The sequence below is a fragment of the Pseudomonas sp. 1176_21 genome, from assembly GCF_052850635.1.
This window is the reverse complement of the sequence record NZ_VXCV01000001.1, coordinates 329095-386765: the sequence shown is the minus strand read 5'-3', so window position 1 is coordinate 386765 and position 57671 is coordinate 329095. Positions and strand designations below refer to the sequence as shown.

At 65.8% G+C, this 57671-nt stretch carries 52 protein-coding genes (2 of these 52 only partly in view); 26 read left to right on the top strand and 26 right to left on the bottom strand.

From position 1 onward, the window contains the following. Together FW760_RS02060 and FW760_RS02055 are read right to left on the bottom strand one after the other, a co-directional pair. Positions 1-554, bottom strand: the start of a protein-coding gene (locus FW760_RS02060) for an amidohydrolase (RefSeq protein ID WP_116053751.1). Its footprint begins 1183 nt before the window's first position; 554 of the gene's 1737 nt are visible here — the first part of the coding sequence; its start codon is at positions 552-554; its stop codon lies beyond the left edge, outside the window. 93 nt (positions 555-647) lie between these two features. Then, positions 648-2231: an amidohydrolase gene (locus FW760_RS02055; protein WP_116053748.1), complete on the bottom strand. Its 1584-nt coding sequence runs from the start codon at positions 2229-2231 to the stop codon at positions 648-650. A 148-nt stretch (positions 2232-2379) separates the two neighbouring features. On the opposite strand from FW760_RS02055, the gene FW760_RS02050 reads away from it, so the two are divergent. Further along, a complete protein-coding gene (locus tag FW760_RS02050) occupies positions 2380-3282 on the top strand; it encodes a LysR substrate-binding domain-containing protein (RefSeq protein ID WP_058540305.1) in 903 nt (300 codons plus the stop codon). A gap of 39 nt (positions 3283-3321) precedes the next feature. On the opposite strand, the gene FW760_RS02045 is transcribed toward FW760_RS02050, so the two are convergent. From FW760_RS02045 to FW760_RS02015, 7 genes are all read right to left on the bottom strand, one after another. After that, a complete protein-coding gene (locus FW760_RS02045) occupies positions 3322-3651 on the bottom strand; it encodes a hypothetical protein (protein ID WP_054914373.1) in 330 nt (109 codons plus the stop codon). Positions 3652-3677: 26 nt separating this feature from the next. Further along, positions 3678-5036 carry a dihydroorotase gene (locus FW760_RS02040; RefSeq protein WP_116053745.1) on the bottom strand — a complete coding sequence of 453 codons (1359 nt, stop codon included), beginning with the start codon at positions 5034-5036 and terminating at the stop codon, positions 3678-3680. Continuing rightward, positions 5033-6289 carry a Zn-dependent hydrolase gene (locus tag FW760_RS02035; RefSeq protein ID WP_116053743.1) on the bottom strand — a complete coding sequence of 419 codons (1257 nt, stop codon included), beginning with the start codon at positions 6287-6289 and terminating at the stop codon, positions 5033-5035. The genes FW760_RS02040 and FW760_RS02035 overlap by 4 nt, the downstream gene beginning before the upstream one ends. Further along, positions 6286-7221 (bottom strand): dihydroorotate dehydrogenase, encoded by a 936-nt coding sequence (locus FW760_RS02030; protein WP_043864015.1) that lies wholly within the window; start codon positions 7219-7221, stop codon positions 6286-6288. Before FW760_RS02030 ends, FW760_RS02035 begins: the two co-directional genes overlap by 4 nt. Then, positions 7221-8051: a dihydroorotate dehydrogenase electron transfer subunit gene (locus FW760_RS02025; protein ID WP_043864016.1), complete on the bottom strand. Its 831-nt coding sequence runs from the start codon at positions 8049-8051 to the stop codon at positions 7221-7223. The genes FW760_RS02030 and FW760_RS02025 overlap by 1 nt, the downstream gene beginning before the upstream one ends. Positions 8052-8237: 186 nt before the next feature. Beyond that, positions 8238-9473 carry an MFS transporter gene (locus tag FW760_RS02020; RefSeq protein ID WP_116053740.1) on the bottom strand — a complete coding sequence of 412 codons (1236 nt, stop codon included), beginning with the start codon at positions 9471-9473 and terminating at the stop codon, positions 8238-8240. Positions 9474-9635: 162 nt separating this feature from the next. Next, entirely contained in the window at positions 9636-10490 is an 855-nt protein-coding gene (locus tag FW760_RS02015; RefSeq protein ID WP_052504312.1) for a hypothetical protein, read from the bottom strand. Positions 10491-10708: 218 nt separating this feature from the next. Between FW760_RS02015 and FW760_RS02010 the strand changes: the two genes are divergently transcribed. Beyond that, positions 10709-11584 (top strand): helix-turn-helix domain-containing protein, encoded by an 876-nt coding sequence (locus FW760_RS02010; RefSeq protein WP_052504313.1) that lies wholly within the window; start codon positions 10709-10711, stop codon positions 11582-11584. A gap of 45 nt (positions 11585-11629) precedes the next feature. Here the strand turns inward: FW760_RS02010 and FW760_RS02005 are convergent, their stop codons facing one another. Both FW760_RS02005 and FW760_RS02000 read right to left on the bottom strand, forming a co-directional pair. Further along, on the bottom strand, positions 11630-11848 hold the full coding sequence (locus tag FW760_RS02005) for a hypothetical protein (RefSeq protein ID WP_043864019.1): 219 nt from the start codon (positions 11846-11848) through the stop codon (positions 11630-11632). Between the two features lie 81 nt (positions 11849-11929). After that, positions 11930-12715 carry a PhzF family phenazine biosynthesis protein gene (locus FW760_RS02000; protein ID WP_116053738.1) on the bottom strand — a complete coding sequence of 262 codons (786 nt, stop codon included), beginning with the start codon at positions 12713-12715 and terminating at the stop codon, positions 11930-11932. 220 nt (positions 12716-12935) lie between these two features. Here FW760_RS02000 and FW760_RS01995 point away from each other — a divergent pair, with 220 nt between their 5' ends. The 7 genes from FW760_RS01995 (at position 12936) to FW760_RS01965 (ending at position 21341) form a co-directional block, all read left to right on the top strand. After that, on the top strand, positions 12936-14795 hold the full coding sequence (locus FW760_RS01995; protein WP_054914368.1) for an ABC transporter ATP-binding protein: 1860 nt from the start codon (positions 12936-12938) through the stop codon (positions 14793-14795). 146 nt (positions 14796-14941) lie between these two features. Further along, entirely contained in the window at positions 14942-15772 is an 831-nt protein-coding gene (locus FW760_RS01990; RefSeq protein WP_116053735.1) for an alpha/beta fold hydrolase, read from the top strand. 92 nt (positions 15773-15864) lie between these two features. Then, positions 15865-16395, top strand: coding sequence for a cupin (locus FW760_RS01985; protein ID WP_078481125.1), 531 nt, complete (start codon positions 15865-15867; stop codon positions 16393-16395). A 136-nt stretch (positions 16396-16531) separates the two neighbouring features. Beyond that, on the top strand, positions 16532-17083 hold the full coding sequence (locus tag FW760_RS01980; RefSeq protein WP_116053732.1) for a dihydrofolate reductase family protein: 552 nt from the start codon (positions 16532-16534) through the stop codon (positions 17081-17083). 94 nt (positions 17084-17177) lie between these two features. Further along, a complete protein-coding gene (locus FW760_RS01975; protein WP_043864025.1) occupies positions 17178-17675 on the top strand; it encodes an RNA polymerase sigma factor in 498 nt (165 codons plus the stop codon). 54 nt (positions 17676-17729) lie between these two features. After that, a complete protein-coding gene (locus FW760_RS01970; RefSeq protein WP_054914364.1) occupies positions 17730-18710 on the top strand; it encodes a FecR family protein in 981 nt (326 codons plus the stop codon). Positions 18711-18836: 126 nt separating this feature from the next. Further along, on the top strand, positions 18837-21341 hold the full coding sequence (locus FW760_RS01965) for a TonB-dependent siderophore receptor (RefSeq protein WP_148071545.1): 2505 nt from the start codon (positions 18837-18839) through the stop codon (positions 21339-21341). A gap of 18 nt (positions 21342-21359) precedes the next feature. On the opposite strand, the gene FW760_RS01960 is transcribed toward FW760_RS01965, so the two are convergent. Beyond that, the gene (locus FW760_RS01960; protein WP_043864027.1) at positions 21360-22085 is read right to left on the bottom strand and encodes an SDR family oxidoreductase; all 726 of its coding nucleotides are present in this window, start codon (positions 22083-22085) and stop codon (positions 21360-21362) included. Between the two features lie 101 nt (positions 22086-22186). Between FW760_RS01960 and FW760_RS01955 the strand changes: the two genes are divergently transcribed. The 8 genes from FW760_RS01955 (at position 22187) to FW760_RS01920 (ending at position 29416) form a co-directional block, all read left to right on the top strand. Next, positions 22187-23005, top strand: a complete 819-nt coding sequence (locus FW760_RS01955) for a LysR family transcriptional regulator (RefSeq protein WP_116053723.1) — start codon at positions 22187-22189, stop codon at positions 23003-23005. A 119-nt stretch (positions 23006-23124) separates the two neighbouring features. After that, positions 23125-23802 carry a thermostable hemolysin gene (locus FW760_RS01950; RefSeq protein ID WP_116053720.1) on the top strand — a complete coding sequence of 226 codons (678 nt, stop codon included), beginning with the start codon at positions 23125-23127 and terminating at the stop codon, positions 23800-23802. Continuing rightward, complete coding sequence (locus tag FW760_RS01945; protein WP_446443538.1) at positions 23792-25273, top strand: AMP-binding protein; 1482 nt, start codon at positions 23792-23794, stop codon at positions 25271-25273. Before FW760_RS01950 ends, FW760_RS01945 begins: the two co-directional genes overlap by 11 nt. Then, positions 25270-25941 (top strand): iron-containing redox enzyme family protein, encoded by a 672-nt coding sequence (locus FW760_RS01940; RefSeq protein ID WP_116053718.1) that lies wholly within the window; start codon positions 25270-25272, stop codon positions 25939-25941. Before FW760_RS01945 ends, FW760_RS01940 begins: the two co-directional genes overlap by 4 nt. Then, a complete protein-coding gene (locus FW760_RS01935; RefSeq protein WP_054914358.1) occupies positions 25928-26737 on the top strand; it encodes an SDR family oxidoreductase in 810 nt (269 codons plus the stop codon). The genes FW760_RS01940 and FW760_RS01935 overlap by 14 nt, the downstream gene beginning before the upstream one ends. Beyond that, positions 26734-27378 carry a tetratricopeptide repeat protein gene (locus tag FW760_RS01930; RefSeq protein WP_116053715.1) on the top strand — a complete coding sequence of 215 codons (645 nt, stop codon included), beginning with the start codon at positions 26734-26736 and terminating at the stop codon, positions 27376-27378. Before FW760_RS01935 ends, FW760_RS01930 begins: the two co-directional genes overlap by 4 nt. Before the next feature lie 11 nt (positions 27379-27389). Further along, a complete protein-coding gene (locus FW760_RS01925) occupies positions 27390-28052 on the top strand; it encodes a response regulator (protein ID WP_054914356.1) in 663 nt (220 codons plus the stop codon). Further along, positions 28049-29416, top strand: coding sequence for a sensor histidine kinase (locus FW760_RS01920; RefSeq protein ID WP_104572556.1), 1368 nt, complete (start codon positions 28049-28051; stop codon positions 29414-29416). Before FW760_RS01925 ends, FW760_RS01920 begins: the two co-directional genes overlap by 4 nt. Before the next feature lie 34 nt (positions 29417-29450). On the opposite strand, the gene mqo is transcribed toward FW760_RS01920, so the two are convergent. Beyond that, positions 29451-31097, bottom strand: a complete 1647-nt coding sequence (gene mqo, locus FW760_RS01915; RefSeq protein ID WP_058540324.1) for a malate dehydrogenase (quinone) — start codon at positions 31095-31097, stop codon at positions 29451-29453. A 295-nt stretch (positions 31098-31392) separates the two neighbouring features. Here mqo and FW760_RS01910 point away from each other — a divergent pair, with 295 nt between their 5' ends. The 4 genes from FW760_RS01910 (at position 31393) to FW760_RS01895 (ending at position 37517) form a co-directional block, all read left to right on the top strand. After that, entirely contained in the window at positions 31393-33648 is a 2256-nt protein-coding gene (locus FW760_RS01910; protein ID WP_254999888.1) for an ATP-binding protein, read from the top strand. 18 nt (positions 33649-33666) lie between these two features. Next, entirely contained in the window at positions 33667-34128 is a 462-nt protein-coding gene (locus FW760_RS01905; RefSeq protein ID WP_043864031.1) for a response regulator, read from the top strand. 9 nt (positions 34129-34137) lie between these two features. Continuing rightward, complete coding sequence (locus FW760_RS01900; protein WP_043864032.1) at positions 34138-36537, top strand: hybrid sensor histidine kinase/response regulator; 2400 nt, start codon at positions 34138-34140, stop codon at positions 36535-36537. Between the two features lie 89 nt (positions 36538-36626). Next, positions 36627-37517, top strand: coding sequence for a LysR family transcriptional regulator (locus tag FW760_RS01895; protein ID WP_054914352.1), 891 nt, complete (start codon positions 36627-36629; stop codon positions 37515-37517). Between the two features lie 39 nt (positions 37518-37556). On the opposite strand, the gene FW760_RS01890 is transcribed toward FW760_RS01895, so the two are convergent. The 4 genes from FW760_RS01890 to FW760_RS01875 form a co-directional block, all read right to left on the bottom strand. Continuing rightward, on the bottom strand, positions 37557-38531 hold the full coding sequence (locus FW760_RS01890) for a Bug family tripartite tricarboxylate transporter substrate binding protein (protein ID WP_446443537.1): 975 nt from the start codon (positions 38529-38531) through the stop codon (positions 37557-37559). A gap of 36 nt (positions 38532-38567) precedes the next feature. Then, on the bottom strand, positions 38568-40070 hold the full coding sequence (locus FW760_RS01885) for a tripartite tricarboxylate transporter permease (protein ID WP_043864035.1): 1503 nt from the start codon (positions 40068-40070) through the stop codon (positions 38568-38570). A gap of 10 nt (positions 40071-40080) precedes the next feature. After that, on the bottom strand, positions 40081-40581 hold the full coding sequence (locus tag FW760_RS01880) for a tripartite tricarboxylate transporter TctB family protein (protein ID WP_235384379.1): 501 nt from the start codon (positions 40579-40581) through the stop codon (positions 40081-40083). An 83-nt stretch (positions 40582-40664) separates the two neighbouring features. Continuing rightward, positions 40665-41747, bottom strand: a complete 1083-nt coding sequence (locus tag FW760_RS01875; protein ID WP_043864036.1) for an LLM class flavin-dependent oxidoreductase — start codon at positions 41745-41747, stop codon at positions 40665-40667. Positions 41748-42000: 253 nt separating this feature from the next. On the opposite strand from FW760_RS01875, the gene FW760_RS01870 reads away from it, so the two are divergent. Then, positions 42001-42609, top strand: coding sequence for a cysteine dioxygenase family protein (locus tag FW760_RS01870; RefSeq protein ID WP_088514431.1), 609 nt, complete (start codon positions 42001-42003; stop codon positions 42607-42609). Beyond that, positions 42606-44189: a rhodanese-related sulfurtransferase gene (locus FW760_RS01865; RefSeq protein WP_446443536.1), complete on the top strand. Its 1584-nt coding sequence runs from the start codon at positions 42606-42608 to the stop codon at positions 44187-44189. Before FW760_RS01870 ends, FW760_RS01865 begins: the two co-directional genes overlap by 4 nt. A gap of 191 nt (positions 44190-44380) precedes the next feature. Here the strand turns inward: FW760_RS01865 and FW760_RS01860 are convergent, their stop codons facing one another. Both FW760_RS01860 and FW760_RS01855 read right to left on the bottom strand, forming a co-directional pair. Continuing rightward, positions 44381-45343: an aliphatic sulfonate ABC transporter substrate-binding protein gene (locus tag FW760_RS01860; RefSeq protein WP_100632637.1), complete on the bottom strand. Its 963-nt coding sequence runs from the start codon at positions 45341-45343 to the stop codon at positions 44381-44383. 14 nt (positions 45344-45357) lie between these two features. Beyond that, positions 45358-46323 carry an ABC transporter substrate-binding protein gene (locus FW760_RS01855; protein WP_371917285.1) on the bottom strand — a complete coding sequence of 322 codons (966 nt, stop codon included), beginning with the start codon at positions 46321-46323 and terminating at the stop codon, positions 45358-45360. A 246-nt stretch (positions 46324-46569) separates the two neighbouring features. Between FW760_RS01855 and FW760_RS01850 the strand changes: the two genes are divergently transcribed. Together FW760_RS01850 and FW760_RS01845 are read left to right on the top strand one after the other, a co-directional pair. Continuing rightward, on the top strand, positions 46570-47754 hold the full coding sequence (locus FW760_RS01850; protein WP_054914345.1) for an acyl-CoA dehydrogenase family protein: 1185 nt from the start codon (positions 46570-46572) through the stop codon (positions 47752-47754). Positions 47755-47846: 92 nt separating this feature from the next. Next, positions 47847-48521, top strand: coding sequence for an SOS response-associated peptidase (locus tag FW760_RS01845; RefSeq protein WP_043864042.1), 675 nt, complete (start codon positions 47847-47849; stop codon positions 48519-48521). A 7-nt stretch (positions 48522-48528) separates the two neighbouring features. On the opposite strand, the gene FW760_RS01840 is transcribed toward FW760_RS01845, so the two are convergent. From FW760_RS01840 to FW760_RS01820, 5 genes are all read right to left on the bottom strand, one after another. Beyond that, a complete protein-coding gene (locus tag FW760_RS01840) occupies positions 48529-49245 on the bottom strand; it encodes an ABC transporter ATP-binding protein (RefSeq protein WP_043864043.1) in 717 nt (238 codons plus the stop codon). Between the two features lie 2 nt (positions 49246-49247). Next, positions 49248-50021 (bottom strand): ABC transporter ATP-binding protein, encoded by a 774-nt coding sequence (locus tag FW760_RS01835; RefSeq protein WP_054914344.1) that lies wholly within the window; start codon positions 50019-50021, stop codon positions 49248-49250. Then, positions 50018-51259 carry an ABC transporter permease subunit gene (locus tag FW760_RS01830; protein WP_043864045.1) on the bottom strand — a complete coding sequence of 414 codons (1242 nt, stop codon included), beginning with the start codon at positions 51257-51259 and terminating at the stop codon, positions 50018-50020. The genes FW760_RS01835 and FW760_RS01830 overlap by 4 nt, the downstream gene beginning before the upstream one ends. 12 nt (positions 51260-51271) lie before the next feature. Next, the gene (locus tag FW760_RS01825; protein ID WP_043864046.1) at positions 51272-52210 is read right to left on the bottom strand and encodes a branched-chain amino acid ABC transporter permease; all 939 of its coding nucleotides are present in this window, start codon (positions 52208-52210) and stop codon (positions 51272-51274) included. A 143-nt stretch (positions 52211-52353) separates the two neighbouring features. Continuing rightward, positions 52354-53502 carry a branched-chain amino acid ABC transporter substrate-binding protein gene (locus FW760_RS01820; RefSeq protein WP_052504315.1) on the bottom strand — a complete coding sequence of 383 codons (1149 nt, stop codon included), beginning with the start codon at positions 53500-53502 and terminating at the stop codon, positions 52354-52356. Positions 53503-53865: 363 nt separating this feature from the next. Between FW760_RS01820 and FW760_RS01815 the strand changes: the two genes are divergently transcribed. After that, entirely contained in the window at positions 53866-54591 is a 726-nt protein-coding gene (locus tag FW760_RS01815) for a FadR/GntR family transcriptional regulator (RefSeq protein WP_043864047.1), read from the top strand. Positions 54592-54618: 27 nt separating this feature from the next. Here FW760_RS01815 and FW760_RS01810 read toward each other — a convergent pair whose 3' ends face one another. Beyond that, positions 54619-56070 (bottom strand): NAD-dependent succinate-semialdehyde dehydrogenase, encoded by a 1452-nt coding sequence (locus FW760_RS01810; protein ID WP_116053706.1) that lies wholly within the window; start codon positions 56068-56070, stop codon positions 54619-54621. 65 nt (positions 56071-56135) lie between these two features. Next, positions 56136-57671: the 3' portion of a thiamine pyrophosphate-binding protein gene (locus tag FW760_RS01805; RefSeq protein ID WP_116055328.1), read on the bottom strand. It continues 150 nt past the right edge of the window; the window shows 1536 of its 1686 coding nt (coding positions 151-1686); the start codon falls outside the window, past its right edge; it ends in the stop codon at positions 56136-56138.

Sequence of the window (57671 nt, the reverse complement as noted above, 5' to 3'; positions counted from 1 at the left end):
ATGGTGTCGGCGTCGATCCCGGCGATCTCGAGCGCCCTGGAGTTGACCATCATGCAGCCCCAGGAGCGATCCAGGATCGCCACCGGGCGGTCCGGCAGCACGCTGTCCAGCCATTGGCGCGACGGCACCAGCCCGGCCTGCTTGAAGGTGTAGCGCACGAAGTACTGCCCATACACCCAGCCGTCGCCCGGGTGCTCGGCCGCATAGTCGAGAATGGCCTGGCGCACCTGCTCCGGGGTCGGATCGCTGACGCCGACTTCGAGGTAGCCGGAGTAACCGGGCGCAAGCTTGAGGTCCGGGTGGGTGTGCATGTCGTAGATACCCGGCATCACGAAACGGCCGTCCAGGTCCACCACCTGGGTGCGCGGGCCGACGAACGCCTTCGCCTCGTCGTTGCTGCCCACCGCGACGAAGCTGCCATTGCGAATGGCCACGGCTTCGGCCCAGGGGGCAGACTCATCGACCGTATAGATGCGGCCATTCAGAAACACCAGGTCGGCGGCGCCTTGGGGGCCGGGCACATGGCTGGAGCGGTAATCGGTCATCGCACTCATCGCAGGGAACACCTTTGCATGGCACCGCCGCGCGGCACCAGTCCAAGAAAACCAGGTTGGGTAAAAGGCGCCGCAGGCGCCGTCGCCGGTCGGCTATTCGTCGTCCCGGGCCGGAATCCACCACTCCTCGCCACGGGCGGTGCGGATGTATTCGGGCCAGCGGAAGTCATGCGGGACCTTGAAGTCCCGGGGCAGCAGCGGCGCCTGCCAGCGTGTGCCGCCAATGCCGCCGCCGGTACGCTCGGTGAATTCCTGGCGGGCGGCGGCCAGCAGCTCGGGCCGCGTGAGCAGGTCGATCAGGGTGGCACCGATGGTCTTGGCCGCCACCTGGATCATCGGGTCGATGGTCTGGCGGATGCCGCCCAGGGCATTGGGCACCCAGTCCGGGTAGGTGTAGCCAGGCGGTGCCGAGAGCATCGGGCGGGCCACCAGCAGGCGCACGGTCGGGCAATGCCAGGTGTATTCGGGGTAGTCGTCCGAGGTCAGGTGCTTTTGCCAGGCGGGCATCTGCTGGCGCAGCAGGCGCTCGCACTCCTGTGGGTCGATCAGGGTTTCGGTTTCGGGCAGAAACGGCCGGGCCATGGGTTCGAGCCCCAGGTTGCCCTGGATCTGCTGCGCGATGGCGATGGCCTCGTCGTCCCAGGTGGGGGCGCCGATGGCCTGCAGGTTGTCGTAGGTGGCCTGCGCCAGCACATGGTTGGGCAGCCCGCCACGGGACTTGCACACCCAGGTCTTGTTCCACTGGCAGCCGGTGGCCAGGGCGGCGGCGGCGGCGTTGTTGTCCATCACCTGGGAGATGGCCTCGGCCTGCTCGAGCGAGTCGCAGCGCGACAGGTACTGGATCTGCGCGATGTGCGGCGGCAGGTTGTCGGCTGTGGCCTGGCCGGCGGTGAGGATCGCCTCGTTGTAGCTCCACAGCCCGGTGAACGGCAACGTGGAGCGGCGCATGCTCTCGTTCAGGGTATAGAAGTGCACCAGCGCGTCGTTGGCCCCAGGCGCCCTGGCGGCCAGGTGGTTCTGCGGAATCGGGCTGTACTTGTCCGCTGCGATCCAGTCCTGGGGCGAATCGCAGGTGAAGGTATAGATGTAGGCGTAGGCGATGCCGCAGTGCGTATCCCAGGTAGTGGTGTTGTTCAGCGGCAGCATGTACGTGGGGTGGAAGCTGATGGCCGCGTCCAGGTCATCGTAATAGCCCTTGGCCGCGTGCACCGGCTTGGAGGCGCGCAGCTTTTCCGCCGGCTCGCCGAAGAATTTCAGCGTGCCCGCGATGCCATGTTCGAGCATGGCGGCCTTGGCGGCCAGCAGGCCACCCAGGGCACTGATGCCCAGCGCCGAATGAGGGTCGGTATGCCCCGGGGCGAAACGCGACAGCCCTTCGCGCGGCTGGCGCCGGGTGGTCGCCGCCTGGTTGTTGCCCGGCACCGCGTCGTACTCCGCGTAGGTCGCCAGCACAGGGCCGTCGCCGTTGCGAAACGTGGCGCAGAAGGCGGTAGGCATGCCGCCGCTGCCCTCCTCCACCTCGAACCCTTGCCTGCGCAGCAGCTCGACGTACCAGGCGCAGGACTTGTACTCGCGAAAGGCCGGCTCGGCATAGTGCCAGATCACCTGGTGCCAGTCGGACAGGGTCGTTTGCTGTTGGTCCACCCAGTTCTGGGCAAAGGCCTTGGGCTCGATCATGCAGGGCATTCCTTATTGGTATGTGACCCCGCTGAGCGGCTCGGACCCGCAGGGCCTGCCTAGTATTGTTGAACCAGAAAATACGACAATCGATTTATTTCGCCATTAATGTTTATATTTGCTCAACAATAAGTCAGTGGAGCGCCCCATGCGTCTACCCTCGATGCCCGCGTTACGTGCCCTGGAAGCGGTTGCCCGGTTGGGCAGCGTGACTGCCGCGGCGCTTGAGCTCAACCTCACCCGCAGCGCCATCAGCCATCAGATCACGGGCATGGAGGACACCCTCGGCTTTGCCCTGACCGAGCGCCAGGGCCGGGGTATCTCGCTGACGTTTCGCGGCGAACGCTACGCCCGGGAGATCCAGCGCCTGCTGGCCAACCTGGAGGATGCAGGCCGGCGGGTCGATGACCAGGAGGTGTATGGCAAGTTGACCATCAGTTGCAGCTCGGGGTTTTCCACCTACTGGCTGTGCCACCACATCGGCGGCTTCGTGAAGGAATACCCCCAGGTCCAGTTGCACATGGTCACACCGACCACGGCGGATGACGTGAGCAACCACAACGCCGACCTGTTCATCTCCTACGGTATCGGCGACTGGCCTGGCATGCAGGTGGAACAGATAGCGGCGCTGAACTACTTTCCGGTCTGCAGCCCGCGGCTGATCAACGCCCTGGGCGGGCTCAAGACCCCGCAGGACCTGGCCGCGTTCCCATTGCTGCACATGAGCGACTACAGCGACTGGCGGGTGTGGCAGGCGGCGGCGAACACCCCGGAGCTGAACGTGGCCACGGGCATCCTGTTTTCCGATGCACATTGCGCACAGGCGGCGTGCATCGCGGCCCAGGGCGTTGCCATGGGCGACAACCTGCTGTGTGGCGACTCCATGGCCAAGGGGCTGCTGGTGCGCCCCTTCGATATCGTCATCCACTCGCACCGCGGCTACTACCTGGTCACCGACCTGCAGAAGTGCGAGCGGCCCGCCGTGCGGGCCTTTACCAACTGGATCAAGAACCAGCTGCAGGCTTCGAGGCAGTCCTGGACGGCGCTCTAGGCCGTTGGCTCCGGCCTGCTGGCGCCGCCAGCCGCCGCCCTAGAAAATCCGCTCGCTCCTGGCGTAATGGGTCACCACCTCGATCAGTGCCTGGTGCGCAATCGCGTGATCGCACGTCGCCAGGGCCGCCTGCAGGCTGTTCATGTACTCGAGCAGCTGGCGCTGGTTGCGCAGGGCGAAGTCGTGCTCCAGCCCCTGATCCTCGTAGATGAGCACGTAGCTGCGGCAAAAGCCCGCGACCAGAAAGGCCGCGCCGGCCTGGAACGGCTGGTCACGGATGATGGCCTCACAGTCGGCGTTGGCCTGCTTGAACGAGTCGGTGCCCGGCAGCGCGGCGGCGAAGCGTTGCACCATTTCATGAAAATTCATCGTTGTTCATACCTCTTGTTGCGCCACTAGGCAGGCGTGGCGCGGTTGAAGGAAAGTCGTTGCCCACGGACTGCACTGTTCACCGTGGCGCCGTCCCACACCCGTTCGCCATTGACGAACGTGGCGACGATGCTCGATGAGAACTCGGTACCGGCAAACGGCGTCCAGCCGCATTTGGACAGCACCTGGTCATTGCTCACCCGGTGCGGGCGCTGCGGGTCGACGAGCACCAGGTCGGCGGCGTAGCCCTCGCGCAGGTAGCCCCGGCCACTGACCTGGAACAGCTGCGCCGGTGCGTGGCTGACCACCTCGACCAGGCGCTCCAGGCTCAGCTCCCCGCAGAAGACGCGCTCCAGGGCGGCCTGCAGCGCGTACTGCACCAACGGAATGCCTGACGGCGCCTTGGCGTAAGTGCTGCGCTTTTCTTCGAGCAGGTGCGGGGCATGGTCGGTCGCCAGCACGTCGAGCCGACCTTCGGCCAGCGCCTTGACGATGGCGTCGCGGTCGCTGGCCGACTTGATCGCCGGGTTGCACTTGATCAGAAAGCCCAGCCGCTCGTAGTCGTGATCGGTGAAGTGCAGAAAGTGCACGCAGGTTTCGGCGGTGATGCGCTTGCCGCTGAGGGGGCCGGGCTCGAACAGCTGCAGCTCTTCTGCCGTGGAGATGTGCAGCACATGCAGGCGCGTGCCGTGCTTGCGCGCCAGCTCGATGGCCAGCCGAGTGGACCTGATGCACGCCTGGCGCGAACGGATCAGCGGGTGCTCGCGAGCCGGAATGTCCTCGCCAAAGCGCGCCCTGGCCTTTTCCAGCTCGGCATTGATCATGGGCGTGTCTTCGCAATGGGTGATGATCGGCACCGGCGAAACCCGGAAGATCTCGTTCAATACCTCGGGGTCGTCCACCAGCATGTTGCCGGTCGAGGCCCCCATGAACACCTTCAGCCCTGGCGTGCTGGCCGGGTCGATGGCGCGAATGGCGGCCAGGTTGTCGTTGCTTGCCCCCATGTAGAAGGCGTAGTTGACCGCGCTCGATGCGGCGGCGATGGCGTACTTGGCTTCAAGGCTGGCCCGATCGAGCGCGGGCGGGTTGGTGTTGGGCATCTCCATGAAACTGGTGATGCCGCCCGCTGCACAGGCCCGCGACTCGCTGGCGATGTCTGCCTTGTGGGTCAGGCCGGGCTCCCTGAAGTGCACCTGATCGTCGATCATTCCCGGCATCAGCCACAGGCCGTGCGCCTCGATCACGCCCTCCCCGGCAAGCGGCTGCAGGGCCTGCCCGATACAGTCGATGCGGCCCTCGCGCAGCCGCACATCGGCCGCCCAGGTGCGGCCTTCGTTGACCAGGGTCGCGTTGCGGATCAGCCAGGCATTGCTGGGTACGCTCATGGTGTCAGCTCCAGTGTCGTGTGATAGAGCACCTCGGTGGCCACCAGAAAGTCGTCCAGGGCCATGGCCTCGTGGGGGTTGTGCGAGCCGTGCTGGTTGCGGATGAACAGCATGGCGCTGGGGATGCCGACGTTGGCGAAAACCGCAGCGTCATGGCCGGCCCCGCTGGGGGTGAGCACGCCCTGCCAGCCTTGTTGGCGGGCCTGGCGCACCAGCGCCTCGACCCAGGGGGCGTGCATGGCCGCCGGGGCCGTGTCGATACGCAGGTCGAACTCGAAGCGAACCTGGCGGGCCTGCTCGATGGCCTTTGCCTCGTGCAGCGCAACCGCGTGAAAGGCCTCGAGCGTGCCCATGTCGAGGCTGCGCATCTCGAGGCTGAAGCTGACCTCGCCGGGAATACGCGAGACGGCATGGTGCGCCGCGTTGGTCCCCAGTGTGCCGACGGTAACCACCAGGTCTCGCCCGGCGGCGAGGTACTCGCGCCAGCATTGGTCGATGCGGGCCACCAGCTCGCTCACGGCAAACACGGCGTCGTGGCGGTCCTCCCGAGCCACGGCGCCCGAATGGCCATCTTCGCCCAGGCAGCGAACCTGGTTATGGCGCAGGTTGCCGCGGATGCCGGGCACGATCCCCACGGCCTGCCCCATGCGCTCCAGCGACTGCGCCTGCTCGATATGCACTTCCAGATAGCCGGCAAACTGGGTGCGATCGACCAGCCACTGCCGACGGCCAATCGCTGCCAGGTCGGCGCCCACGGCCTGCATGGCCTGGCCCAGGGTGCGCTGGCTGAAGCGGTTGGTCAGCTGCAGGTCGTGCTCGCTCAACCCGCCGACCAGCGCACGCGAACCGATGTACGACTTGCCGTACCAGGCGCTCTCCTCGCCACGCAGCCCGATGACCCGCACCGGCTGCGCCGTGGCCACGCCCTCGCGGTCGAGCCGGCACAGGCACAGCAGGCCCGCCACAACGCCGGCCAGGCCGTCGTAGTTGCCGCCCTGGGGCACCGAGTCCAGGTGCGAGCCGTACCACAGTGCGGGCTGGCCATTGTCGCTCTTGCGCGTGAAGATCACGTTGCCCGCACGGTCGGTTGCCACCTCCAGCCCCTGGGTCAAGGCGAAGTCGCTCAGGCAGGCGATGGCGTCACTCTCGCCGGGGCCGTAGCTTTCGCGGGTGATCCCCTCCTGGGCATCGCGTGACAAGGCGGCGATGGTGTCGAACAGTCTGGCGGCCTGTTCAGACCATTGCGCGATCATGGCAAGGCTCCAAACGGCTCGGCGGGCAAATCGTCGAGGGCGCCGATCAGGGTGCTGATCGAGGCAACGCCCTTGCGCCGGCAGTAGGCCTCCAGTTCAGACACCATGGTGTTCATGGTTTTCGGGTGCAGGAAGGTGGCCGTGCCCACTTGCACCGCCGAGGCGCCGGCATAGATGAACTCCAGCGCATCGTCGGCCGTGGCAATGCCACCGCAGCCAATCACCGGAATTTCCAGCGCCTGGGCGCATTGATAGGTCAGGCGCACCATCAGCGGGCGGATGGCGGCGCCGGATATGCCGCCCATGAAGTTGCCCAGCCGCGCGCGGCCTCGCTCGATGTCCACCGACAACCCGAGCAGCGTGTTGCCCACCACGACGGCATCGGCCCCGGCCTCCTGCGCAGCCAGGGCAACCGGCACCACCTCGCCGGCATTGGGAGTCAGCTTCACCCACAGCGGCAACGAGGTGACCTGGCGCATCAGCTCCACCACGTCGCGGGTACTTTCAGCCTGCATGCCGAACGACTGGCCATGCGCTTCCAGGTTGGGGCACGAGATATTGGCCTCGATGCCGGCCACGCCTGGCACATCGCTCAGCCGCGCCGCCAGGTCGGCAAAGCCCTGGGCCGTGGGCGCCGAAATGCTCACGATCAACGGCGCGTCGTAGTCGCGGTAGAACGGCACCACCTTGTCGATGAACAGCTGCGCGCCTTTGCTGGGAATGCCGATGGCATTCATCATCCCGTCATTCAGCTCGCAGACCCGCGGCATCGGGTTGCCGCTGCGCTTTTCGGTGGTGATGGTCTTGGTCACCAGTGCACCCAGCTGGTTGAAGTCCAGCAGGTGGGCAAGCTCTTCGGCAAAGGTGCCCGATGCCGGCATCACCGGGTTCTTCAGGCGCAACCCGCCGACCTGTACGCTCAGATTGATCATCACACCACCTCCGCCAGGTCGAATACAGGGCCTTCGAGGCATACCCGCTTGCCCACCCTGAGCCCGTCCACCTCGAACACCTCGACGCAGCACTGGCACATGCCCAGGCCGCACACCATCTGTTGCTCCAGCGCTACCTGGCCCACCAGGCCGAGCTCGGCGCTCAGCTTCTTCAGCAACTGGGTCAGCCGCCTGGAGCCACACGTGAACAGCGCATCGGTGCCTTCACGGGCGATGATCTGGCGCAGCAGCGGTTCGAGCCGTTCGGGCGAGCTGCTGCCATCCTCATCCAGCACCACCCGCACGTCGGCCCCCAGCGAGGCGAAGCGCTCGCGCGAAAGCAGGCTCTTCTCGCTGCGGGCACTCAGCACTGCGGTCAGGCGGATGCCCAGCCGATGCGCCGCTTCGGCCAGCGGCGCCAGGGTGGCCAGCCCCACACCCCGGGCCACGATGATCATGTGCTGCCACCCCGGCTGCAGGTCGAAGCCCTTGCCCAGCGGGCCAAGAATCTCCACGGTCTGCGCCTGGCCAAGCGTCTCCAGGCCATAGGTGCCCTTGCCGGTCACCTTGTACAGAAACTCCACCTGGCCCGTGGCCGGGTCGGCCTTGTAGGTGCTCATGGGGCGACGGAAGTACGGCTTGTGCTCGCCTTCACTCGGGCACAGCAGGTTGAAGAACTGCCCCGGCAACGACTGGCTGGCGGCGCCGTCGGCCTGTAGCACCAGGCGCTTGTATTCATCGTTGACCCATTGGTTGGAAATCACGACCGCCAAGGTGTCGTCTGGGGGAGTCAGGGCACTCGCCTGGCAGCAGCCGGAAATCACGTTCATTGAGGTGGCCTCGCATTTGTCTAATTTTTTATACAGCACGGTCAAAAGTAGATGCCGCCTCAGTGATGAAGCGGCAGATGAAGCGATGTTTCAGCGATTGCGTAAGCTGACTGTACTGCAGCTCGGTGTTTCTGTCTAATTTTTGATACGAATAAGCCAGGGCAAATTCATAACCATCCCGCCGGGCTAGGCCGGCTGCGGCTTCGGCACGTCATGGGCCTGGCAGGCGGGAAGCAGCAACACCGTCGCGAGCATCGCCACCCCATACAACGAGGCAAGCAGCATGATGGCCGCCGAGAACGAATAGTGCAGCGCTACGGCGCCCACCACCAGCGGCCCGAAGCCACCGGCGGCCCTGCCCACGTTGAACAGCACGTTCTGCGCCGTGGCACGGATCTGCGCGGGGTACAGATCGGAGATCAATGCGCCGTAGCCACCGATCATGCCGTTGACGAAGATGCCCATGATCGCGCCGGCAAACAGCATGACCGTGGGGTTGTCGAGGTTGGCATAGGCGATGACCATGAACGCTGCGCCGGCCTGATACAGCAGGAACATGCGCTTGCGTCCGAAACGGTCGGCCAGGTGCCCGAACAGCCAGATACCGAACGCCATGCCCAGCACCGTCACTGCGGTCCAGGTTCCGGAGGCCATCAGCGAGAAGCCGAACTTGTTCGACAGGTAGCTGGGCATCCAGATCATCAGCCCGTAGTAGCCGAAGTTCTGCACCGAGGTGAGCACCATCACCCCCAGGCTCGCCTTGCTGGTCGGCCGGTCCTTGAACAGGTCGGTGAAGCGCCGCGCGAAAGGCACCGGGTCGGCTGCGGCCTTCACGAATTCTGCCGGCTCGCTCATGGTATGGCGAACCACGAGCGAGACGAACGCCGGCAGCAACCCGACCAGGAACATGCCGCGCCAGCCGATGTAGGGCAGCAGCAATGGCGTGAGCAATGCAGCGGCGAGCACGCCGGCCTGCCACCCCATGCCCACATAGGAAGAAGCACGATTGCGCCGGTTGGCCGGCCAGGTTTCGGCGATCAGTGCCATGCCGATGCCGAACTCCCCGCCCAGGCCGAACCCGGCCAGGGTTCGATAGATCAGCAGGTCCCAGTAGCCCTGGGCGAATGCGCACAGCCCGGTGAATATCGAGAAGGTGAGGATGCACAGGGTCAGCATGCGTACCCGGCCATAGCGGTCGCTCAATTGGCCGAAGATCAGCCCCCCGGCCACGGCGCCCAGCAACGTCCATGTCACCAGCGAGCCAGCCTCCGAGGAACTCAGACCGAGACCGATGGTGATCGCCGGCAGCATGAACCCGAGAATCAGCAGGTCGAAACCGTCCATCGCATAGCCGGTCACGCTGGCTATCAGGGCCTTCTTGGGTGACGCGTCCTTCTTCGGACGCTTTTCGGAAGAAGCCATCTTGGTTTACCTCTTGTTTTTGTATGGTTTTTTAGACAGCTGACGCCTGAACCCGCCCAGGATCGCCGCCGGTCCGCCCGTGCAAGGCTTCACAAAGCGTACTGCCAGCCTGCGCGATTGTCTAAATATTTAGATTGCGGGCTCGCAAAAAAAAAGCCGCGCTCAGAAATGCCACTCCAGGTTGATCGACAAGGCGTCCACGTCGATCCCGTCGCCACGGCGGTTGCCGAACTTGTTGCGCCAGTACTCGTATCCGGGCCCGACCCATAGCGTGTTTCTTGCGCCGCCCAGCACAGCCCCTGCATCCAGCATCAGCGAGGTGCGCATCAGCTGTTCATCCGCCGTCGGGTTGCGCCGGTAGTCATCGCCCTTCTCGCCGCTGTAGCTGTAGAAGCCCTGGAACTTCATCGGCAGGCTGCCCAGCGCGAACGGTATGCCCCAGGTCAGGTTCAACTGGTAGAACGGGTCGAACGCCATGCGCGAATGGTTGCCCGGCTGCCGGCAACTGTCGAGCCCGCAGTGGTTCCATTCCCTGGCGTAGAACAGGCTGAGGTCGAGAAACCCTGCCGGCAGCGCGAACTTGAGGGTCGGGCCTATCAAAATCATGCGCTTTCGCGACTGGAACGCGTTGTTCTTGGTGTTCCAGTCCAGGCCCAGGGTCAGCGCGACGTCCTTCACCGGCCCGAAGGCCAGCGGCCGATCGAACACCCGTGCATGCTGCAACTGATTGCGGTAGGTCAGGTAGACCTCGGTGGCGCCGCTGCTGCTGTCCTTGCGCGGGTCATCGCGGTCGGACTTGAACACATCCACGTTGGCGAACTGCTGGCCCAGGGCGTAGCTGCTCACATGGGCAAGCTGGACAATGTGCTTGGCTATGTCCTGGCGCTTGCCCGGGTCCGAGAAATGGCTGCTGTAGCGATAGCCGATAAAGGTATCGCTGAAGGCTGGCGGCGGGCCAGCCATCACCATAGGGGTCATGAAAAGCGCGAACGCGGGCGCGCCGATGCGAGTCTTCATCAGGGAAGCTCCTATCAGGTGGGGGGTGGGGTTGTGGTATCAGGTGGCAGCGCAGGCGATGCCGCAGCAGGTGCAGGGTGGTGTGGACATGTGTCGGCCTTTTTTATATTTTTTGGACAAGCAACAGTTCATGTCTAAATATTGATACACTCGCGCCATGGCCTCGTCAAGCCGATCTGGTAGAACATGCCACCACGAAAAACGACAAGGATCCCCCAGTGAACCAGATTGATTACCAGGCAATCGGCGAGCGCCTCCGGGCCTTTCGCATCGGCCGCCAGCTCAACGCCGACCAGGTGGCCGACAAGCTCGGCATCTCGCGGGCTGCGGTGTACCGCCTGGAACTGGGCAAGATCGTCAAACTCGACACCCTGGAGCGCCTGGCCGACCTGCTGAAGGTGTCGCTGACCAGCCTGCTGGGTTCCGATACGGAGTACTTCGACAACGCCCTCGGCTACTTCGAGCGCATGCGCCAACTGGAGGCCCGTTCCAGCAGCGTCATCTCCTACTTCGACCCGTTTTCCTACCTGCTGACCACGCCCGAATACTCGGCGCTGTTTCAGACCATGCTCCACGAGGCTCGACCGCAGGGCTTCAGCCCGGCACAGGAAGCGATGGAGAGCCAGATTCTGAGCATTCTGGACGAGCGCAAATCCACCTTCTTTCGCGAAAAATTCCAGGTCAGGTCGATTGTCAGCCTGCGTCAGATCGAGCGTTACCTGCACATCGGCCTGGTAGGCCGCCTGGACCTGCCCCCCAGCGTGCGAATGGAGCGCGCCCTGCTGGCACGCAAGGAAATCGAGAACCTGATCTCCATCGTCGAGACCAACAGCGATCACCCGGGTATCTACCTGATCGACGAGGCACTGCCCAGCGCCACCTTCCAGATCTTCGAGCAGAAGACCACCAGCTACGTGGCGGTGAGCCCTTACCGGCTAGGGGAGCTGCCCAACCTGCATGTGGGCATTGCCAGCGTCACCTCCTCTGCCCAGGCCGTGGACATGTACAAGAACATGTCCAGCGACCTGCTCAGCCGCGCCTGTTCCGGGCGCGAAGCCACGAAAAAACTGCAGCACCTGCTCGCCAAGCTGTGACTGGCGCTGGCACGCCAAGGCACGCAGGGCCCGGCAGGGCCGCTTTCAGCCCTTCCTTTGCGCCTCGGCCAGGCGCCGCTGGATTTCGCGGGTCTTTTCTTCCTGCTCCTTGATGGACGTCGGCGTGATCACCTTGTCCACTGCCTCGGTATCCGGGTCCGGTTGTTCCAGCACCGGGTCGGGGGATGGCGTGCCCTTCTGCGCCTGGTCCGACGAGAGTGGCCGCGGGACCTTGTCGCCCTGCTTGGTATCGGTGGGTTTCATCGGGTTCTCCTTCAAGTGCGGGGTGTTACTAAGCAGAACCCGTGAGGTAGGAAAAGTTTGAAGTGATTTGGCCGGCCGGTCTCAGATGAAGATGGTGCCGCGCAGGTAGAGCGCCGCGTGACCGCTGATGATGACCCGGTCGTTGTCCAGGACTTCGCAGTGCAGTTGGCCCTTGCGCGCCCCGCCCTGCTCGGCACTCAGGCTGCGCTTGCCCAGGCGTTGGGCCCAGTAGGTCGCCAGCGAAGTGTGGGCCGAGCCGGTGACAGGGTCTTCGTTGACCCCCACTCGCGGCCCGAACCAGCGCGAGACGAAGTCCATGTGACGACCCGGCGCGGTCACGGCAACCCCGCGCACCTCGAATGCGGCCAGGGCGGCAAAGTCGGGGTCGAGCCCGGCGACGATGCTTTCATCCTCGACCACTACCAGGTAATCGTCCGTGCGATACAGCGCCTCGGCCTCTTGCAGCCCCAGGGCCTGCAGCAGGCCAGGCGGCAGGGCTACGGCTTCAGGCTGCTTGGCCGGAAAGTCCATGGCCAGGCGACCGCCTTCGCGGCGCACTCGCAATTCACCGCTGCGGGTGGAAAACCGCAGCGTGTCGCGGCATTCACCAAGCTGTTCGAACAGCACCCAGGCGGCGGCCAACGTGGCGTGCCCGCACAGATCGACCTCCACTGCGGGGGTAAACCAGCGCAGCTCGAACACCTCACCGTTGCGTACCCAATAGGCCGTCTCGGACACATTGTTCTCTGCTGCGATCCGTTGCAGCGTTGCATCAGGCAGCCAGGCGTCCAGCGGGCACACAGCCGCCGGGTTGCCGCCGAACGTCTCGGAAGAAAAAGCGTCCACCTGGAAAATATCGAGTTGCATCGGGCACCCAAGTAATGATCGTCTGGCCTAGAAAATATCAACCAGGCGTTGAATTATCAATTTATTGTTGAAATCCTGAAGCGGGAACCCGCGTTGGGTCGATTGCGGCTTTCTCTCAACCAGCGCAGCAAACCACCACCGCCTCTTCACTCCCCACAAATCCCGCAAGCCCGCCGTTCGATGTCAGAATTGCCCCCATTCGATCGTTTTGGAGACCACCATGCTTCGTGCATTTGAACGAAGGCTCGACCCTTTCCCTCCTGACGAGGTGCCCCCGCCGCCCGTGGGCCTGGCACGCTTTCTGTGGGCGTGCACGCGGGGTGCGCGCGGCTACATTCTGGCGTTCGCACTGCTCAGCGCTGCGGTGTCCATCTATGAAGCCTGGCTGTTTTCGTTCCTGGGCCAGGTCGTGGACCTGCTCTCCACCTGGCAGGCCGGGGGCGATGCGGCAGCGCAGGAACGCCGCGTGCTGTGGGGCATCGGCATCGTGATGCTGTGCAGCGTCGGGCTGGTGGCCCTGCGCACCATGGTTCAGCACCAGATACTGGCAATCAACCTGCCCTTGCGCCTGCGCTGGGACTTCCACCGCCTGATGCTGCGCCAGAGCCTGTCGTTCTTTTCCGACGAATTCTCCGGGCGCGTCACCACCAAGGTCATGCAGACCGCACTGGCGGTGCGCGACCTGCTGTTCACCCTGATCGAGATCGCCCCCGGCATCGGGGTGTACTTCATCGCGATCATCGCGCTGGCCGGCGGCTTCGCGCTCAAGCTCATGCTGCCCTTCGTTGCCTGGGTGGTGCTGTTCGGCCTGGCCATGCTGTACTTCGTGCCGCGCCTGGGCAAGGTCGGACAGGAGCAGGCCAACGCCCGCTCGATGATGACCGGGCGCATTTCCGACGCCTACACCAACATCACCACGGTGAAGCTGTTCTCCCACTCCAACCGCGAGGCGCACTTCGCCCGTGCGGCGATGGAAGACTTCAAGCAGACCGGCTTTCGCCAGATGCGCCTGGTCAGCCAGTTCGAGATCGTCAACCAGGCACTGGTGGTGGCCCTGATCATGGCCGCCGGCGGCTATGCCCTGTGGCTGTGGCACCAGGGCGAGGTCGGCGCAGGTGCCGTGGCGGCAATCACCGCCATGGCGCTGCGCATCAATGGCATGTCGCACTGGATCATGTGGCAGATGACCTCGCTGTTCGAGAACATCGGCACCGTGCAGGACGGCATGGCCACCCTGACCCGCGGCCCCAAGGTCAAGGATGCCCCGGACGCCAAGGTGCTGCAGACCCGCGGCGGCGCGGTCACCTTCGACAAGGTGAGCTTCAACTACAACGGCGAGCGCCAGGTGCTCGACGGCCTGAGCCTGAGCATTCGCCCGGGTGAAAAGATCGGCCTGGTGGGGCGCTCCGGCGCGGGCAAGTCCACGCTCATCAACCTGCTGCTGCGCTTCTATGACGTCGACAGCGGCCAGATCCGCATCGACGGGCAGGACATCGCCCATGTGACTCAAGACAGCCTGCGCAGCGCCATCGGCATGGTCACCCAGGACACCTCGCTGCTGCACCGTTCCATTCGCGACAACATCGCCTATGGCCGGCCCGACGCCACCGACGAACAGGTCCGCAGCGCAGCCGCCAGTGCCCAGGCCGACGGTTTCATCAGCCAGTTGAGCGACCAGCAAGGCCATAGCGGCTACGACACCCTGGTGGGCGAGCGCGGCATCAAGCTGTCGGGGGGCCAGCGCCAGCGCGTCGCGATCGCCCGAGTAATGCTCAAGAACGCCCCGATCCTGCTGCTGGACGAAGCCACCAGCGCACTGGACTCCGAGGTCGAAGTGGCCATCCAGGAAAGCCTCGACGAGATGATGCAGGGCAAGACCGTGATCGCCATCGCCCACCGTCTGTCCACCATTGCAGCCATGGACCGGCTGGTGGTGATGGATGACGGGCGCATCATCGAGCAGGGTACCCACGCCGAGTTGCTTGCCAGAAATGGCACCTATGCGCAGCTGTGGCATCACCAGAGTGGCGGGTTCCTGGGTGAGGATCAGGGGGTAGCACAGGCCATGCATCAGGACTGAGCCGTACAAGCCTGCAATGGTCCGTGGTCAACGGCTATCGCAGCGTCTGTGCAGGCCGTTCATCCGCTGATCTGCACTTTGTTCACCTGGTCATGATCACAACACGATACTGACCACGCCCTCCACTTCACTCGGGAGCCACGAACATGGGGTATGTCACTACGCGGGACGGTGTCGAGATCTTCTACAAGGACTGGGGCCCACGCGATGCCCCGGTGATCGTCTTTCACCACGGATGGCCACTCAGTGCCGACGACTGGGATGCGCAGATGCTGTTCTTCCTTGATCACGGCTACCGGGTCGTCGCACACGACCGCCGCGGCCACGGGCGCTCCAGCCAGGTGTGGGACGGGCACGACATGGATCACTATGCGGACGACGTTGCGGCCGTGGTCGACCATCTTGGCGTGCAGGGTGCAGCCCACGTGGGGCACTCCACCGGCGGCGGCGAGGTGATCCGCTACATCGTTCGCCATGGCCAGGAGCGTGTGTCGAAGGCTGTCCTCATCAGTGCCGTGCCACCGCTGATGGTCCAGACCCCGAACAATCCGGACGGCTTGCCCAGGTCGGTATTCGATGACTTGCAGGCGCAGCTCAAGGCCAACCGCGCACAGTTCTACCATGACCTGCCGTCGGGCCCGTTCTATGGCTACAACCGCCCAGGCGCAAACGCCAGCGAGGGCACCATCCTGAACTGGTGGCGCCAGGGCTTGATGGGCTGCGCCAAGGCACACCTTGACGGGATCGTGGCCTTCTCCCAGACCGACTTCACCGACGACCTCAAGCGCATCACGATTCCCGTCCTGGTGATGCACGGGGACGATGACCAGATCGTGCCCTATGCAAACTCAGGGCCGCGGTCAGCGAAGCTGTTGCAGAACGGCACCCTGAAAACCTATGCGGGCTTGCCGCATGGCATGCCGACCACCGACGCCGACACGATCAACGCCGATCTGCTCGCGTTCCTGCGAAGCTAGATGACCGGGGCAGGCATCCACCTGCCCCTTCCCTGTCACCACGCCGGGCTGGCAACCCGATGCCGCCCCGGCTTCATCGCCGAGGGTCGACCATGAACACTCGACACACACCTTCAACAGCCTCGCAGGTACTGAGGCTGCAACCCGACGACTGGGTGCCCAACAACACCCGGCTGCCGGTGCTGATCTACCCCCACGCGATTGCGCTGCATGGCAGTGATCCGGCGGCGCAAATCGAACGCACTTTCGAGGCCAATGGCTGGCCGGCGCAATGGCGCGATGGCATCTACGCCTACCACCACTACCACACCGAGGGCCACGAAGCGCTCGGCGTGGTGTGTGGCCAGGCAAGGCTGATGCTGGGCGGCCCGCGGGGCCGCGAAGTACAGGTGAGTGCAGGCGATGTGCTGTTGCTGCCCGCCGGCACGGGCCACTGCAAACTCGATTGCAGCCCGGGCTTTCTGGTGGTGGGGGCCTACCCGCCCGGGCAGCACGCAGACATCCGACGCGAAGCGCCAACCCAGGCCCAGCTTGCGTGTATCGCCAACCTGCCCTTTCCCGATCACGGCCCGGTGCAGGACCCGCAAGGGGCCTACCAGCAGCATTGGCTCAACCAGCGTTGAAGGGCAGCGTCTGGCTCCAGCAGGCCCAGGCCCTTTGGCTGATGACTGGTAACGAGCTGGCAACGCGGTATATTCGGTCGCCAACCAACCGCCCGTTTTCAAAGGCGTGCCTACAGCAACGAGGAATTCACGTTCAATGACAATCAAGTGCTCCGTATTCATCGCCGCGAGCATCGACGGCTTCATCGCGCGCCCCGACGGCGACATCGAGTGGCTGCACCGCCCCGACTATGAAACCGCTGAGCTCAACGGCGTGACCTACGAACAGTTCATCGCCGGCGTCGATGCCCTGGTGATGGGCCGCAAGACCCTGGACAAGGTGCTGTCCTTCCCCGAATGGCCGTATGCAGGCATCCCGGTCATCGTGCTGTCCAACCGGCCCGTGGACATGTCTGCGCACCCGCAGGCCAACGTCGAGGTGCTGGCAGGCGACGTGACCGACATCGTCGAGCAACTGGCAGCACGAGGGCTCAAGCACTTCTACATCGATGGCGGCCAGACCCTCCAGGCGTTTCTGCAGGCCGGGCTGATCGACGAATTGATCATCACGCGCATTCCGGTACTGCTTGGCCAGGGCATTGCGCTGTTCAGCCACGCAGGCAGCGAACGCCAGCTGCAGCATGTCGCCACCTGCGCGTCGGACAACGGTTTCGTGCAGAGCCACTACCGGTTGCTCCCGAACCGCTAGAGACGCTACCCCAGCGCCTCGGCCGCGTTGTTTTAAATGATATTAATTCCTGTTATCTTCCTGCGCTCCCTGACCCCCAGCTCGCAGGTGTTTCGTGTCAAGCGCAGACCTCAAGGCGTTGTACCTTGCCCACCGTGAAGAAATTCAGGACTACCTGAATCGTCAGGTGCGCTGCAAGGACACCGCCGCAGACCTGACTCAGGAAACCTTCATTCGCCTGTCCGAACAGCTGGGGCGCACACCCATCGACAACTTTCGCGCGTACCTGTTTCTGTGCGCGCGCAACCTGTTCATCGACTACCTGCGTCGCGAGCGCCACCGCAAGGGCGAGGTGGTCGAGCCCACCGAGCTGCAGGCGCTGGAGCAGAAGACCCCGAGCCTGGAACGCACGGTGATCGCCCAGGACCAGCTGGCCACGCTCAACCGCGTGATGCAGCGCATGCCCGAGCCTTGCCGCGAGGTGTTTCTGCTAGCGCGCGGCGAAGGCCTGACCTACGTGGAGATCGGTGAACGCCTGGGCATTTCGCCCAAGACCGCCTACAGCCGCATGGTGCGGGCACTGGAATTGCTCAAGCTGGGCATGTCCGAGTGAGAGTGGACTATCATGCGCCCCTGTACACCTCACCGCCGCACAGTGACCCGACCCATGGCTGAACCGCCCTTCCCCACGCCGGCCCCGGCCTCGCCCGACGAGCCCCAGGCCGACCCCATCTCGCAGCAGGCCTGCGCCTGGTTCGCGCTGATCTTCGAAGGCTCGGCCAGCCAGGCCGAGCACGAGCAATGGCTTGAGTGGATGCTGGCCGACCCGCGCCATGCCAAGGCCTACCTGGAACTCGAAGCGCTGTGGGCCCTGGCCGCCGAGCTGCCTGCCGTGCAGGCGCCGCCTGCCCCCAAGGCCCGCGGCGTCTCGCGGCGGCGCTTCATGCAGCTGGCCATGGCGGCGTGCACCGCCGCAGTCGCCACCGGCTCGGCCACCCTGTGGCTCAAGGGCGACGGCCTGTCGTTTGCCGACCTGCACACGCGCGTGGGTGAAACCCGCACCGAGCGCCTGCCCGATGGCAGCGTGATCGAACTGGCCGGCAACACCGCCCTGGACCTCGACTTTTCCGGCACCACGCGGCGCCTGCGCATGCTGCGTGGTCAGGCCTATTTCAAGGTGGCCGCCGATACCCGCCCGCTGCGCATCGACACCGAGGCCGGCACCGTGGTCAGCCACCAGGGTGCGTTTTGCCTGTCCTGCGACGCGGGCAGCGCCGACCTGGCCGTCAGTGAGCACAATGCCGGGGTGCAAATCCCCGGCCAGCAGGCACAGTTGGGCCAGGGCGAGGCCGTGACCTTCGGCGCCGCCGGGCTCGGCCCGGTGCAGCGCGCCGAACTGGACCAGGTGCTGGCCTGGCGCAACGGCAGCCTGGTGTTCTTCGACACGCCCCTGGCCAAGGTGGTCAATCACCTGCAGCGCTGGCGCGAGGGCCGCATCTTCATCGCCGACGAGCGCCTGGCGGCACGCCCGGTGAGCCTGATCCTCAATCGCCAGCACCCCGAGCAGATGCTCGATGTGCTGGCGCGCACCCTGCCGATCCGCCTGAGCCGCTACACCGACCTGGTGACCATCATCCGCCCTGCCTGACCCGCCGATGGCTGATTGAAAATTATTTGCAGTACCCATCAGACATTTGCACTCCTCGTGCGTCATCACCAGCAGATGAAACCCATTCGCAAACAGGCGAAGTCGTTCTGCCGAGGAGTCAAGGAAATGGCAACACCCCAGACGTTGTTCCCCCAGGGTTCGTGCTGGCGCATGTCGGCGCTGGGCGCCGCGATCAGTTGCGCGCTGCTGGCACAACCGGCCCAGGCCCAGGTGCCCGCGCCCGGTACAGGGGCGGTCAGCGTGCACACGGCATTCGATATCCCCGCCCAGCAACTGCGCCAGGCATTGCTGGTGTTCAGCCAGCAGACCGGGCAGAACGTGATGCTCGACGGCAACCTGGACGCCGGCCTGCGCAGCGCACCGGTCAAGGGCAGCTACTCCGCCGATCAGGCCCTGGCCCAACTGCTGGCCGGCAGCGGCTTCACCTTCGGGCGCAGTGACGCCTCGACCCTGTACCTGGTTCCGCTGCCAGACAGCGCCGGCAACAACATCGAACTGGGTGCCACCACCATCAACAGCGCCTGGAGCCTGGGCAGCACCACCGAGGGCAGCGGCTCCTACACCACCGGGCAGACCAGCACCGCCACGCGCCTGGACATGTCGCTGCGCAAGACCCCGCAGTCGATCAGCGTGATCACCCGCCAGCAGATGGACGACCAGGGCCTGAACAACCTGTCCGAGGTGATGCAGCAAACCCCGGGCATCACCGTCAACCGCGAGAACTCCGAAGGCTTCACCTTCTACTCGCGCGGCTTCGAGATCCAGAACTTCCAGTACGACGGCGTGCCCAGCCTGAGCACCGACGCCGGCAACCTGCGCGACAACTACAGCATCACCAACTCGGTGATCTACGACCGCGTCGAGGTGCTCAAGGGCGCCACCGGGCTGGTCAACGGCATCGGCTACCCATCGGGGGTGATCAACCTGGTGCGCAAGCGTCCCACTGCCCAGTTTCAGGGCCATGTGTCCGCCGGCGCAGGCTCATGGGATCACTACCGCACCGAGCTGGACGTGTCCGGACCGCTGCTCGACAGCGGCGCCCTGCGCGGGCGTTTCGTCGCGGCCCGTGAACAGCAGCACACCTTCATCGACTACCAGAAGCAGCAACAGGACATCTTCTACGGCGTGCTCGACGGCGACCTGTCTGACGCCACCGTGCTGAGCGTGGGCTACGAGTACCAGCAGAACGACAACGACGCGTCCTCCACCACCCACCTGCCGGCCTTCTACAAGAACGGCACGCCGGTGCGCTTCTCGCGCTCCACCAACCCGGCGGACAAGTGGGCCTACCGCAACCATCGCACCCAGCGCGCATTCGCCAGCATCGACCACCAGTTCGACAACGAGTGGTCGCTCAAGGCCACCGCCAGCTACCGCAACTATGCCTCGCGCGAGATCATCGCAGGCCTGGCCACCGCCCATGTCGACCCGAACGACAACAGCGTCGCCCACGGCTACTACCCGGGCGGTGCGGCCAAGTTCAACACCGATACCGACGAGAAGTCCTTCGATATCTACGCCAAGGGCCCGTTCTCGCTGCTGGGCAGAAGCCACGACCTGGTGGTGGGCTACACCTATGCCCACACCACCGCGCAATCGGACCGTACCGACGGCAGCACCGACGCCGTGGCACCCGATGCCTTCGACTGGAACAACAACGCCGCCTACCCCACCGACTGGGCCTGGTGGTCGACCTTCGATATCAAGACCACGCAGAAGGTCGGCTATGCTGCGGTCGTGCTCAAGCCCACCGACGCACTCAACCTGGTGCTGGGGGCGCGGGTCACCGACTACGCGTGGAGCCTGGACAGCATCAACGCGCTGCCGCGCAGCAGCCGCACCGCCACCCGCGACACCGGTGAAGTGATCCCCTATGCCGGCATCACCTACGACCTCGACGACCAGCACACCGTGTACGCCAGCTACACCGACATCTTCAAGCCGCAGCCCTACAACCGGGGTGCCGACAACAAGCCGCTGGACCCGCTCACCGGGCAAAGCTACGAAGTGGGAATCAAGGGCGAGTATTTCGACCGTCGCCTGAATGCCAGCCTGGCGCTGTTCGAGCTCAAGCAGGACAACCTGGCGCAGTCGACCGGCACCACCGGGGAGTTCGGCAATGAAGTGATGCGCGCCGTGCAGGGCGCCACCACCCGCGGTGTGGAGCTGGAAATGTCCGGCGAGATCCTGCCCGACTGGAACATCAACGCCGGCTACGTCTATCAGGCCTCCTACGACGCCGATCACCGGCGCGTGGCGACCAACCAGCCCCAGCACCTGCTCAAGGTCGCCACCAGCTACCGCCTGCCGGCCGAGCTGAACAAGCTCACCGTGGGCGGCAACTGGCAGTGGCAGAGCCGCACCTACTTCGTCGACGACACCTTCTACGACGACGTCAACGACGTGGCGCTGCCCAGCCACAAGTTCTTCCAGGACGCCTACGGCGTGGTCGGCCTGATGGCCGCGTATGACGTGAGCAAGCAACTGAAGGTGTCGGCCAACCTCAACAACCTGTTCGACAAGACGTACTACAGCGGCATCGGCAACTACTACTCGGTCTACTACGGCGACCCGCGCAACGTGATGTTCAACGTCAGGTACAGCTTCTGACGCGCAACGCGCACGCCATCAGGCCTGCTGGCGGGTCGCCGCCAGCACGATCTCGCGGATGCACACGCCCTGAGGCTGTTCGTAGGCGTAGCGGATCGCATTGGCCACATCGTCCGCCGACAGTACCACGCCGCCCATGCCGGCCTTCCAGTCCTGGTAGCCGGACTTGATCGCCTCATCGGTGGTGTGGCCGAGCAGCTCGGTTTCCACCGCACCCGGCGCGATGGTGATGACCCGCACGTTGTGCGCCGCCACTTCTTCGCGCAGGTTTTCCGAGATCGCGTGCACGGCAAACTTGGTGCCCACGTAGGCCACATGGTTGGGGAAGGTCTTGCGCCCGGCCACCGAGCCGACGTTGATCACCGTGCCGTGGTTGCGTTCGATCATGCCGCCCAGTACCGCGTGGATGCCGTTGAGCAGGCCCTTGACGTTCACATCCAGCATGCGCTCCCACTGCTCGGGGGCCTGGGTGGCGGTATCTCCCAGCAGCATCACCCCCGCATTGTTGACGATCGCATCGGCCGGGCCGTACTGCGCCTCGGCCTCCTTCACCGCAGCCAGCAGCGCCTCGCGGTCGGTGACGTCGACACCCTTGCACAGGGTGGCGGGCAAGCCCAGTGCGAGCAGGCGCTCCACGCGCCGGGCCAGCAGCAGCAGGGGGTGGCCCTGGGCAGAGAACAGGCGCGCGACGGCCTCGCCGATGCCCGAGCTGGCGCCGGTCACGATGATCAGGGGTTTGTTCATGAAAGTGCTTCCGTCATTGGTTTATCAGATGACGCAAAGCGTATAGTGCCGGCCACAGCAGATAAAATGCTTAATTCCTCTTGCAGACATCGGCCTTACCTATGGATATCCGGCACCTCAAAGCCTTTGTGGCGGTGTTCGAAGAACGCAACATCACCAGCGCCGCCCAGCGCCTGTGCATCAGCCAGCCGACCTTGTCGGTGACCATCCGCCAGCTCGAAGAAGCCCTGGGCGCCAACCTGTTCAACCGCCAGTCGCGAGGGGTGGAGGTGAGCGAGGCGGCGCGTTCGCTGTACCCGCAGGCCTGCGCGCTGGTCAGCGAGGCCGAGGCCCTGCGCCAGCGCTTTCGCACCAGCGATGCGCGCCAGCACCTGAGCCTGGGCATCGAGCCGGACCTGAGCCCCGCGCAGGTCGCTGCGTTTCTGCGCTTTGCCCACCAGGTGGTGGCGCACCTGTACATCACGCTGCACGAGGGCTGTGCCGGCGATGCGCGCCTGGCGGTGGAAGAACAGTGCTGCGAAGACGAGCTGTTCCTGCCGGTGTGGGACGACCCGTTCGTGCTGGTGAGCGCAGCCGGCAGGCAACCGGGCACGGTCACCAGCCTGTACCCCTGGGTCATCTGCCCCGAACACCCCTCCCACCAGCGCCTGATGGCGCTGTATGGCAACTCCACCGCGTCGGCGGTGGCCAGCAGCGGCTCGCTGCAGCAGTCGCTGCTGCTGGTGGCGGCCGGGGTCGGCGTGGCGGCGCTGCCGCACTCGCTGGTGAGCGCGGCACAAGGGGTGCAGGTGCATGCGCTCAACAGCCCGCTGCCCAGTCGCCGGGTGGGCCTGTGCTACAGCGGCACTGCGCTGGAGCAGCCGGTGCTGCGCCTGCTGCACGCCGCGCTGCGCGACGCCCCGGCCGGTACCTGGCAATGATGCGACAGGCATCGAAAGCCGCGGTCTGAACAGACCGCTGGCTGTTTTCGCGATCTTCAGACTCCGTTAAGAATTGCCTCGGATACTCCTCCCGACACACACCCCGGGAGGCGTGATCGATGCCCGATTCTGACTGGAACATCCCCCTGCCCCTGCACTTCGCAGCCGCAGGCGGTTCGGTGATGAGCCTTGCCAGGGCCTTGCCCGGCGATAGCCTGCGCCCGGCCTACGAGGCCTTCATCCAGCAGCGCTTTCGCAAGGCCCATGGTGCGCATATCGCACAGTTCATGCCGCAGCTGTTCGGCATCAGCAATGCCTCTGGCGCGCTGTGCGCCGTGGCCGGTGTGCGGCTGGCCAGCAGTGAGGCGCTGTTTCTGGAGCGCTACCTGGACGAGCCGATCGACCCCCTGATCAGCGCCACCGAGAACAACCCTGTCGATCGCAGCGCCATCGTCGAGGTCGGCAACCTGGCGGCCGCCGATACCGGCAGCGCGCGCCTGAGCATCATTGCCGTTACCTACCTGCTGGCCATGGGCGGTCTGGAATGGGTAGCGTTCACCGGCAGCATCGGCCTGGTAAACAGCTTCCACCGCCTTGGGCTCAAGCCAGTGAGGCTGTGCACGGCCGACCCCATGCGCCTGGGCGAAGAACGCCATAACTGGGGCAACTACTACCAGAGCCAACCCCAGGTGCATGTTGGCAACATCCGTGCAGGCTTCATCCATTTGCGCAACATGGGCGTGTTCACACGCCTGGGCCTGCCTACCGCCGCCGGGGAGGCCTGTCATGTCGCCTGAACTGCAGCATTTCGAACAGGTGCTGCGCAGGTACGCCGAACACACGCCCAACGCCATTGCGTTGTGGGGCGACCAGTTGAAGCTGGACTACGCCACGCTGCAGGCCGAGGTGCAGTACCGCCAGCAACGCCTGCGCGATGAGTCGGCCAGGGTCGTGGCACTGGCCCTGGATAACGGTGTGGAAGCCATGCTGTGGGATCTGGCATTGCTGTTTGCAGGCGTGACCTGCGTGCTGCTGCCGCCCTTTTTCAGCCCCGCACAGCGCAGCCATTGCCTGGCGCAGAGCCAGGCCAGCCTGGTGATTGCCGAGCCGGCCCTGGCCCCCGAACTGCTGGCGTGCGGCTATGTCGAAGACGGCGCGTTCTGGCGCAGGCAATGGTCGGGGCCCGACCTGATGCCCGAGGGCACCGCCAAGCTGACCTTCACCTCCGGCACCACCGGAACCCCCAAGGGCGTATGCCTGGGCGCCGAGAGCATGCTGCGCGTTGCCCGGGCGCTGGAGCAGGCCAGCCGAATCACCGCGCCACAGCACCACCTGACCCTGCTGCCGCTGGCGATCCTGCTGGAGAACCTGGGTGGCTACGCCGCGCTGATGGCCGGGGCCACGGTGAGTGTCCCCAGCCTGGCGGCTCTGGGCATCCAGGGCGCAAGTGGCGTCGATGCTGCGCGCCTGCTCGGCACCCTCGCCGACCGTGCGCCCCACAGCCTGATCCTGGTGCCGCAACTGCTGCTGGTGCTGGTCAGCGCCGCTGAACAGCGCGCCTTCGACCCGCGCACGTTGCGCTTTGCCGCAGTGGGCGGGGCCAGGGTCGCCACCGAACTGCTGATCCGCGCGCAGCGCATCGGCCTGCCGGTGTATGAAGGCTACGGCCTGTCGGAATGCGCCTCGGTGGTGTGCCTGAACCGGCCACAGGCCCATCGCCCCGGCAGCGTGGGTCAGCCACTGCCCCACCTGCAGGTCAGGCTGGCCGAAGACGGCGAGGTGCTGATCAAGGGCTCGGCCCTGCTCGGCTACCTGGGCCAACCGCCGCACACCGACGCCTGGTGGCCCAGCGGTGACCTGGGCGAGCTGGACGCCGAAGGGTTCCTGTACATCAAGGGGCGCAAGAAACACCAGTTCGTCACCAGCTTCGGCCGCAACATCAACCCCGAATGGGTCGAAGCCGAACTGACCCAGCGAGGGGTGTTCGCCCAGGCCTTCGTCTATGGCGAAGCCATGGCTCACAACCACGCCTTGCTGTGGCCACATCAACCGGGCTGCACCGACACCGAACTGGCAGCGGCCGTGGCCCAGGCCAATCAGGCCCTGCCCGATTACGCCCAGGTGCATCGCTGGACGCGCCTGGAACAACCGTTCACGACCGCCAATGGCCTGCTCACGGCCAATGGCCGCCCGCGCCGCGATGCCATCGTCGAGCGCTACCGCTCCCAACTCACCGACCCCCTTGCCTGCGAGGCTACCCGACCATGAGCTTTTTCGACACGTTGCAAGAAGCAACCCATCAGCAACGCCATGCGCTGTTCAACCTGCCGGTGATTCGCGATGCCCTCGAAGGCAAGGTCAGCCTCGATAGCTACCAGGCCTTCCTGGCCCAGGCCTACTACCATGTGCGTCACACCGTACCCTTGATGATGGCATGCGGCGCCCGCCTGCCCTCGCGGCTGGAGTGGCTGCGCAAAGCCGTGTGCGAGTACATCGAAGAGGAGTATGGCCACGAGCAATGGATACTCAACGACATTGCTGCCTGCGGCGGTGACAGCGATGCCGTGCGCGAAGGTCGGCCTTCACTGCCGATCGAGCTGATGGTCGCCTACCTCTACGACCTGATCGCGCGGGGCAACCCGGTAGGGCTGTTCGGCATGGTCAATGTGCTGGAAGGTACCAGTATCGCCCTGGCCACCCATGCCGCGCACAGCATCCGCGCGCGCCTGGCGCTGCCGGAGGCCGCCTTCAGCTACCTCAGTTCCCATGGCTCGCTGGACCTCGAGCACATGCAGACCTATCGCCGTTTGATGAACACCCTGCAGGCCCCTGATGACCAGGCCGCGGTGATCGATGCGTCGCGCGTGGTCTACCGCCTGTATGCCGACATGTTTCGCGGCCTGCCGCACGATGGAGCACAGCATGCGCCTGTCTGACGCCCGCGTGGTCCTGACCGGTGCCAGTGGCGGGATCGGCCTGGCCATAGCCGCCGCCCTTTGCGCCAACGGCGCCCGCGTGCTGGCGGTGGCCCGGCATGCCGAACCCCTGCAAACGCTGCTGCAGGAGTACCCCGCGCAACTGACCTGGATGGGCGCCGACCTGACCTTTCTCGTGGACAGGCGCAAGGTGCTCAACGCGGCCCAGGCCCTGGGCGGCGCGAACCTGCTGATCAATGCCGCGGGCGTGAACCATTTCGCCATGTTCGAGCAACTGGACGACAGTGACATCAATGCCATGCTGGCAGTGAACATCAGTGCCCCCATGTGCCTGACTAGGCTGTTGTTGCCGCTGCTCAAACAGGCCGACAGCGCCATGGTGGTCAATGTCGGGTCTACCTACGGCTCGATCGGCTACCCCGGCTACGCGGCCTACTGCGCGAGCAAGTTCGCCCTGCGCGGGTTTTCCGAAGCGCTGCGCCGGGAACTGGCCGACACCCGGGTCAACGTCCTGTACGTCGCCCCGCGGGCCACCCGCACCCCCATGAACAGCCCGGCGGCGCAGGCCCTGAACGTTGCCCTCAAGGCCAATGTCGATGATCCGAAAACCGTGGCCAGCGCCGTGATTCACGCCATTGCCGGTGATCGGCGCGACCTTTACCTGGGTTGGCAGGAGCGTTTTTTCGTGCGCCTGAACAACCTGCTGCCGCACCTGGTGGACCGCGGTCTGCGCAAGCAGTTGCCACTGATCCGCCGCCTCAGCCACAAGACCGACCGCGAGCCGCCCAAACCATGAAAAAGATCGCTACCTGCCTGCTGGTCTGGGGGCTGAGCCAAGGCGCCTGGGCCCTGGACAATGCCGACCAGCAACGCCTGAACATGCTTCAGCACAGCTGGGCACACATCCAATACCAATTGCCGCCAGACCAACGCGCGACAGCCTTCGAGCAATTGTCCAGCCAGGCCTCGGCATTTACCCGGGAACGTCCGACCACGGCTGAAGCCTGGATCTGGGCGGGCATCGTCACCAGCAGTTGGGCCGGTGCGCAGGGCGGGCTGGGCGCGCTGGGCAAGGCCAAGACGGCCAAGGCCGACCTTGAAAAGGCGCTGACGCTGGACCCCAGGGCGCTGCAGGGCTCCGCCTACACCAGCCTTGCAGCCCTGTATGATCGCGTACCAGGCTGGCCAATCGGCTTTGGTGACGCCGACAAGGCCGAACAGCTGCTCAAGCAGGCCTTGCTGATCAATCCCGATGGCATCGACAGCCTGTACTTCTGGGGCGATCACCTCTACCGTCAAAAGCGTTACCCCGAGGCCAGGGCAGCCTTGCTCAAGGCACTGCAAGCCACCCCGAGGCCAGGGCGTGAAATCGCCGATAGCGGACGTCGCCATGAAATCAACGCGCTGCTGGCGGACATCGACAAGAAACTCGACTGACAGGAGTCACCGTGCGCTTGCTGCTGATAGAAGATGACGTGGCCCTGGGTGAAGGCATTCATCAGGCCCTGGGGCGCGAAGGCTACACCGTCGACTGGCTCCGGGACGGCAGCAGCGCCCTGCATGCGCTGCTCAGTGAAACCTTCGACCTGGCGGTGCTCGACCTGGGGCTGCCGCGTATGGACGGCCTCCAGGTGCTGCGTCGCCTGCGTCATAGCGGCTCCACCCTGCCGGTGCTGATACTCACCGCGCGCGATGCCACCGAAGACCGCATTGCCGGGCTGGATGCCGGTGCCGACGACTACCTGATCAAACCCTTCGACCTGGCGGAGCTCAAGGCGCGCCTGCGGGCCCTGCTGCGCCGCAGCGCCGGGCGGGCCAAGGCAAGAATCGAGCATGCAGGCATCAGCCTGGACCCCGGCACTCAGCAGGTGTCCTTCCATGGGCAGAACGTGCCCCTGACGCCCAAGGAATATCAGCTGCTGCATGAGCTGCTTTCACCGCCGGGGCGTGTCATGACCCGCGAGCGGCTGACCCAGTTGCTTTACGGCTGGAACGAAGAAGCAGAAAGCAACACCCTGGAGGTGCACATCCATCACCTGCGCAGGAAATTCTCCGCCGACCTGATCCGAACCGTACGCGGCGTGGGTTATCTGGTGGAGGAGCGCCGATGATGTCGATCCGACGCCGTACCCTGACCCTGATCATCGGCCTGATGCTTACCGGCCTTATGATTCTCAGCGCCTTCAACCTGCATGACAGCAACCACGAGATAGCCGAGGTGTATGACGCACAACTGGCCCAGAATGCGCGGCTGCTGCAGGGCGTCATGCGCATGCCGCTGGCTGGCGACCAACACACCGAACTGTACCAGGCGTTCAACCAGGCCCTGAGCGAAGCCACACCCAGGCTTGACGGCCACCCTTATGAAAGCAAGATCGCGTTTCAGGTGTGGGATGCGCAGGGCCAGGTGCTGGTACATACCAACAGCGCCCCCGCCTTCACCTCGCCACCGTCGGCACCGGGCTTCAGTGACGTGCATGACCTGCATGGCCGGCAGTGGCGCGCCTTCCTGCTCGAAGACAAAATCAACCAGGTGCGGATCTGGGTGGGCGAGCGCGACGACGTACGCACTGACCTGGTCGACCGCATCGTACGCCACACCCTGTGGCCCAATATGCTCGGCAGCCTGATCCTGGCAGCAATGGTCTGGCTGGCCATTGGCTGGGGGCTCAAACCCCTGGCCAACATGGCAGCCACCCTGCGTGCCCGTCATTCAGGGTCGCTTGAACCTCTGCAACTGATGCCATTGCCTGCAGAACTCGAACCGATGCAGGCCGCGCTGAACCGCATGCTGGCGCAGATCCAGGAAGTGCTGGAACGCGAGCGCCGCTTCATTGCCGACGCGGCTCATGAAATGCGCACGCCCCTGGCGGTCCTGCGGGTGCACGCGCAAAACCTGCAGGAGGCCGGGACCGAACAGGAGCACCGTGAATCGCTGGCGCACCTGATACACGGGGTGGACCGCGCCAGCCGTCTGGTCAACCAGCTGCTCACCATGGCACGCCTGGAACCGCAGCCGGGTCATGCCCATGCCCCGCGAATCGACCTTGAACACACTGTGCGCGACAGCCTGGTGCAGATGACCCCATGGCTACTGGACCAGGGCCTTGAACTGGTGTTCGAGGCCGCCCCGGGCAACTACCTTGCCCGAGTGGATGGCGGGGCGATCGATATCGCACTCAACAACCTGGTGACCAATGCCGCGAACTTCTCCCCCGAGGGAGGGATCATCAGCGTTCGCCTGAGCCGCCAGCCGACGCATTTCGTGCTGTCGATACAGGACGAGGGGCCTGGTATCGACGAAGCTGAACGCGAGCGCCTGTTCGAACGCTTCTACAGTCGTGGCAATGCACAGGGCGCCGGCCTTGGCCTGGCCATCGTCCAAGCGGTCGCCATGCGGCTGGGCGGTCAGGTCCGGCTGGAGAACATGGCCACCGGCGGGCTGTGCGCAACCCTGGAGATTGCGCTGGACTGAACCCGCCCCCCCGCTGACAGGTAGCCATCGACGGTCATGGCGCCAGGTCAGGGTCCGAGTCGCTGTGCTTCTGGCCGATCGGGTCGGTGGCCGGCGACTGCTGCGGCGCCTGGGTATCGATGCCCGGTGGCGGCGCAAGCTGCAGTATCTCGCTGGTGTAGGCCCACTCCTGCTGCACCCGGGCCGGGTCGTCGTTCAGGTGGGTGCCGTAGCTGGGCACGATCTGGTGCAGCTTCTGCTGCCAGGCCGGGCTGGCGACCTTGTCCTTGAACACCTTCTGCAGCACTTCGAGCATGATCGGCGCCGCCGTGGATGCGCCGGGCGATGCGCCCAGCAGCCCGGCAATGCTGCCATCGGCCGCGCTCACCACCTCGGTGCCCAGCTTGAGCACCCCGCCCTTTTCCTTGTCGCGCTTGATGATCTGCACCCGTTGCCCGGCCTGCCACAGGCGCCAGTCTTCCTTCTTGGCCTGGGGGAAGTAGGTCTGCAGCGCCTCGAAGCGGTCGTCGTCCGATTGCATCAGCTGGCCTGCCAGGTACTGCACCAGGTCGAACTGGTCGATCCCCACCTTGGTCATGGGCCACAGGTTATGGGTGGTCATGCTGGAGAACAGGTCCAGGTACGAGCCTTCCTTGAGAAACTTGGTGGAGAAGGTCGCGAACGGCCCGAACAGGATCACCCGCTTGCCATCGAGTACCCGGGTATCCAGGTGCGGCACCGACATCGGCGGCGCGCCCGTGGCGGCGATGCCGTAGGCCTTGGCCATGTGCTGCTGGGCGATGGTGGGGTTGTCGGTGACCAGGAACGAGCCGCCCACCGGGAAGCCCGCGTAGTCCTGGGCCTCGGGAATGCCGGACTTCTGCAGCAGCGGCAGCGCCGCGCCGCCGGCACCGATGAACAGGAACTTGGCATCGGCGGTCGACTTCTCGCCGCTCTTGAGGTTCTTGTACTCCACATGCCAGGAGCCGTCGTCATTGCGACGGATGTCCTCGACCTCGCTGGACAGCTTGAGCGAGAAATTCTCCTGCTGCTGCAGGTGCGCCACGAACTGGCGGGTGATCTCGCCGAAGTTCACGTCGGTGCCGATCGGCGTCCAGGTGGCGGCGATCTTCTGGTTGGGGTCGCGGCCCTCCATCATCAGCGGCACCCACTTGCGGATCTGCGCCGGGTCTTCGGAGTACTGCATCGGCCGGAACAGGGGGCTGGCCTGCAGCGCCTCGTAGCGGCGCTTGAGGAAACTGATGTTGTCGTCACCCCACACGAAGCTCATGTGCGGCGTGGAATTGATGAACGAGCGCGGGTTCTTCAGCACCCCGTTCTTGACCTGCCAGGCCAGGAACTGGCGCGTCACCTGGAACGCCTCGTTGATCTCGACCGCCTTGGTGATGTTGATCTTGCCGTCCTTGTCCTCGGGCGTGTAGTTCAGCTCGGCCAGCGCCGAGTGCCCGGTGCCGGCGTTGTTCCAGCCGTTGGAGCTTTCCTCGGCCACCCCGTCCAGGCGCTCGACCATCTCCATCGACCAGCCCGGCTCCAGCTCGTTGAGCCAGATTGCCAGCGTGGCGCTCATGATGCCGCCTCCCACCAGCAGTACATCGACTTTCTTCGATTCCGCCCCCTGCGCCTGGCCGGCCGCCAGTGACACGGCCAGGCCCAATGTGGCCACGTTCCTTGCGAACTTCATGGCATATCCCCCCAATTGCATTACGAGACGATCCAGTGAGTGTGGCTCATGGATCGCGCATGACAAGCCGTACAAGCGACCCGGTGCAGTCAGTGGGGTTCCCTTGGATCGGGCCGCGGCGGCGCCAGGGCACGGGCAAAACGCTATCAAACTGAACCAATTCATCAGCTAAGGATCAGTTTTAGCATCGTGAAACCACAGGATTTGATACCTTGTCCGCGCTTTCTACACTTGGCCGGGATCGCTTGTGCCCTTCCCCTGCACGGCCTGCCAACACGCCTTCAGGAGGGATCTTGTGACCACCACCCACCCCAGCGACGCTTTCCAGATCGCCCTGGCCAACTGCGCCCGTGAACAGATCCGTACCCCCGGCAGCATTCAGCCCCAGGGGTTCATGGTCGTGGTGCAGGAGCCGGCCATGTTGATCCGCCAGGTCAGCGAGAACCTGCCGGACTGGCTGGGGGTGGAGATCGACGCCTTGCTGGGCGTGCATTTCGATGCGGTGGTGCAGGACGGTTGCAGTTTCGTCGAGCAACTGGGCGAACTCGACGAAGACCAGTCCCAGCCCTATCACGTGGCCGACGTACAGTTTCTGATCGGCCAGCAGGCGCAGCGCCTGCCGATGATGCTGCACCGCCACGACCAGGTGCTGATCGCCGAATTCCAGCGCCCGGCCGCCGTGCCGGCGCCGAGCTCGCGGCTGTACCCGCTGGTGCGCTCCTTCGTTGGCGGCGCACCGGACAGCGAGAGCATCGACGAGCTGTGCGAGCGGGCGGTGCGCGTGATCAAGCGCCTGACCGGGTTCGGCCGGGTCAAGTCCTACCGCTTCGACACCGAGGGCAACGGGCTGGTCAACGCCGAGCTGGTCGACGACGACTACCCCAGCTACAAGGGCCTGTGCTTCCCTGCTTCGGACATCCCGGCGCAGGCCCGGGCGCTGTACTGTGCCAACCGCATCCGCGTGATCGAGGATGCCGACTACCAGCCGGCGCGCCTGCTGCCGGCCGCCAACCTGCTCACCGGCCAACCCCTGGACCTGAGCTTCTCGACCCTGCGCAGCGTCTCGCCCGTGCACCTGCAATACATGCGCAACATGCAGACCTGGGCCTCGATGTCGGTTTCCATCGTGGTCGAGGGCCGGTTGTGGGGGCTGGTGTCGTGTCATCACCGCACCCCGCGCAGCGTGAGCTTTCAGGTGCGTACCGCCTGCGAACTGCTGGGCCGGGTGCTGTCGCTGCAGATCGAGACCCGCGAAGCCCACCTGCGCCACGCGCGCATGCTCGAGATCCGCCAGCGCATCGTGCAGCTGCTGGGCGCCATCGCCGACCAGGACAGCGTGCGCCTGGGCCTGCGCGCCCTGCCCGACATCTTCACCGACTTCGTCGGCGCCGCCGGTGCCGCAGTGGTGTCCAGCACCGGCTGCGATACCTACGGGCACACCCCGCCCCAGGCGCGGATCATGGCCCTGGTGGGCTGGCTGACCGCCCGCGGCGACGCCGAGGTGTTCCATACCGACAACGCCGGGCGCGATATCCCGCACCTGACGGGGCTGGCCGACATGGCCAGCGGCATCCTTGCCGTGTCCATTTCCGAACTGCACCCGCATTACCTGATCTGGTTCAAACCCCAGCAGTCCCAGGTGGTGCACTGGGCCGGCCGCCCGGAAAAAAGCATCGCCCAGAGCGGCTCGCTGAACCCGCGCGAAAGCTTCGAGCAGTGGCAGCAGATCGTCGAAGGCTTCTCGACCCCCTGGGACCCCAGCGAAATCGAGGGCGTGCAGGAGCTGCGCCAGGCCATCCTCGGCATCGTGCTGCGCAAGGCCGAAGAACTGGCGCAACTGTCCGAATCCCTGGAAAAGACCAACAAGGAACTGGAAGCCTTCTCCTACAGCGTTTCCCACGACCTGCGCGCGCCGCTGCGTCATATCGCCGGCTACGCCGAGCTGCTCAGCGATGCCGAAGGCGCCAACATGTCCGAGCGCAGCCTGCGCTTTCTGGGCACCATCGAGAACTCCGCCAAGTTCGCCGGCACCCTGGTGGACAACCTGCTGAGCTTCTCGCAGATGGGCCGGTGCGCCATGCACCTGTCCGACGTCAACCTGTCGGCGATGGTCGCCTCCATCAAGCTGGAGATGCTGCCCGACTACGAGGGCCGGGACATCCGCTGGACCTTCAACGCCCTGCCGATCGTGGTGGCCGACCCGGCCTTCCTGCACCTGGCCCTGCGCAACCTCATCGCCAACGCCATCAAGTACACCCGCGGCCGGCCGGTGGCGCTGATCGAGGTCGACGTGCAGGAACGCGACGACGCCCACGTGATCAGCGTGCGCGACAACGGCGTCGGCTTCGACATGCAGTACGCCAACAAGCTGTTCGGCGTGTTCCAGCGCCTGCACCGCATGGAGGAGTTCGAAGGCACCGGCATCGGCCTGGCCAATGTGCGGCGCATCATCGAGCGCCATGGCGGCACGGTATGGGCCCACGGTGTCCCGGACCAGGGCGCGACGTTCTATTTTTCACTTCCAAAGAAAACCCTCATGCCCACTGCATGACCCACACGAGGGCGCTCCATGCTCAAACCGATACTCCTGGTAGAAGACAACCCCAACGACCTCGAACTGACCCTGCTCGCGCTCGAGCGCAGCCAGCTGGCCAACGAGGTGATCGTGGTACGCGACGGCGCCGAGGCGCTGGACTACCTGTTCCGCAGGAACAGCCATGCCGACCGCCCGCAAGGCAACCCGGCAGTGCTGCTGCTCGACCTCAAGCTGCCCAAGGTCGATGGCCTGGAGGTGCTCGAACAGGTGCGCGACTCGGCCGACCTGCGCAGCATTCCGGTGGTGATGCTGACCTCGTCCCGCGAAGAGCCGGACCTGGACCGCGCCTATCAGCTGGGCGTGAATGCCTACGTGGTCAAACCCGTGGAATTCAAGGAGTTCGTCGGCGCCATCTCCGACCTGGGGATTTTCTGGGCCGTGCTCAACGAGCCACCGCCCGGTTCCACCCGGGTCGTGCGTCGCCCCAAGTCATGATGACAAGACATGCCTAGACGAGAGCCCGGAGCGCCGACGCCGCTCCCCAGAATAAAGCTGCTGCTGATCGAAGACAGCACCCACGACGTCGAGCTCACGCTGTTGACGCTGGAGCGCTATGGCCTGCAGGTCGACCCGGTGGTGGTGCACGATCACATCGGCGCCTGCGAGGCCATGCAGCAGCACACCTTCGACGTGATCGTGTGCGACTACCTGCTGCCCTCCTCGTCGGGCATCCAGGTGCTCGAGGTGGCCCAGCGGGCGGCCCCGGAAACGCCGTTCATCTTCCTGTCCGGCATCTTCGGCGAACAGCAGGCGGTGGAGACCATGCGCCTGGGCGCGGTCGACTACGTGCTCAAGCAGAACCTCAAGGTGCTGCCCAAGGCCATCCGCCGCGCCGTGCTCGAAGTGCGCGAACGCGAGAAGCGCCGCGCTGCGGAAAACGCCCTCGAAGAGGTCGAGACCCGCGCCCGCCTGGCCATCCAGGCTGCCGAGATGGGCGTGTGGGAACTGAGCGTGCCCAGCGGCTCGGTGCTGTGGGACGAGCGCTGCCGCGCCCTGTACGAAGTCACGCCCAGCTGCAACCTGCACCTTGACCAGGTGCTGGAGCACTGCCACCCCGACGACCGGGCAATGCTGCGGGCCAAGGTCGAGCAGGCCCTGAGCTGCGAATCGGTGTTCCATGCCGAATACCGCGTGCAGTTGTCGGGCGGTCGCCTGCGCTGGATCAACTCCAACGGCCGTTCGCTGTTCAAGGATGGCCGTTGCGTGCGTTTCAGCGGGGTGATGCAGGACATCAGCGAGCGCAAGGTCGCCACCCAGGCCCTGGTGCAGTTGACCGAAACCCTGGGCGAGCGCGTGGAGCAACGCACCCGCGAGCGCGACCGCACCTGGGAGCTGTCGCGTGAACTGCTGGGGGTGCTGCGCTTCGACATGACCCCGATCAACTTCAACCCGGCCTGGGAGGCGGCGCTGGGCTGGTCGCGGGACCAGATCGGCAGCCTGCGCCTGTGGGAGCTGATCCACCCCCTCGATCTGGACGCCACCATCAAGGAAACCCGCAGCATCGCCAGCGGCAACGTATCGACCCGCTTCGTCAACCGCATGCGCCACGCCAACGGCGACTACCGGTGGCTGTCCTGGACCATCGTGCCGGAGAACGGCCTGATGTACGCCGCGGTGCGCGACATCACCGATGAGCGTGCGGTGGTCGAGGAACTGGCCGCCACCAACAAGCGCCTGCGCGAACAGATCGACGAGAAGGAACGCGTGGAAGCCACGCTGCAGCAGATGCAGCGCCTGGAAGTGGTCGGCCAGCTGACGGCTGGAGTGGCCCACGACTTCAACAACCTGCTCACGGTGATCCTCACCAGCGCGACCTTTGCCACGCGCGACATTGCCCGCGGCAACCTGGACAAGGCCCGCACCCGGCTGGAACACATCACCGATGCCGGTGAACGTGGCGCCCGGCTCACGGCCCAGCTGCTGTCGTTCTCGCGCCGCCAGCGCCTGCAACCGCGCCCGGTGGACCTGAACGCCACCGTGCGCGGCATGCAGAGCCTGCTGAACAAGGCGCTGGGGGCCAATATCTGGGTAGAGATGTCGCTGGCCCCGGACCTGTGGACCGCCTCGGCGGACCTGACCCAGACCGAGATGATCATCCTCAACCTCATCATCAACGCCCGCGACGCCATGGCCAACGGGCCCGGCTCGGTGCTGCTGCGTACCCACAACGTCACCGTGGAGGCCGCGCCCCTGCGGCCCGAAGACCCGGAACCCGGCCACTACGTGGTGTTCTCCATCGTGGACTCGGGCAGCGGCATGAACGAGGACACCCTGCTCAGGGCCTTCGAGCCGTTCTTCACCACCAAGCCGGTGGGGCATGGATCGGGGCTGGGGCTGGCCCAGGTGTTCGGTTTCGCCAAGCAGTCCGGTGGCGGGGTGCGCATCGAAACCACCCTGGATGTCGGCACCACGGTCAGCGTGTACCTGCCGCGGATCCAGGGCGACGCCGTGGCCGTGCTGCCCAGCCCTGCGCCGGTGAGTGAACCGCATCAGCCGCTGGGCTCGACCATCCTGCTGGTGGACGATGACAGCACCGTGCGTACCCTCACGGCCACCTTGCTGGAATCGTTTGGCCTGAAGGTGGTGCAGGCGCGCAACGGCCCGGATGCACTGAACATGCTGAGCCCCGAGATCGACCTGCTGCTGACCGACTACGCCATGCCGGGCATGACCGGCGGCGAGCTGGCGGCCCTGGTCAAGCGCTCCTACCCGCAGTTGCCGGTGGTGTTCGTGACTGGCTATGCCAATACCGACGTGCTGGGGCTGAGCCATTCGACGGTGATCCAGAAGCCGTTCAGCGAGCGCGACTTGCGCAGCAAGATCTGGGCAGCGCTGGCGCGTTGAAAAAACCTGTACACGCTTTCTACCTGGCCGAGCAAAAAAGATTATTCTTGAAAGACATTTTTCAACGCCAGACTATGTGAGAGCCGAATATGAAGATCGATGACATGGACGCCTTCGTCGCCGTCATTCGCTGCCAGTCGACCAACCTTGCGGCGCAGTCGCTGCAGTTGACGCAGCCGGCCATCACACGACGCGTGCAGAACTTCGAGGAAGACCTGGGCACCAACCTGCTCGACCGCAACACCAAGCCGCTCAAGCCCACGCCCATGGGCTGGCGCGTGTACGAACAGTGCAAGGCCATCCTGCGCGAGATCGACACCCTGCGCGAGCTGGTGGCCAGCCACGGCTCGCCCAGCGGCACCCTGCGCCTGGGCGTGCCGCAGACCATCGGCGATGTGGTGCTGCTCGATGCCCTGGCGCAGATTCGCCAGGCCTACCCCGAGCTGCGGACCCAGGTCGCCAGCGGCTGGGGCAGCGCGCTGATCGCCAGGATGGAAAACGGCGAGCTGGATGCGGCCGCCGCGCTGTTCCCCTCCGGCAAGATCTTCCCCGAAGGCATCGCCAGCCGTTCCATCGGTCGCATGCACCTGCGGGTGGTGGCCGCCAAGGGCAGCGCCAGCAAGCGCAGCTACAAGCTCAAGGACTGCTACAGCCAGGGCTGGGTGCTCAACCCCGACGGCTGCGGGTTTCGCGCCGGCTTGCAGCGCGCCTTGAGCGAGCAGGGGCTGTCGCTGCAGATCAACCTGGAAACCTTCGGCACCGAACTGCAACTGGGCCTGGTCGCCAACGGCCAGGGCCTGGGGCTGGTGCCCGAGCCGCTGCTGGCCGCCAGCCGTCATCGCGACCTGCTTGAAGTGGTCAACGTCAGCGACTTCAAGCCCCAGGTCGACCTGTGGCTGTTTCACCCCAGCTACCTGGGCAACCTGCAGGAGCCGGTGGAGCTGTTCGGCAGCGTCACGGCGCAGCGGCTGGCGCTGTAGCAGCCCCGCCCTGCCCCGCATCAGCCAAGGCAGCGGGCCTCACTCCAGCGTGATGTTGCCCGCCCGGATCACCTCGCCCCACCGTGCGCCGTCATCGGCAATCAGCTTGGCAAACCCCGCCGGGGTACTGTGCTCGACGCTGATCCCGTTCTGCGCGAACCGCTCGGCGGTCTGCGGCGCCTGGGCAATCGCGGCAATCGCCGCGCTCAACTGCTCGACCAGCTGCGGCGAAGCGCCCTTGGGCAGCACCAGGCCGAACCAGCCCGATGCCTCGAACCCCGGCAGGCCTGCCTCGCTGGCACTCGGCACCCCTGGCAGCAACGGCGAGCGCTGCGCGCTGCTGAGCACCAGCCCCTTGAGCTTGCCGGCCTGGATCTGCGGGGCCAGCACGGTGAGGGTATCCACCGCCACATCCACCTCGCCGCCCAGCACCGCCGTGACCGCCGGCGCACTGCACTTGTACGGCACGTGCAGCAGGTCGATGCCCGCCAGGTTCTTCAGCAACTCCCCGGACAGGTGGCACAGGGTGCCGTTGCCGCACGACGAATAGCTCAACGCGCCAGGGCGCGCCTTGGCCTGGTCGATCAGCGCCTGCAGCGTGTCGACCTTGCTGGCAGCCGGTACGGCCACCACGTTGGGCACCGAGGCCAGCACCGCCACGGGCGTGAAGTCCTGCAGCGGGTCGTAGCGCAGGCCCTTCTGCAGGTTGGGCAGTATGGTCAGCTGCCCGGCGGTGGCCAGCGACAGCGTGTAGCCATCGGGTTTGGCCTTGGCCACGGCCTCGGCGGCGATTGCGGTGCCGGCACCGGGCTTGTTGTCGACCACCACCGGCTGGCCCAGCGAGGCCGACAACTGCTCGGCGTAGTAGCGCCCCACGGTATCGGCAGCGCCGCCCGGCGGGAACGGCACCACCAGGGTCACGGCGCGGCTCGGGTAGGTATCGGCCTGGGCCAGTGCGGCAACGCCCAGGGCCAGTGCGGCCAGGGCAAACTTGAGCGGTAGGATGATTTTCATGCAAGGGTCCTGGAACAGTCAGGGTTGAAGCAGCCCTCAGTCTTCACTGAAGGCCACATGGCGCGTGGCGCGCACCCGCGGGATGAGCATCAGCCCCACCGCCAGCACGCACAGAATCAACAGGGTCAGGCTCAATGGCCGGGTGACGAACACCGTGGGGTCGCCCCGCGACAGCAGCATCGCCCGGCGCAGGTTCTCCTCCATCAACGGGCCGAGCAGATAGCCCAGAAGCAGTGGCGCCGGCTCGCAGCGCAGCTTGATGAACAGGTAGCCCAGCAAGCCGAACGCCACCGTGAGCAGCACGTCGAACAGGCTGTTGTTGACGCTGTACACGCCAATGCAGCAGAACAGCAGGATCGACGGGTACAGCAGGCGGTACGGCACCGACAGCAGCCGCACCCAGATCCCCACCAGCGGCAGGTTGAGCACCAGCAGCAACAGGTTGCCGATCCACATGCTCACGATCAGCCCCCAGAACAGCTCGGGGCGCTCGTCGATCACCTGCGGGCCCGGCACGATGCCGTGGATCATCATGGCCCCGGCCATCAGCGCCATCACCGCGTTGGAAGGCAGGCCCAGCACCAGCATCGGGATGAACGAGGTCTGCGCCCCGGCGTTGTTGGCAGACTCCGGCCCGGCCACGCCCTCGATGGCGCCCTGGCCGAAGCGCTCGGGGTGCCTGGCGATACGCTTTTCGACCATGTACGAGGCAAACGCGCCCAGCATCGCCCCGCCCCCCGGCAGCACGCCCAGCACCGCGCCCAGGCCGGTGCCGCGCAGCATCGGCTTCCAGCTGCGCCGGTAGTCTTCGCGGGTCGGCATCAGGCTGCCCACCCGCGCCACCTGGGGCGGCTGGCCGCGGCTGCGCTCCAGGTTGGCGATGATTTCGGCGATGCCGAAGATGCCCATCGAGATCACCACGAAACTGATGCCGTCGCTCAACTGGGGCAGGCCGAAGGTAAAGCGCTCCACCCCGGAATTCACGTCGGTGCCCACCAGGCCCAGCAGCAGGCCCAGCAGGGTCATGGCCACGGCCTTGAGCACGTCGCCCTGGGCCAGCACCACGGCGGCCACCAGGCCCAGCAGCATCAGCGAGAAGTACTCGGCCGGGCCGAACTTCAGCGCCACCTCGGCCAGCGGTGCGGCAGCAGCGGCCAGCAGCAGGATCGACAGGCTGCCGGCGATGAACGAACCGATCGCGGCAATGGCCAGGGCCGCCCCGGCCCGGCCCTTGCGTGCCATGGCATGGCCGTCCAGGCAGGTCACCACCGAGGACGACTCGCCCGGCAGGTTGACCAGGATCGCCGTGGTCGAGCCGCCGTACTGGGCGCCGTAATAGATGCCCGACAGCATGATCAATGCCGCGGCCGGGCTCAGGCCGTAGGTGATCGGCAGCAGCATGGCGATGGTGGCCACCGGCCCCAGGCCGGGCAGCACCCCCACCAGCGTGCCCAGGGTCACACCGATCAGGCAGTACAGCAGGTTGTTCAGGGTGAAGGCGGCTTCAAGGCCGATACCCAGGTGTGCCAACAGCTCCATGGGTCACTCCTCAGACAGGCCAGGCCGGCAGGTTCAGGCCCAGCCCGTAGCCGAACACCAGCACGCTGAACAGCCCCAGCGCGCTGCCCACCGCCAGCAGTTCGCCCAGGTGCGCCTTGTGCCGGCCCAGGCCGCTGAGCAGCGTCATGCACAGGGTCGCCAGCGCCAGGCCAAGGCTGGGCAGCAGCAGCGCGAACGCCACCACGCTGGCACTGATGGCCAGCGCCGGGCGGACGATGAACAACCCGTCCAGCGTGACCTTCTCGCGGCCCAGCCACAGGCCGCGCACCAGCAAGGCCACGCCCAGCCCGCACAGGGCCAGGCTCACCAGCCAGGGAAAGTAGCCTGCGCCCATGCGCATCGCCGTGCCGCTGGCATAGGCGCTGCCCACCAGCAGCCCGGTCAGGCCGAAGCCCAGGAACAGGCAGCCGGCCAGCACTTCGCGGGCATCGAGGTTCAGGGTCAGGGAATGCGGGCGCGCAGTGGCGGCCCGTTGCAGAGCATCTCGCACGCAGGTCTCCAGGTGCCGGTACGGCACAAGGCAAGGCGATCCGCGCGTGCGGTCTCGGGGTGGGGTTGGGGTTGCTGCGCCGTTCAGGCGCTGCGTTGTGCCTGGCGCGCCGCGACCTTGGCGTGGGTCAGCGGGATCAGCTCGCGGCCGTAGTCGGCGGCGTCGTTGATCGGGTCGAACCCGCGAATCAGAAAGGTGGTCACGCCCAGGTCGTAGTACGCCAGCAAGGCATCGGCCACCTGCTCGGGGGTTCCCACCAGCGCGGTGGAGTTGTGCCCACCGCCAACCAGTGCGGCCATACCGGTCCACAGGCGCTCATCCACGCGCTCGCCTTGCGCCACGGTGTCCAGCAGGCGCTGCGCACCGACGCTCTGCGGCTTGTTGGCCACCACCGGGCCGGCGCGCTCCAGGCGCTGGCGAGCGGTATCGAGAATGGCATCGGCCTTGGCCCAGGCCGCAGCTTCGGTATCGGCGATGATCGGCCGGAACGACACGCTGAACTGCACCTGGCGCCCGTGCAAGGCCGCCTGGGCACGTACTGCCTGAATGGTTTCGCGGGTCTGCTCCAGCGACTCGCCCCACAGCGCGAACACATCGGCATGCTTGCCGGCCACTTCCAGGGCCGCCGCCGAAGAACCACCGAAGAACACCGGCAGGTGCGGCTTTTGCACAGGCTTGATGGCGGAGAAGGCGTTCTGCGCCTGGTAGAAGGTGCCGTGATGATCGAAGGGGGTGTCTTCGGTCCAGACCTTGCGCACCACCTCCAGAAACTCGTCGCTACGCGCATAGCGCTGGTCGTGGTCGAGGTAGTCGCCGTCCTTGCGTTGCTCGCCGTCATTGCCGCCACTGATCACGTGCAGCGCCAGGCGTCCGTCGAGCAGGTGATCGAGGGTTGCCAGCTTGCGCGCGGCCAGGGTCGGCGCCACGAAGCCGGGGCGATGCGCCAGCAGAAAGCCGATACGCGGCGCCGCCAGCCCGGCCAGGGCCGTGACCAGAAAGCCGTCGGGCTGATCCGACCAGTACCCCACCAGAATCCGGTCGAAGCCTGCCTGCTCGTGCACCTGGGCAAAACGGGTGATGTACGCCTTGTCGAAGATCGGGCCAGTCGGATCGAGGGTCTCCGAAGACAGGCGGTGGCCGATCATGCCGATGAATTGAACGCTCATGGGGGGCTCCTTGAAGAGGGCGAAGAAAGCTTATTGGTTATAGAAGGTTCTTTCTTCAAAACGAACGCTTATAAGCTACCGAGCCCGCCACCCCTTGTGAAATTCATTTTAGGCATAACCTAATATAAAAAATGATTTATATCGAAACAGCTTTAAAATTCACTTTGCGCATATTAGCTTATGCTCAATTTGAATTTTGAGAATCATCAGGCGGTTGCTAGGGTGATTCGAAACCGTAGCCAGAGCCCCGACCATGACCGACCCCCTTCGCCTGGACCGCTTGCGTCAGTTCATCGACGAACTGGCCAGCCTGCTCGACCGAGAAACCGATGAAGCGGCCCTTCTCGATGATGGCCAGCGCCTGTTGCAGCAACTGGTGGCCCATGACGACTGGCTGCCGCCAGAGCTGGCCCAGCCCAGCCCCGAACGCTATCAGCAGTACCTGCTGCACTGCGATTCGCGCCAGCGCTTCTCCATCGTCAGCTTCGTGTGGGGGCCTGGGCAGACCACGCCGGTCCACGACCACCGGGTATGGGGCCTGATCGGCATGCTGCGCGGCGCCGAATACGCCCAGGGGTTTGCCCGCAGCGAGCACGGCGCGCTGCTGCCGTCCGGCAGCCCGGTGCGCCTCGAGCGCGGCCAGGTCGAGGCGGTGTCGCCGCGCATCGGCGACATCCATCAGGTCAGCAATGCCTTCGACGACCAGGTGTCGATCAGCATCCACGTGTACGGCGCCAACATCGGCGCGGTCAGGCGTGCCGTGTACCTGGCCGACGGCAGCGAGAAACCCTTCATCTCCGGTTATTCCAACACCCAACTGCCCAATCTGTGGGACCTGTCAAAAGAGAACCTTGCGCCATGAGCACCCCGACCACCCGCACCTACGCCCACCTGCGCCAGCACTTGCTGGCCAGGCATGAACTGGCCCTGATCGATGTGCGCGAAGAAGCGCCCTTCGCCGTGGAACATCCGCTGTTCGCGGCCAACATCCCGCTGTCCAGGCTTGAAATCGAAATCTACGCGCGAGTGCCCCGGCGCGATACACCGATCACCGTGTATGACGATGGCGAGGGCCTGGCGCAGATTGCGCTCCAGCGCCTGAGTCAACTTGGCTACAGCGACGTGGCCCTGCTCGAAGGCGGCCTGGCCGGCTGGCGCGAGGCCGGCGGCGAGCTGTTCCAGGATGTGAACGTACCGAGCAAGGCGTTTGGCGAACTGGTGGAAAGCCAGCGCCACACCCCTTCGCTGGCGGCCGAAGAAGTGCAGGCGCTGCTGAACGAAAAGGCCGACGTGGTGGTGCTGGATGCGCGTCGCTTCGACGAATACCAGACCATGAGCATTCCGGGCGGCATCAGCGTGCCGGGTGCCGAACTTGTGCTGCGGGTAGCCGAGCTGGCACCGAACCCGGCCACCCGCGTGATCGTCAATTGCGCCGGGCGCACCCGCAGCATCATCGGCACCCAGTCGCTGGTCAACGCCGGCATTCCCAACCCGGTATCGGCTTTGCGCAACGGCACCATTGGCTGGACATTGGCGGGGCAGACCCTGGCCCATGGCCAATCGCGGCGCTTCGGCGACGTGAGCCCGGCCAACCGGCAGCGCGCCGCCGAACAGGCCCGCGCCGTGGCCGACAAGGCCGGTGTCGTGCGTGCGGACAGCCAGACGCTGGCGGCGTGGCGCGCCCAGGCCGATCGCAGTACTTATGTGTTCGATGTGCGCACCCCCGAGGAATTTGCCCGGGGCCACCTGCCAGGCAGCCGCTCGACGCCAGGTGGTCAGCTGGTGCAGGAAACCGACCATGTGGCCAGTGTGCGCGGGGCGCGCATCGTGCTGATCGATGACGATGGCGTGCGTGCCAACATGAGTGCGTCGTGGTTGGCGCAGATGGGCTGGGAGGTGGCGGTGCTCGATGGCTTGGGCGCAGGCGACTTCAGCGAAACGGGTGATTGGCAGCCGCCGTTGCCGGCGTTGCCGCAGCCTTCGACCATCGACCCCGAGCAGTTGGTGCAGTGGCAGGCCGACGCCGACACGGTGCTGCTCGACTTCACCACCAGTGCCAATTACGTGCAGCGGCACATACCGGGCGCGCACTGGGCGATCAGGGCACAGCTGGAGCAGGCACTGGAGCGCTTGCCGGTGGCGGGACGTTACGTGCTGACCTGCGGCAGCAGCTTGCTGGCGCGGTTCGCGGCGCAGGACCTGCAACGCCTGACCCGAGTGCCGGTGTTCGTGCTGGAGGGTGGTACGGGCCGCTGGATTGCCGAGGGGCGGCCGCTGGAGTCGGGCGAGACGCACCTGGCGGTGCCGCGCAGCGACCGTTACCGCCGGCCGTATGAAGGCACCGACAACCCGCGTGAGGCGATGCAGAGGTACCTGGATTGGGAGTTCGGGTTGGTGGCGCAGCTGGGGCGTGATAGCACCCATGGGTTCCGGGTGATCTGAACCTCCTGAGCAGACCGTATCAGGTCTGCCCCTGGCCGACAGGCCGCATACGCAGGTGCGGGCAAGGCCCGCTCCTGCTTGCTTCGGGCACAAGCACAGTAGGCGCCGGCCTTGCCGGCGAATCGAGCGCGAAGCGCTCGTACAACCTGAACCCACCGTGGATCAGGCAGCCCCCACCCGCCGAGCCGCAATCAGCGCCCTGCCACTGGCTGGAACAACGACACCGCCGCCGCATCCACCTTGCGCGGCAACAGGCCCTGGGCAAAGAACACATCGGCAATCTGCTGCTGTTCGGCCAGATGCTCCGGCTTCACCAACTGCACGTCGTAACTGCGCCGCGCATTGGCCTGCTCCACCGTGGCCACATCCAGGTTGCCCCACAACGGCCCCAGCACCTGCGCCGCCTGCGTGGGGTTGGCCTTGGTCCACTGCCCCGCCTTCTGCAACGCACCGAACACGGTTTCAAGCACCTGCGGATGCGCCTTGGCGTAATCGCTGCCCGCCAGGTAGTAACGCTGGTAACTGGCCAGCCCCTGCCCATCGCTCAGCACCCGCGCATGCTGCTGGCGCTGGGCGCTGGCCACGAACGGGTCCCAGGTGACCCAGGCATCGACCTTGCGGTTCTCGAACGCCGCACGGCCATCGGCCGGGATCAGGTAGGCCGGCTGGATATCGCTGAAGGTCAACCCGGCCCTGGCCAGGGCCTGTATCAACAGGTAATGGCTCCCCGCGGCCTTGGTCACCGCCACCTTCTTGCCCTTGAGGTCCGCCAGGCTGTGCAGCGGCGAATCCGCCGGCACCAGAATGGCCTGGGCCAGTGGCGATGGCGTCTCGCGGGCAAAATAGGTCAGCCGCGCCCCCGCCGCCTGGGCGAACACCGGCACGGTGTCGGCCACATCCGCCGACACATCGACATTGCCCAGGTTCAGGGCCTCCAGCAGCGGCAGGCCGCTGGCGAACTCATGCCAGCTGACCTGTATGCCCTGCTGCGCCAGCTGCTGCTCCAACGTACCCTGGGCCTTGAGCAGAATCAGCAGCGTCGAGGATTTCTGGTAACCGATGCGCAGGGTTTGCCCCGCGCTGGCGCTACCGACCAGGCTGGCGCCAAGCAGCGCGCCGATGGCCAGTTGTCGCAGACGTTTGAACGGTTGCATGGGGTCAGCTCCTGTCAGTGGGCCTGGGTCACGGCGACGCTGGCGGGCAGCACGAAGCCGCCGGCAAAGGTCGGCGCCACGTCCAGACGTTGGGCAATCAGGCCGTGGGCCTGGTAGAAGTCGGCGGTTTCCTGCTGCTCGGCGATGGTGCCGGCGTCCACGACCTGCCAGCGCAACTGGCGACGCTCGAACTGCAGCCGGGCCGCGTCCTGCGGGAAGCCGATGATCTGCGCCAGGGTCTTGGAGTAGCTGTCCAGGTTCTGGTTGGCCCACACCTGGGCCTTGGCCAGGCGCGCCAGGTAGTCCTGCAGGGCCGCGCGCCGGGCCGGGTCGGCCAACGCCTTGTCGGTCGCCGCCAGAAAGCTGTTGCCACTGGACAAGCCGCGACCATTGACCAGCACCCGGCCCTGGCCGGTGGTTTCGGCCAGCGCGGTGTAGGGCTCCCACGTCGCCCAGGCATCCACCGAACCGTTGGCCAGGGCCATCCTGGCATCCACCGGGCCAAGGAAGCGGAACTCGACGTCCTCCTCGCTCAGCCCCGCGCTGGCCAGCGCCTTGAGCGCCACGTAATGGCCAATCGAGCCGCGCCCGGTGGCGATGCGCTTGCCCTTGAGGTCGGCCGCCGCGTGCAGCGCCGACCCGGGGTCCACCAGCACGGCTGTGCCATAGGCGTCGGACTTGTCCACGGCAATCGCCTTGACCTGCGCGCCGGACGCCAGGGCGAACAGCAGCGGCGCATCACCGATGATACCGGCGTCCACCGCGCCGGCATTGAGCGCCTCGGCCAGCGGCGCGGCAGCCGGAAACTCCGCCCACTTGATGTCATACGGCAGGTCGCGCAGCCCGTCGGCGGCCTCCAGCTGGGCACGCATGTTGCCCTTCTGGTCGCCGATACGCAGTTCGATACGCGGTTCGGCCAGCACCTGCCCGGCCAGCAGCAAGGCGCCAGCGAGGGCGAGAAGTCGTGAAATGGGTGGCATGCAGTGCACTCCTGAAGGCGATTGTAGAGCGACTCTACCGGCTCGCCATAAATCAGTGAAGTGCATTTTATGAATATACTAATATGCAAATAACGTTTAATTATCGCCATTAGCTTATAACCATAAAGAATTTTACATCAGAAAATTTAACGCATACGGTCATAAGCCCGCCGATCTGCACACACAACTCGGGGCGGGACGACGGCACCCCCGGGTGCTCCCTGGATTTTCTGCGATGAGTGCCTGATGAGCCTGTCTTCTATTGCCGCGCCGTACCGTTCGATCGAATCGGCCCCTGCCCTGGCCGACCTGGACCCACTGCTGTTTACCCTGACCCGCGAGCTGGCCGCCAGCGCCGCCGAGGTGGACCGCAGCGGTGCCTTCCCCGCCGCCAACTTTGCCCTGCTGCAACGCCATGGCCTGCTCGCGCTCACCGTGCCGCGCGAGCTGGGGGGGGCCGGTGCCGACCTCGCCACCGCGCGCAAGGTGGTGGCCGCCGTGGCCAAGGGCGAGCCCTCCACCGCACTGATTCTGGTCATGCAGTACCTGCAGCACGTGCGCCTGCAGGACGACCAGCGCTGGCCGGTGTCGCTGCGCCAGCGCCTGGCCCGCGAAGCGGTGGAGCACGGCGCGCTGATCAATGCCTTCAGGGTCGAACCCGAGCTGGGCACCCCGGCCCGTGGCGGCCTGCCCGCGACCCTCGCGCGGCGTACCGCCGAAGGCTGGCGCCTGTCCGGCACCAAGCTCTACTCCACCGGCAGCCACGGCCTGAGCTGGTACCTGGTGTGGGCGCGCAGCGACGATGCCGACCCGCTGGTGGGCGGCTTTCTGGTGCACAAGGACAGCCCCGGCATCCGCATCGTCGATGAGTGGGATCACCTGGGCATGCGTGCCACCTGCAGCCACCGCGTCGAGTTCGACGATGTGCTGCTGCCGCTGGAGCATGCCGTGGCCGTCAGCCCGGCCAGCGCACCGCGCGCCGAGCTCGATGGCGAAGCTCAGCTGTGGATGGCGGTGCTGCTGGCCAGCCTCTACGACGGCGTGGCCCAGGCCGCACGCGACTGGCTGGTGAGCTTCCTGCGCGAGCGGGTGCCGTCCAACCTCGGCCAGCCGCTGGCCAGCCTGCCGCGCTTTCAGGAGCGGGTCGGGCGCATCGATACCCTGCTGTTCGCCAACCGCAACCTGCTCGACTCCGCGGCCAGCGGCCAGGTCACCGCGCAGCACGCCGGGCAGCTCAAGCAACTGGTCACGCACAACGCCATCCAGGCCGTGGAGCTGGCCATCGAGGCCAGCGGCAACCCAGGGCTTTCGCGGCACAACCCGCTGGAGCGGCACTACCGCAACGTGCTGTGCAGCCGCATCCACACCCCGCAGGATGACGTGGTGTTCCACAGTGCCGGGCGCTCGGCGCTGAGCCAGGAAGCGCCGTGACCCTCGCCCCCGGCTGACAGCGGCCGACCGGCCACGCACCGCCGCCCACCAAATCGGCCTATGCTCAAACAGGCCTGCCGGCGGAGGTGCACATGTGCGGACGACTGAGCCAGTACCACGGCATCCACGAGTTCGTGGACGCCCTGAGCATGCCCAACCCACTGGTCAACCGCGTGGGCGATGCGCCGCTTGGGCACTACAACGTGGCCCCCACCACCCAGCTGGCGGTACTCGGCCTGCAGCATGACACCCTGCACGCCGACCTGCTGCGCTGGGGCTGGCGGCCACACTGGGCGCAGGACAAGCCGGCACCGATCAATGCCCGCGTCGAGAAGGTGGCCCACGGCCCGTTCTTTCGCGCCATCTGGCCGCACCGGCTGATCGTGCCGGTCGATAACTGGTTCGAATGGGTCGATGAGGGCGGGCCTAAGAAGCAGCCCTACCTGATCCGCCGCCGCGATGGACGCCCTGCCCTGTGCGCGGCCATCGGCCAGCTGGGCGACCCACCCGGCGAGCAGGACGGCTGCGTGATCATCACGGCCGACAGCCAGGGCGGCCTGCTGGATGTGCATGACCGGCGCCCGGTGGTGCTGGCTGCAGATGCGGCACGCCACTGGCTGGACCCCGCCACCTCCAAGGCATACGCCGAACAGCTGCTGCTGGACCTCGCCGAGCCCGCCCAGGTGTTCGAGTGGTACCCCGTGGACAGCGCCGTGGGCAACAGCCGCAACCAGGGCCCGGCCCTGGTGCAGCGCCGGCACCCCTGAACGGCGCCTACTCGCCCAGATACGCCTTCTGCACCTGCTCGTTGTGCAGCAGGTCGCTGGCCTGGCCTTCCAGCGCGATGCGCCCGCCATCGATCACATAGGCGCGCTGGCAGGTCTGCAAGGCAAGCCTGGCGTTCTGCTCCACCAGCAGCAGGGTCACGCCGCCCTTGACCACCTCGACGATGGTTTCGAAGATCTTCTGCACGATGATCGGCGCCAGGCCCATCGACGGCTCGTCGAGCAACAGCAGCTTGGGCCTGCCCATCAATGCCCGGGAAATCGCCAGCATCTGCTGCTCGCCGCCCGACATGGTGCCGGCCAGCTGAAAGGCGCGCTCCTTGAGCCGCGGGAAGATGCCGAACATGCGTTCGATATCGGCCTGGATCGCGTCCTTGCCGTCGGTTCGCGAGAACGCGCCCATCTCCAGGTTCTCGTACACCGTCAGCTTGGGGAAGATCCCGCGGCCTTCCGGCACCAGCGCCAGGCCCTGGCGGATCAGGTCGTAGCTCTTGATCGCCGCATGCGCCTTGCCATCGAAGGTGATCTGCCCGGCCACCGGGCTGAGCAGGCCGGCCAGGGTCTTGAGGGTGGTGGTCTTGCCGGCGCCGTTGGCGCCGATCAGCGCGACCATTTCGCCCTCGCGGATGTGCAGGTCGATGCCCTTGATCGCCTGGATGGCCCCGTAGGCCACCTGCAGGTCGCGTACTTCAAGAATGTTCTTCATGTTCAGGCCACCGCCTCCGAACCCAGATAGGCCTCGATTACCCGAGGGTCCCTTTGCACATCGGCCGGCAGGCCATCGGCGATCTTCCTGCCGAATTCCAGCACGGTGACGTGATCGCACAAGCCCATCACCAGCTTCACGTCATGCTCGATCAGCAGCACCGTCTTGCCGTCGGCCTTCATCTTGCACATCAGCTGGCGCAGGCCTTCGGTCTCGGAGGCGTTCATGCCGGCCGCCGGTTCGTCCAGGGCAATCAGCAAGGGTTCGGTGGCCAGCGAGCGGGCAATTTCCAGACGCCGCTGGTCGCCGTAGGACAGGTTCTTGGCCAGCTCCCCGGCCAGGTGCCCGATGCCCACGTAGGCCAGCCAGTGCCGCGCAGCCTGGCGAATCTCGCGCTCTTCGCGCACGCAGGCCGGGGTGCGGAACACGGCCCCGAACACCCCGCAGCGGGTGCGTACATGGCGACCGATCATCACGTTTTCCAGCGCGGTCATGTTGTGGAACAGCCGGATGTTCTGGAAGGTGCGCGAGATACCCGCCTCCACCACCTTGTGCGGCTTGCTGATGTTCAGCGGCTTGCCGTCGAATTCGACCTTGCCCTCTTCGGCCCGGTACAGCCCGGTAAGCACGTTGAACAGGGTGGTCTTGCCCGCGCCGTTGGGGCCCAGCAGGCCGCGGATCTCGCCGCGCCGGATCGACAGGTCGATGCCGTGCAGGGCCTGCAGGCCGCCAAAGAACTTGCTGACCGAACGCAGCTCCAGTAATACGTCGCTCATACCTTGTCCGCCTGTTGGGCCGGGTGATCGAAGGCCGGCGTGCTCGCGGGCACCGTGGTGCTCAGCGCGGTCGCCGCCGGGGTGGGCTCGGGGTCGCCGTCATGCAGCTCGGCGCGGCGCCGGTTGGACGGCCACAGGCCCTCGGGCCGGTAGCGCATCACCAGAATCAGCGCCAGGCCGAACACCAGCATGCGCAGGGTCGAGGCATCCAGCACGTTGCGCAGCACCTCGCGGCTGACGAAGGTCACGTTGTCCATCACGAACGGCTGTATCCAGTTGACCAGGTCGCGGAACACCTCGGGCATCACCGACAGGATCAACGCCCCCAGCACCACGCCGCGAATAGAGCCCATGCCGCCGAGCACCACCATCGCCAGCACCATGATCGACTCCATCAGGGTGAATGACTCGGGGCTGACGAAGCCCTGGTAGCTGGAAAACAGCACCCCGGATACCCCGCCAAAGGTCGCGCCCATGGCAAATGCCAGCAGCTTGAGGTTGCGCTTGTTCAGGCCCATGGCCTCGGCCGCCACCTCGTCCTCGCGCAGGGCCATCCAGGCCCGCCCGATGCGCGAGACTTCGAGGCGCTTGGACAGCACGATGGCGAAGATCACCACCACCAGGAAGAACAGGTAGTAGCTGATCACCGGGGTGACCTTGAGCCCGAACAGGCTCCATGAGGTCTGCAGCGACAGCAGCGCCTCGGGCGCCTGCCCTGCGGCATGCGACCAGGCCCCACCGTCGATGTGCAAGGGTGCGATGTTGCTGATGCCCTGCGGCCCGTTGGTGATGTTCACCGGCTGGTCGAGGTTGTTCATGAAGATGCGGATGATCTCGCCAAAGCCCAGTGTCACGATGGCCAGGTAGTCGCCGCGCAGCTTGAGCACGGGGGCGCCGATCAGCACCCCGCAGATGGCCGCGGCAATCGCTGCCAGCGGGATGATCACCCACAGCGGCCAGTTCAGCACGCCGTCCACCAGGCCGGCCATGTTCAGGTGCGGCGAGGCCAGCAAGGCATACAGGTAGGCACCGATGGCGTAGAAGCCGATGTAGCCCATGTCGAGCAGGCCGGCGTAGCCGATCACGATGTTCAGGCCCAGTGCCAGCAGCACGTAGAGCATGGCAAAGCCGAGGATGCGTACCCAGGTGGGCCCCAGGAACGGAATGCTGTCGACGACGAAGGGCAAGGCCACGAACGCCAGGATCAGCAGCAGGTACTGTGCGGTTTGGTTTTTCATGTGCGTTGCCTCCTAGGCCCGGTCGGCCTGGCGTTCGCCCATCAGGCCGTTGGGTCGGAACAGCAGCACCAGAATGAGCACGGCGAACGCGAAGATGTCCTGGTAGTTGGCGCCCAGGAAGCCCCCGGTGAGGTGGCCGGTGTAGCCGGCGGCCAGCGACTCGATCAGGCCCAGCAGCAGCCCGCCGGCCATGGCCCCGAACAGGTTGCCGATGCCGCCCAGCACCGCCGCCGAGAAAGCCTTGAGCCCCAGCAGCAGGCCCATGTAGGCGTCGGCCTGGCCGTAGTTGACCGCGCGCATCACCCCGGCGATGGCGCCAAGCCCGGCACCGATCAGGAAGGTCGCGGAAATCACCCGGTTGATGTTGATACCCATCAGCCCGGCCACTTCCTGGTTCTGCGCGGTGGCGCGCATGGCCTTGCCCAGGCGCGTCTTGTCGACCAGCAGCCACAGCCCCAGCATGATCACCACCGAGATGATCATGATGCTCATCTGCACGTTGGTGACGGTGGCGCCGAACACCTCGATCGGGCGGGTTTCGACCACTTCGGGGAAGGTCTTGTAGCCACGCCCCCAGATCATCATCGCCAGGTTCTGCAAGGCGATCGAGATGCCGATCGCGAGGATCAGCGGGGTCAGGCGCGGGGCCTTGCGCAAGGGCCGGTAGGCGAACTTCTCCATGCCCTGGGCCATCAGCATGCACACCGCCGCCGCCACCATGATCGCCAGCAGCAGGGTCAGGATGCCGGGCGCAAAGCCCATGCCCGCGAGCATGCTCAGCACCGAGATGGTCACCATGGCGCCCACCATCACCACCTCGCCGTGGGCGAAGTTAATCAGGCCGATGATGCCGTAGACCATGGTGTAGCCCAGGGCTACCAGGGCATAGATGCTGCCCAGCACCAGGCCGTTGAGGACCTGCTGCAACAAGATATCGAAATTGCCTTCCACGAGCTGAATCCTCAAAACTGCGTTGTCGCTCACCGCGTGCGCTGGCAACAGCGACGCGGCGGCATGCCTGGCAGGTCAGAAATGAACGCTTCTTATTGTTGCGAGCCGGGCGGCCCGCTTGTTATTCGAGGTAGAGCAACGGCTCAGTCGCGCTCGACCGAGAGGGTTTTCCAGCCGCCGTCGGCAAACTGGAACACCGTGGCGGCCGGGCTTTTCAGGTTGCCGAATTCATCGAATGCGATGGTGCCGGTGACGCCCTCGTAGCTTTCGCTCTTGAGTACCGGCAGGTACACGGCAGGGTCGGCCGACTGCGCCTTGACCATGGCGGTGATCGCCGCCCAGGTGGCGTCGTACGCCGCAGGCGAGGACTGCACCACGCCCGTGCCGAACTTGGCCTTGAGCTTCTGCTCGAACGCCGCGCCCTTGGGCATCTCCAGCAACGGGGTGCCGTAGTTCCAGGCGTACACGCCCTCGGCGGCGCTGCCGGCCATCTTCTTGAACTCGTCGTTGGGCAGGTTGCCGATGTTCATGAACCTGGCCTTCAGGCCCAGGTTCTTCATCTGCTTGGCCATGGGGGCGGCCTGGTAGTCGAGGGCGGCGAAGAACACCGCATCGACCTTCTGCGACTTGGCGGTGGTGAGGATGGCATTGAAGTCGGTGGACTTGTCGTTGGTGTATTCGCGTACCACCACGTTGCCACCGGCGGCCTTGACCGCCTTGGTCACTTCGTCGGCCAGGCCCTGGCCGTAGGCGGTGCGGTCGTCGAAGATCGCGATGCGCTGGGCCTGCAGGGTCTTGACCAGGTAGTTGCCGGCATAGCGGCCGAGGGTGGCGTCGTCGTTGACCACGCGAAACACGGTCTTGATGCCCTGGCGGGTCAGCGCCGGGTTGGTCGCCGACGGCGAGATCTGCGGGATGCCGGCATCGGCGTAGATCTTCGAGGCCGGGATGCTGGTGCCCGAGTTGTAATGCCCGATCACCACCGCCACCTTCGAATCCACCAGGCGTTGCGCCACGGCGGTACCGGTACGCGGGTCGGCCACATCGTCCTCGGACACCAGCTTGAACTGGGCCACCTTGTCGCCCAGCTTCAACTGCTGCTGGTTGGCCTCTTCGATGGCGATGCTCACGCCATGTTCCACATCCAGCCCCTGGTGTGCAGAGGGCCCGGTCAGCGGGCCGGCAAAGCCGATCCGTACCAGCTGGGTGTCCGCCGCGTTCGCCGTGCCAGCCCCTATCAGTGTTGCCATCAGTGCAGCAAGGGCGGTCAAACCCCGGTTGTTCTTATTCATTCTCAGCTCCCAGTAATCATTGGACGAACTGCACACGCCTGGCCAACCTCGCCGGCGCACTTGTAAGATAACAGTCAGCAGGCAACTGTCAATGGGTGTATGCTTGAGGAAAATGAAAATGCTGACAAAAGCCACGCACGCCTTGATCCATGCACCTTAACGAGGCATGGGATTGCAGTAGAATCAGGCGCTTGCACCATAACAAGTCAGATGTTTGATAACATATGGCTACATTTTCGCCGCTACTTCGGGTTTTTAGCGGGTCGGGTGAAATCGACGCAGATCGCGTTTGACGGATGCGCCAACCTGTTCAACCATTCAATCCATCGTGATGAGCACATCAGTTTCAGGAGCTACACAACTATGAATGCGTCGTTTGGAACGCGCAGGGCCAATCTGGCGGAGACAGTGATCCACGAGCTGTCCAACCGGATCGACAATGGCACATACGGGCCGGGGCAGAAGCTTCCGTCCGAACAGGAGCTGTGCAAGGAATTCGGCGTCAGCCGCCCTGTGATTCGCGAGGCCGTGGCCTCGTTGCGTCTGGGCGGTCGGCTGATCGCCCGCCAGGGTGTAGGCGTATTCGTGGTCGAGCAGGACGTCAAGCGCCTGGGCTTTGCCCTGAGCACCGCAGTCGATGACGTGCGCGCCGCCGCCCACGTGCTGGAACTGCGCCTGGGCATCGAGACCGAGTCGGTCGCGCGTGCCGCCGAGCGCCGCAGCCCCACCAGCGTGGCGCAGATCACCGAGGCCTTCGACCGCTTCAACGCGCTGGATGGCTCCAACCTCGAGGAAGAGGCCCGTGCCGACTTCGAGTTCCACCTGGCGATTGCCCGCGCCACCAACAACCCGCACTTCCCGCAGCTGCTCGAAGCCCTGGGCCCGGACATCATCTTCGACCTCAACCTCAAGCACGGCCAGTCCACCGGCAAGAACCGCCTGGCGCACATCAAGAAGATCGGCCGCGAACACGGTGCGATTCTCTCGGCCATCAGCATGGGCGACGTCAACGCCGCCCGTTCGGCGGTGCGCAAGCACCTGGAAGAAAGCCTTTCGCGTTACCAGCGCCTGGTCGACAGCGGCGACTGAGCGGCGCTGTCGCCCTGCCCTCGCGGGTCAGCCCAGGCCCAGGCACACGTACTTGATCTCGAGGTAATCCTCGATCCCGTAGCGCGAGCCTTCGCGCCCCAGCCCCGATGACTTCACACCGCCAAACGGTGCGACCTCGGTGGCCAGCACGCCGACATTGACGCCGACCATGCCGTACTCCAGGGCCTCCGAGACCCGCCAGATCCGCCCCACATCCCGTGCATACAGGTAGCAGGCCAGGCCGAACTCGGTGGCATTGGCCTGGGCGATGACCTGTTCTTCGCTGTGAAAGCGAAACAGCGGCGCCACCGGCCCGAAAATCTCCTCGCGGGCCACGCGCATGTCCGGTGTCACCTCGGCCAGCACGGTGGGCTGGTAGAACGCCTCGCCGAGGGGGTGGCGCCGGCCACCGGCGACCAGTCGCGCGCCGCCTTCCAGTGCGTCGCTCACCATCGCCTCGACCCCGGCCACGGCCTTGGCATCGATCAGCGGGCCGACGGTGGTGCCGGCCTGGCTGCCCTCGCCCACCACCAGCTCGCCGACCCGCTGGGCAAAACGCTCGACAAAGCGCTCGTAGATGCCGTCCTGGATGTAGAAGCGATTGGCGCACACGCAGGTCTGCCCGCTGTTGCGGAACTTGGCCACCAGTGCGCCCTCCACCGCCGCCTCAAGGTCCGCGTCGTCGAACACGATGAAGGGCGCGTTGCCGCCCAGCTCCAGGGTCACCTTCTTCACCGTGGCCGCGCTTTGCTGCAGCAACTGGATGCCGATGGGCGTGGAGCCGGTGAACGACAGCTTGCGCACCACCGGGTTGGCGGTCAGTTCGCCACCGATGGCGGCCGAGTCGCCGGTCACCACGTTGAGCACGCCACGCGGTATGCCGGCGCGTTCGGCCAGCACGCACAGCGCCAGGGCGCTGAACGGGGTCTGCGAGGCGGGCTTGAGCACCAGCGTGCACCCGGCCGCCAGGGCCGGGGCGGCCTTGCGCGTGATCATCGCCGCCGGGAAGTTCCACGGCGTGATCGCCGCGCACACGCCAATCGGCTCCTTGGTCACCAGCAGGCGCCGGTCGGCCTGCGGCGAGGGGATCACGTCGCCATACAGGCGCTTGCCCTCCTCGGCATAGAACTCCACATAGGCTGCGGCGAAGGCGATCTCGCCACGGGCCTCGGCCAGGGGCTTGCCCTGCTCGGCGGTCATGATGCGCGCCAGGTCTTCCTGGTGCAGGAGAATTTCGCGAAACCACGCCTGCAAGCGGCTGGCGCGTTCCTTGGCGGTGAGGGCGCGCCAGGCCGGCAGCGCCGCCTGGGCGGCGAGCACGGCGCGACGGGCTTCGTCGGCGCCCATGCGCGGCACGCCACCCAGGCGCTGGCCGGTGGCCGGGTTGGTCACGTCAATGCTGCGGGCGCTGTCGGCGCCCACCCAGGTTCCATCGATATAGCAACGTTCACGCAGCAGATCAGGATCGGCAAGGTTCATGCTGATGGGCTCGCAGGGGAATAAGGGGAAACGGCGGGAGGCAGACCCTGCCCCCGCCTGGAGGGTCAACGCGACGCCAGGGCCTTTTCGCGGATCTGGCTGAGGGTCATGCGCGGGGTCAGCGCCTCGGGGTCGATCTGCACCTCGATCAGCGCCGGCTTGCCCGACGCCTCGCAACGCTCGAACGCACCCGCGAACTGCTCGGTGGCGCTCACCGTTTCGGCATGCAGGCCATAGGCCCGTGCCAGCGCGGCGAAGTCGGGGTTGTGCAGGTCGGTACCCGACACCCGCCCCGGGTAGCTGCGCTCCTGGTGCATGCGGATGGTGCCGTACATGCCGTTGTTCACCACCACCACGATGACCCGGGCGTCATAGTGCGCGGCAGTGGCCAGCTCCTGGCCGTTCATCAGAAAGCAGCCATCACCGGCGAACGCCACCACGCTGCGCTGCGGCGCGGTGAGCTTGGCCGCAATCGCCGCCGGCACGCCATAGCCCATCGAGCCGTTGGTGGGCCCCAGCAAGGTGCGAAACGCCTGGTGCTGGTAGCCGCGGTGCACCCAGCCGGTGTAGTTGCCGGCACCGCAGGTGATGATGCTGTCGGCGGCCAGGTGCTGGTTGAGCCAGGCGATCACCTCGCTCATCTGCACCTCGCCGGGCGAACGCGGGCATTCGAAGTTGGCCCGGTAGCCGCTGTTCAGGCGCTGTACCCACTCGGCGAATGCCTGCGGCTTGACCGGCGCCAGCGCCGCCAGTTGCGCGGCGATGGTCGGCATGCCGGCGTTGATCGCCAGGGTCGGCTGGTACACCCGGCCCAGTTCCTCGATGCCGGGGTGAATGTGCACCAGCGCCTGCCTGGGCACCGGAATGTCCACCAGGGCATAGCCGCCGGTGCTCATCTCGCCCAGGCGTGCACCGATCACCAGCAGCAGGTCACTGCTTTTCACCGCCTCCACCAGCTCGGGGCCGGCGGCAAGGCCCAGGTCGCCGGCGTACTGGGGCAAGGTGTTGTCGAACAGGTCCTGGCAGCGGAACGAGGCCGCTACAGGCAGGTTCTGGGCCTGGATGAAGCGCCGCGCATCGGCCACCGCCTCGGCGGTCCAGCCGCCACCGCCCAGCACCACCAACGGGCGCTGTGCCTCGCCCAGCAGAGCCTGCAGGCGCTGCAGGTCGGCAGATGCCGCCGCCGCTTCGATCCGCCGGGCCGGGCCGGCATCGGCCACTGCCACCCGATCCGTCAGCATGTCTTCGGGCAGGGCCACCACCACCGGGCCGGGGCGGCCGTTGGTGGCGCGGTGGAACGCCTGGCTGAGCAGCTCGGGCAGGCGCGCGGCATCGTCGACCTCCACCACCCACTTGGCCATCTGGCCGAACATGCGGCGGTAGTCGATCTCCTGGAAGGCTTCGCGCTCCACCTGGTCGCGGGCCACCTGGCCGATGAACAGGATCATCGGCGTGGAGTCCTGGAAGGCGGTGTGCACGCCGACCGAGGCATTGGTCGCCCCCGGCCCGCGGGTGACGAAGCAGATACCCGGCTTGCCGGTGAGCTTGCCGTAGGCTTCGGCCATGTAGGCGGCGCCGCCCTCCTGGCGGCACACGATCAG

Coding starts and splice junctions, on each gene's coding strand:
- FW760_RS02055 (WP_116053748.1), bottom strand. CDS start 2,231: ATGATCGAGCCCAAGGCCTTTGCCCAGAACTGGGTGGACCAACAGCAA.
- FW760_RS02050 (WP_058540305.1), top strand. CDS start 2,380: ATGCGTCTACCCTCGATGCCCGCGTTACGTGCCCTGGAAGCGGTTGCC.
- FW760_RS02045 (WP_054914373.1), bottom strand. CDS start 3,651: ATGAATTTTCATGAAATGGTGCAACGCTTCGCCGCCGCGCTGCCGGGC.
- FW760_RS02040 (WP_116053745.1), bottom strand. CDS start 5,036: ATGAGCGTACCCAGCAATGCCTGGCTGATCCGCAACGCGACCCTGGTC.
- FW760_RS02035 (WP_116053743.1), bottom strand. CDS start 6,289: ATGATCGCGCAATGGTCTGAACAGGCCGCCAGACTGTTCGACACCATC.
- FW760_RS02030 (WP_043864015.1), bottom strand. CDS start 7,221: ATGATCAATCTGAGCGTACAGGTCGGCGGGTTGCGCCTGAAGAACCCG.
- FW760_RS02025 (WP_043864016.1), bottom strand. CDS start 8,051: ATGAACGTGATTTCCGGCTGCTGCCAGGCGAGTGCCCTGACTCCCCCA.
- FW760_RS02020 (WP_116053740.1), bottom strand. CDS start 9,473: ATGGCTTCTTCCGAAAAGCGTCCGAAGAAGGACGCGTCACCCAAGAAG.
- FW760_RS02015 (WP_052504312.1), bottom strand. CDS start 10,490: ATGAAGACTCGCATCGGCGCGCCCGCGTTCGCGCTTTTCATGACCCCT.
- FW760_RS02005 (WP_043864019.1), bottom strand. CDS start 11,848: ATGAAACCCACCGATACCAAGCAGGGCGACAAGGTCCCGCGGCCACTC.
- FW760_RS02000 (WP_116053738.1), bottom strand. CDS start 12,715: ATGCAACTCGATATTTTCCAGGTGGACGCTTTTTCTTCCGAGACGTTC.
- FW760_RS01995 (WP_054914368.1), top strand. CDS start 12,936: ATGCTTCGTGCATTTGAACGAAGGCTCGACCCTTTCCCTCCTGACGAG.
- FW760_RS01990 (WP_116053735.1), top strand. CDS start 14,942: ATGGGGTATGTCACTACGCGGGACGGTGTCGAGATCTTCTACAAGGAC.
- FW760_RS01985 (WP_078481125.1), top strand. CDS start 15,865: ATGAACACTCGACACACACCTTCAACAGCCTCGCAGGTACTGAGGCTG.
- FW760_RS01980 (WP_116053732.1), top strand. CDS start 16,532: ATGACAATCAAGTGCTCCGTATTCATCGCCGCGAGCATCGACGGCTTC.
- FW760_RS01970 (WP_054914364.1), top strand. CDS start 17,730: ATGGCTGAACCGCCCTTCCCCACGCCGGCCCCGGCCTCGCCCGACGAG.
- FW760_RS01965 (WP_148071545.1), top strand. CDS start 18,837: ATGGCAACACCCCAGACGTTGTTCCCCCAGGGTTCGTGCTGGCGCATG.
- FW760_RS01960 (WP_043864027.1), bottom strand. CDS start 22,085: ATGAACAAACCCCTGATCATCGTGACCGGCGCCAGCTCGGGCATCGGC.
- FW760_RS01955 (WP_116053723.1), top strand. CDS start 22,187: ATGGATATCCGGCACCTCAAAGCCTTTGTGGCGGTGTTCGAAGAACGC.
- FW760_RS01950 (WP_116053720.1), top strand. CDS start 23,125: ATGCCCGATTCTGACTGGAACATCCCCCTGCCCCTGCACTTCGCAGCC.
- FW760_RS01945 (WP_446443538.1), top strand. CDS start 23,792: ATGTCGCCTGAACTGCAGCATTTCGAACAGGTGCTGCGCAGGTACGCC.
- FW760_RS01940 (WP_116053718.1), top strand. CDS start 25,270: ATGAGCTTTTTCGACACGTTGCAAGAAGCAACCCATCAGCAACGCCAT.
- FW760_RS01935 (WP_054914358.1), top strand. CDS start 25,928: ATGCGCCTGTCTGACGCCCGCGTGGTCCTGACCGGTGCCAGTGGCGGG.
- FW760_RS01930 (WP_116053715.1), top strand. CDS start 26,734: ATGAAAAAGATCGCTACCTGCCTGCTGGTCTGGGGGCTGAGCCAAGGC.
- FW760_RS01920 (WP_104572556.1), top strand. CDS start 28,049: ATGATGTCGATCCGACGCCGTACCCTGACCCTGATCATCGGCCTGATG.
- mqo (WP_058540324.1), bottom strand. CDS start 31,097: ATGAAGTTCGCAAGGAACGTGGCCACATTGGGCCTGGCCGTGTCACTG.
- FW760_RS01905 (WP_043864031.1), top strand. CDS start 33,667: ATGCTCAAACCGATACTCCTGGTAGAAGACAACCCCAACGACCTCGAA.
- FW760_RS01900 (WP_043864032.1), top strand. CDS start 34,138: ATGCCTAGACGAGAGCCCGGAGCGCCGACGCCGCTCCCCAGAATAAAG.
- FW760_RS01895 (WP_054914352.1), top strand. CDS start 36,627: ATGAAGATCGATGACATGGACGCCTTCGTCGCCGTCATTCGCTGCCAG.
- FW760_RS01890 (WP_446443537.1), bottom strand. CDS start 38,531: ATGAAAATCATCCTACCGCTCAAGTTTGCCCTGGCCGCACTGGCCCTG.
- FW760_RS01885 (WP_043864035.1), bottom strand. CDS start 40,070: ATGGAGCTGTTGGCACACCTGGGTATCGGCCTTGAAGCCGCCTTCACC.
- FW760_RS01875 (WP_043864036.1), bottom strand. CDS start 41,747: ATGAGCGTTCAATTCATCGGCATGATCGGCCACCGCCTGTCTTCGGAG.
- FW760_RS01870 (WP_088514431.1), top strand. CDS start 42,001: ATGACCGACCCCCTTCGCCTGGACCGCTTGCGTCAGTTCATCGACGAA.
- FW760_RS01865 (WP_446443536.1), top strand. CDS start 42,606: ATGAGCACCCCGACCACCCGCACCTACGCCCACCTGCGCCAGCACTTG.
- FW760_RS01860 (WP_100632637.1), bottom strand. CDS start 45,343: ATGCAACCGTTCAAACGTCTGCGACAACTGGCCATCGGCGCGCTGCTT.
- FW760_RS01855 (WP_371917285.1), bottom strand. CDS start 46,323: ATGCCACCCATTTCACGACTTCTCGCCCTCGCTGGCGCCTTGCTGCTG.
- FW760_RS01850 (WP_054914345.1), top strand. CDS start 46,570: ATGAGCCTGTCTTCTATTGCCGCGCCGTACCGTTCGATCGAATCGGCC.
- FW760_RS01845 (WP_043864042.1), top strand. CDS start 47,847: ATGTGCGGACGACTGAGCCAGTACCACGGCATCCACGAGTTCGTGGAC.
- FW760_RS01840 (WP_043864043.1), bottom strand. CDS start 49,245: ATGAAGAACATTCTTGAAGTACGCGACCTGCAGGTGGCCTACGGGGCC.
- FW760_RS01835 (WP_054914344.1), bottom strand. CDS start 50,021: ATGAGCGACGTATTACTGGAGCTGCGTTCGGTCAGCAAGTTCTTTGGC.
- FW760_RS01830 (WP_043864045.1), bottom strand. CDS start 51,259: ATGAAAAACCAAACCGCACAGTACCTGCTGCTGATCCTGGCGTTCGTG.
- FW760_RS01820 (WP_052504315.1), bottom strand. CDS start 53,502: ATGAATAAGAACAACCGGGGTTTGACCGCCCTTGCTGCACTGATGGCA.
- FW760_RS01815 (WP_043864047.1), top strand. CDS start 53,866: ATGAATGCGTCGTTTGGAACGCGCAGGGCCAATCTGGCGGAGACAGTG.
- FW760_RS01810 (WP_116053706.1), bottom strand. CDS start 56,070: ATGAACCTTGCCGATCCTGATCTGCTGCGTGAACGTTGCTATATCGAT.